The following is a 57,397-nucleotide window of genomic DNA, read 5'->3' on the forward strand; positions in this document are numbered from 1 at the left end:
TTGGAGACTTCGAGCATTGCCGCCATATCAAGCCTCCTCCGTGCCCATATAGGCCGTGCGCACACGCGGATCGGCCGAAACGGCGGCATAATCGCCCTCCGCCAGAATTTCACCGCGCTGCAGCACCGTGACGTGATGGCAGATATCGGCAACGACTTTCAGATTATGTTCGACCATCAGCACCGCACGTGTCTTTGCCACCTCGCGGATAAGCTCGGCGACATGGGAGACATCTTCCCCACCCATGCCGGCCATCGGCTCGTCCAGCAGCAGAACCTTGGGATCGAGCGCCAGCGTGGTGGCGATTTCGAGAACCCGCTTGCGGCCGTAAGAAAGATCGGCCGCAAGCGCATGTTTTTCCCGTGTCAGGCCAACCGTTGCGATCAGCTCCTCGGCGCGGGCATTCAGCCTGTCGAGCGAGGAGAGCGGCAGCCAGAACTGCGTTGCAAGGCCATTCGGACGCTGCAACGCTACCCGCACATTTTCCAGAACCGTCAGATGCGGAAACACCGCCGATATCTGGAAAGACCTGACGAGGCCGAGACGCGCCACCTTGTCCGGTGGCGTCCTTGTTATATCCGTTCCCATGAAAGTGATCGCTCCGCCCGTCGGCTGGAGAAACTTGGTCAACAGATTAAAGACCGTAGTCTTGCCGGCGCCGTTTGGGCCGATCAGCGCATGAACGCGGGCATGGTGGACGTCGAGATCGACGTTTTTCACGGCTGCGAATGCGCCGAAGGTTTTGCTGAGACCACGCGCCGAAAGAACGACGCGAGGTTCGGCCTGCCCGGCGGGGGCGGGAGCGATCATCATGAAACTTTCCCCTTTATTGCGTCAGTCTTTTATTGCGTCACCAGCGGGCAACCGCTTTTTGCAGGGTCCATGAAGGCTTCCTTGCCGGGGATGGTGGCGAGCACCTTGTAATAATCCCACGGCTGCTTGCTCTCATCCGGCTTCTTCACTTCCATGAGATACATGTCGTGGATCATGCGGCCATTGGCGGCCACATGGCCGTCCTTGGAGAAGACGTCGTTGACGGGCATTTCCTTCATGGCCTTGGCGACGGCATCGGCATCATCAGTGCCGGCCTTTTCGATGGCCTTCAGGTAGTGCAGCACGGCGGAATAGGTGCCGGCATGCACCATGTTCGGCATTGCGCCGGTGCGTTCCTTGAAACGCTCGCCGAACTTGCGCGATTCATCGTCGCGGTCCCAGTAAAAACCTTCCGTCAGCGTCAGACCTTGCGCCGCCTCAAGACCGAGGCCATGGACTTCGGCGAGCGTGAAGAGAAGAGCGGCAAGCCGCTGGCCGCCGGCAACGATGCCGAATTCAGCCGCCTGCTTGATGGCGTTGGAGGTGTCGAGGCCCGCATTGGCAAGGCCAATGACCTTCGCGCCCGAAGACTGCGCCTGCAGCAGGAAGGAGGAATAATCCGTCGTCGCCAGCGGATGGCGCACGGAGCCCAGAACCTTGCCGCCATTGGCCTTGACGAAATTGGCGGTGTTTTCTTCCAGCGAGTAACCGAAAGCATAGTCCGCAGTCAGGAAGAACCAGCTGTCGCCGCCCTGCTTCACCAGCGCGCCGCCGGTGCCGACCGCCAGCGAATAGGTGTCATACGCCCAGTGGAAACCATAGGGGCTGCACTGCTTGCCGGTCAGTTCGGTGGTTGCCGCACCGGTGTTGACGGTGATCTTCTTCTTGTCCTTGGAGAGCGCCTGCACGGCCAGGCCCACTGACGACGATGTCAGCTCCATGATCGAATCCACCTGTTCGGTGTCGTACCATTGCCGGGCAATGTTGGAGGCCACGTCCGCCTTGTTCTGGTGGTCGGCGGTCACGACCTCAACCGGCGCATTGAGCACCTTGCCGCCGAAATCCTCAACCGCCATCTTCGCGGCCTCGTAAGAGTACTTACCGCCAAAGTTGGCGTAAACGCCGGACTGGTCATTCAGGATACCGATCTTGACCTTGCCGTCCGAAATCTCGGCGGCATAAGCGGCGGTGCCGGCGGCCAGTGCCATGGCCGTGGATAAAACGATACTCTTGCGCATGACTTCTCCTCCCAGAGATGATTGCGAGCCTCAGATTGTCTGTGCAACAGTGAACGAAGCCGCATGGCGTTCGTCCCGGGTGCTGCATCCGAACGGTCACGCCACTCTCCTCAAAGCGACGCATCCTGGTTTTAGATTTCTCGAATTCCTCGGTTGACACAAGAGCACGGCATCATCAAATTTCGAACAGGAACTGTTCATTTTTGAACAGAACTCGGAATGGGAGACGAGATTGGCCACGCCTTTTACCTGGGACGACCTGCAATATTTTCTGGCCGTGGCCCGCACCGGGCAGCTCTCATCGGCAGCCCGCAGCCTTCGCACCAGCCACGCAACCGTCTCCCGCCACATCGATCGACTGGAATTCTCGCTTAAAACCAAGCTGTTCGAGCGAAACCCGCGCGGTTACGAGCTGACGACGGTCGGGCGCCGGCTGGTCGATACGGTCGAGCGCATAGAAGCGGAAGCCGAAAGACTGCAATCGGATATTTCCGAAAGCGGCAGCCTGCTGCGCGGCGTGGTGCGCCTAAGCGCCCCTGAAGGTTTTTCCAATTTTTTCTTCGTGGAGAGGCTGAAAGACTTCGCCGCCACCCATCCCCACATCATGGTGGAGATGGTGACGATCCAGCAGATCATGGCGCTTTCCAGAAAGGAAGCGGATGTGGCCGTCACGCTCGATCCACCAAAAGCCGGTCCCTATATCAATGAACAGATCATCGATTACACACTGCATATCTATGCCTCGCGTTCCTATCTCGCCGGACATCCGAAAATCACGCGGCGTGAGGATTTGCCCGACCATTTCTTCATCGGTTACGTGCAGGACCTGATTTTTTCGCCGGGCCTCGATTACATGCGCGACGTGATGCCCGGCCTGCGCCCCAATTTTCAGTCATCGAGCATTTTCGCCCAGCTGACCGCCACGCTGAGCGGCCGCGGCCTGTGCATATTGCCGAACTTCATCGCCGCCCGTTTTCCGGACTTGCAGATGGTTCTTGCCGACGAAGTGCAACTACGGCGCGGCTATTGGCTGACCAGCCATCAGGATCTTGCCAACGTGCCGCGTGTGCGCTCGCTGATGGATTTCATCCTGACCACCGCACGCGCCCACGAAAATCTCTTCATCCTCGACCGCAGGACGATTGCCTGAAACGGCCATCGTTCACATTTCGGCGACACCGTGTTTACGGGTGACGGATTGGAGGATGTGCGCAGTTGCTTATATGACTGACAACAACGAAGCCGGTTTGTGAAAACCGGCATCCTCCGACATCTGGAAGGTCATCATGAAAAAGATCGGATTTTTATCCTTCGGCCACTGGACACCCTCACCCCAGTCGCAGACCCGCTCGGCGGCCGACACGCTGCTGCAATCGATAGACCTTGCCGTGGCCGCTGAAGAACTCGGCGCCGATGGCGCTTATTTTCGCGTGCACCATTTCGCCCGCCAGCTTGCCTCACCTTTTCCGCTTCTGGCCGCCGTCGGCGCCAGAACGAAAAATATCGAGATCGGCACCGGCGTCATCGACATGCGTTATGAAAACCCGTTCTACATGGCGGAGGATGGAGGTTCGGCCGACCTCATCGCCGGTGGACGCCTGCAACTCGGCATCAGCCGTGGTTCGCCGGAACAGGTGATCGATGGCTGGCGTTATTTCGGCTTCCGCCCGGCCGAGGGCGAGACCGAGGAAGATATGGCGCGGCAACATACCGAAGTCTTCCTGGAGCTTTTGAAGGGCGAAGGTTTCGCGCAGCCAAACCCGAGACCGATGTTCCCGAACCCGCCCGGCCTTTTGCGCCTGGAACCCCATTCCGAAGGGCTGCGTGAGCGCATCTGGTGGGGTTCGAGTTCCAACGCGACGGCGGTGTGGGCGGCAAAGCTTGGCATGAACCTGCAAAGCTCCACCCTGAAGACGGATGAAACGGGCGAACCTTTCCACGTCCAGCAGGCGCAGCAGATCCGTATCTTCCGGGAAGCCTGGAAGGAAGCCGGACATGCCCGCGAGCCCCGTGTCTCAGTCAGCCGCAGTATCTTCGCCCTCGTCAGCGACCGTGACCGGGCCTATTTCGGTTACGGCAATGAAGGCGACGACAAGATCGGTTATATCGACGACAAGACGCGTGCGATCTTCGGGCGCAGCTACGCCGCCGAGCCTGAAGCGCTGATCGAACAGCTGAAGGCCGATGAAGCCATTGCCGAGGCCGACACGCTGCTCCTGACCGTACCGAACCAGCTGGGCGTCGATTACAACGCCCATGTGATCGAGACGATCCTGAAGCAGGTGGCGCCGGCTCTCGGCTGGCGCTAACGGCTGGTCCTGAAAATGAGCAAGGCGGCGCAGTTTCTGCGCCGCCTTTTTTATTTCACCGCCTTGCCATAACGGGAAAAGCTTTCCGCCAGCGGCGTCGTGCTGGCGCCGGGCTGCTCCGGACGTTTGTAAACGCCATCCCGCACCTGGATCGGCTCTTCGAAATGATCCTTGATCCACGGAATATATTCGAGAATGGTCGAAGCCGGATGCCAGTAGCTCAGATGCACATGCACCTGGCTCATCTCACCCGCATGCGGCACCACGGGCAGGCGATGGGCGAGTGCCAGATCAGCCACCTGAATATATTCGGTGATGCCGCCAAGCCGGGTCACATCCGGCTGGACATAAGCGACCGCGCCGGCATCGATGAATGAGCGGAACGCATCCACCGTATAAAGCTGCTCGCCGAGCGCGATGGGAATGGATGTGCCGTGCGCCAGCCGGGCATGGCTGGTGACATCGTCATACCACAGCGGTTCTTCGAACCAGTAGATATCCAGATCCTTCGCAGCTGCGCAGAAGCGCTGGCATGTCGGCAGGTCCCACTTGCCGTTGCCGTCAATGGCGATGCGGATGGAGGAGCCGACGCGCTGGCGGACGGCGGCAAGCCGGGCAATGTCGATATTCGGATCATCATGACCGACCTTGAGCTTCAAGCGGGTGAAGCCATCCTCCTCCACGGCCTTTGCACTGCCGGCCAGCAGGTTTTCCAGCGTAAAGGAAAGCCAGCCAATATCGGTATTATAGGCTTCCACGCCTGCCGTGCGCGCACCGCCGAGATATTGCCAGAGCGGCACGCCCGCCTTTTTCGCCTTGATATCCCACAGCGCCACGTCGATGGCGGCAAGCGCCAGATGGGTGATGCCCGCCCGGCCGACCCATTGCAGCGAGGGGTAACGGGCAAGTTTCATCCACAGCCGTGAATGCTCCGACGCATCCTCGCCCAGCAGCAAGGGCGCATAACAATCGCTGATGCAGGAGGTGATCAGCCTGTCGGATGGCAGATGCGCGTGGGTGCCCGTGAAACCATAACCTTGAATGCCGTCACTCGTCGTGATTTTCGCGCCGACGACGCCCCAATGGGTGATGCTGTGGGTGGAATCGGAGATAGAATCCGACGTGAGCGGCAAATGCAGGATGAAAGGTTCGACAGCGGTAATTTTCATGATCGGTCATTCCTCGATGCTTGAACGCTTCTGGGGAGGAAAGGCGGAAGTCCCTTTTCTGAGCGACCTTCGCCGACTGGCGGGTGAAGTCGTATGCCCCGCACCCGATGGTTGCGGGAACTGAACCGTCAGGGGATTGCCGGACCGCCCTCCTCCGGCAGCCGGCTTCCGATGGCAGATAGAGCTAACGGAAAAACGGATTTTGTAAAATAAAAAATTTTTTATTTTTAATATTTGATTGTTGCCTGTCTTTCCAAGCTGGGCAATGATGCGGCCATGAACACACTCGTCAAAGTCACGCTCGCCGAACAGGCGCACCGGGAGCTGCGCGCCCGCATCGTTAGTGGCAAACTGCGCGGCGGCGAACGGCTGCTGCCCAACGAGCTTGCCGCCGATCTCGGCATCAGCCCCACCCCGGTCAAGGAAGCCTGCGTGAAACTCGAGGCCGACGGGCTGGTGGTCAACTCTTCAAGGCGCGGCATGGTGGTGCGCGATTTCACGGTGGAGGATGTGGAAGAGCTCTACGCCGCCAGAATGCTGCTTGAAAAAGGCGCCGTCGAAGTGGCTTTCGATGCCGGACAACTGGACGGGACGCTGCACGCGCAGCTTCTCGAAAGCCTTGCCCAACACCGCGAATTCGCCAAGGGCCCGACGCTCGACGAATTGTCGAAAGCGCTTTTCTACGACCGCAGCTTTCACACGACACTGGTTTCAGCCGCCCGCATTCCGGTCATCTCCGGCTCGCATGAACGCATTCTCGACCAGACCCACACGGTTTTCGTCTCTATCCTCGGGGATTACGCCCGTTCGGTGGAAGAGCACCAGAATATCGCCGACGCCATCGCCGCCGGCAGCAAGGCCCAGATCGTCGATGCCCTGTGGCGGCATCTCGAGCGCAGCCGTCAGAACACGCTGCGTCAGGTCCGGCTGCTCAAAGAGGCTCGGGCCTGATCCATTCAAAATACGACCTGTTCAGGCACAAGTGGAGGAACTGACATGATGCGCGAAAACCCGGATGCCGCCATTACCATCTTGCTCCGCATGGGGATTTCGCATTGATGACGAATAGGCTTTCCACTGCCGCCCTTCCCCGCCTACCGCAATCCGCGGCAACACCCGCCTATGATCGCCAGACGGTCACACCCGGCATCGTGCATCTCGGGGTCGGTGCGTTTCACCGGGCGCACCAGGCGGTTTTCATTGATGACTGCCTCAATCGCGGTGAGACGCAATGGGGCATCGTCGCCGCATCGCTGCGCAGCCCGGACACACGCGATGCCATCGAACCGCAGGACAATCTCTACACATTCTGCCTGCGCGACGGAAAGAGCGAGCACCTGCGCATCATCGGCTCCATCATGGAAACCATCGTTGCGCCGGAAGATCCTGAGAAGCTGGTGGAGCGGCTATCCGATCCGCGCGTGCTCATCGTCACCCTGACCGTGACGGAGAAGGGTTATCTCACCAATCTCGCTTCCCGCAGCCTGCTGCGTGACCATCCCGATATTCTCCACGACCTTGAAAACCCGGACCGACCACGCTCCATCTTCGGTTTCATTCTCGCCGCTACACGACGCAGACGCAAAGAAGCCTCGCTGCCGCTGACGCTGCTTTCCTGCGACAACCTGCCCGCCAACGGGCATGTGTTGCAAAAGCTCTTGCTGGAATTTGCGAAACTGGCCGATGCGGAACTGGCCTCCTTCATCGAAGCCAATATCGCCTGCCCCTGCTCCATGGTGGACCGCATCGTTCCCGCCACCACCGACGCGGATCGGGACGCAATATCGACAGCACTTGGGGTGCGCGACGCCTGGCCGGTGGTGGCCGAGCCCTATTTCCGCTTCGTCATCGAAGATCGTTTTCCGCATGGGAGACCGGCGCTCGAAAGATCAGGCGTGGAGTTCGTCAGCAACGTCGAGCCATATGAACATATGAAGCTCCGAATGCTGAACGGCTCGCACAGCGCCATCGCCGCCATAGGCCAGATCACCGGCCTCAAAACGGTTGCCGATGCATGGGGTGAAAAAACCGTGCGCGATTTCATCGACGCCTATTGGCGCGAAGTTGCCCGGACGTTGGACCCGGCGGTCGATGGCGCAGAATTTGCAGCCGGCCTCAGGGAGCGTTTTGCCAACCCCTCCCTGCAACACAAGACCATGCAGATCGCCTCCGATGCCTCGCAGAAGGTGCCGCTACGTATTCTTGGCCCCCTGCGCGAATTGCTGGAAGAAAAGGCCGCCAGTCGCGCCGTTATTTTTGCCGTCGCTTTGTGGATCAGATCCTGCGCAGACCGGGATGAGAAGGATCAGCCGATCACCATTCTCGACCCTGCTTTCAAGGAATGGGATGCGCCGGACCAGCTGGCAATGGCGCCGGATGCTGTCGTGGACCGGTTCCTCACCTTCAGGCGCACATTCGGCGATGACCTGCCAGCCAACGAAAACTTCGTGTCGACACTGAAAGCCGCTTATCGCGACATCCGCCAGCAAGGCGCACTTGCCGCTATCGGTATGTTTTTAAAGTCCTGAAAAACAAACAGGCCGGAAACCCGGCCTGTTTTCTAACTTGATGTTTCTTTGCTCAGGCCGTTGCGGCCTGCCGCGCCGCCTTGCGGCGTTCCACGCGGGCGCGGATGGCATCGACATCCGTGATGGGCGTCGCAGCGAAGAGCTGGCGCGTATAGGGGTGCTTCGGATCGGCGAAGAGTTGCTCGCGCGTCCCCTGCTCCACCGCCACGCCCTTGGAAATGACCATCACATCGTCGGCGATGTAACGAACCACCGAGAGATCGTGGCTGACGAAAACGTAGGTCAGTTCGAATTCTTCCTGCAGATCCCGGAGCAGGTTCAGCACCTGCGCCTGCACCGAAAGATCGAGCGCGGAAACCGGCTCGTCCAGCACCAGCAGCGCCGGATTGAGCATCAGCGCGCGCGCAATGGCGATGCGCTGGCGCTGGCCGCCGGAGAACATGTGCGGATAACGGTTGAAATGTTCAGGACCAAGACCGACCTTCACCAGCATGGCTTCAGCCCGCTCGCGACGCTCGGAAGCCGGAATTTTCGTGTTGATGATGAGCGGTTCCATCAGCACGTCACCCACCTTCTGGCGCGGATTGAGGCTGCCATAGGGGTTCTGGAACACCATCTGCACCTTGGAACGCATCTGCGTGTCCGGACGTCGTCTGGCGATATCGACCGGCTGGCCTTCAATCTTCAGCTCACCGCCGGATGCCGGGTCGATCAGGGCGATGATGCGGGCAAGCGTCGACTTGCCCGAACCGGATTCGCCGACGATGGCGAGCGTCTTGCCACGCTCGACGGTAAAATCGATGCCTTTCAGCGCCTGAACCGTCTTGGCGCCACCGAACAGGCCGCCCGGAACATGATAATCGCGGGTAATGCCCTTGCCTTCGACAACAATGCTCATTGAACGCCCTCCTTGCCGAAGAAATCGGAAACCGTGGGCAGGCGGTCGCCGGTGGCGTTTTCGGGCAGGGCCGAAAGCAATGCCTTGGTATAGGGATGCTGCGGGGCCTCGAAGAGGCTCAAGACATCCGCCTCCTCCATCTTGCGGCCCTTATATTGCACCACAACGCGGTCTGCGGTTTCCGCCACCACGCCCATATCATGGGTGATGAGGATCAGCGCCATGCCGTACTCCGCCTGCAGGTTCATCAAGAGATCGAGAATCTGCTTCTGGATCGTCACGTCAAGCGCGGTGGTCGGCTCGTCGGCGATCAAGAGGCGCGGTTTGGAGGCGATCGCGATGGCGATCATCACGCGCTGGCACTGGCCGCCGGACATCTGGTGCGGATAGGCGTTGAGCTTGGTTTCCGGCTCGGGAATACCGACAGCGCGGAACAGTTCCAGCGCCCGGGCGCGGGCGGCGGAGCGGCCCATGCCGAGATTGAGGCGCAGCACTTCTTCGATCTGGAACCCGACCGTAAAGGACGGATTGAGCGAGGCGACCGGCTCCTGGAAGATCATGGTGATCTCGCGGCCGATCACCCTGCGGCGCTCCTGCGGCGACATGGTCAGCAGGTTCTTGCCGTCGAAGGTCATCTCATCGGCGGTAATCGTTGCCGTATCGGGCAGAAGCCCCATGACGGCGAGCATTGATACCGACTTGCCGGAACCGGATTCGCCGACGATGGCCAGCACTTCATGCTTGTCGACGGATACGTCGATGCCGTTGACGGCAATGAAGGCGCCGGTGGCGGTGGCGAATTTGACGGTGAGGTTCTTGATTTTCAGCAGGCTCATCGCTCAGCTCCGCTTCAGTTTGGGATCGAGCGCATCGCGCAGACCGTCGCCCATCAGGTTGATGGCGAGTACCGAAATCAGGATCGTCAGACCGGGAAGGGTGACAACCCACCAGGCGCGCAGAATGAATTCACGCGCTTCGGCCAGCATCGTGCCCCATTCGGAAGCGGGCGGCTGGGCGCCCATGCCGAGGAAGCCGAGGGCCGCTGCATCGAGAACCGCGGACGAGAAGGAGAGCGTCGCCTGCACGATCAGCGGGGCAAGGCAGTTCGGCAGAATGGTCTTGAACATCAGCCGGAAATTGCCGGCACCCGCCACGCGGGCGGCCGTGACATATTCGCGCCTGAGCTCACTCATGACAGCGGCACGCGTCAGGCGGGCAAAATGCGGCTGATAGACGATGGCGATGGCGATCATGGCATTGGTAAGACCCGGGCCGAGGATCGCAACCAGCACCAGTGCCAGAAGCAGCGACGGAAATGCCAGGATGACGTCCATCACGCGCATGATGACGGTATCTACCCAGCCGCCGAAAAAGCCGGCGACGAGACCGATGACGATGCCGCCGACAAGGGCGATGGAAACGACGACGACGCCGATGAACAGCGAATATTGCGCGCCATAGATCAATCGGGACAGCATGTCGCGACCGACCGCATCGGTGCCGAAGAAGAAGCCGGCGCGGCCGCCTTCCTGCCAGACCGGCGGGACAAGCAGCGCATCGCGATATTGCTGCGTCGGGTCATGCGGCGCGATCAGCGGTGCGAAAACCGCCACCAGCACCAGAAGAGTAAAGACGGCAAGGCCGATGACGGCGCCACGGTTCTGACGGAAGTAGAACCAGAAATCGGCGATCATCCGGCGGCGGATGGCGGCGTCCGAAAGACGGACGCCGGGGGTGGTGGTCACATCGCTCATTTGTGACGGATCCTCGGATTGATGAGGCCATAGGTCAAATCGACAAGCAGGTTGACGACCATTACCAGACCCGCAATCAGCAGCAGGCCGCTCTGCACGACCGGATAGTCGCGGCGCGAGATGGAATCGATCATCCACTTGCCGATGCCCGGCCAGGAAAAGATGGTTTCGGTCAGGATGGCACCCGCCATCAGCACGCCAATCTGCAGGCCGATGGTGGTGATGACCGGGATCATGGCGTTGCGCAGCGCATGCACGCCGACGACGCGGGAGGCCGACATGCCTTTTGCACGGGCGGTGCGGACATAATCCTCACCCAGCACTTCCAGCATGGCCGAGCGTGTCTGGCGCGCAATCACCGCCAGCGGAATGGTGGCAAGCACCACCGAGGGCAGGATGAGATGCGACAGGGCCGAGGCGAAAGCGCCCTTCTGCCCCGAAATCAGGCTGTCGATCAGCATGAAACCAGTGACGGAGGGGAAGAAATACATCAGCGAGATGCGGCCCGACACCGGCGTCCATTGCAGGATGCCGGAGAACATGATGATCAGCAGCAGACCCCACCAGAAGATCGGCATGGAGAAGCCCACCAGCGCGGTCGTCATGGAAATCTGATCGAACCACGAGCCACGGCGAATGGCGGCGATGACGCCGACCGGCACGCCGATCAGGGTGGCGATGATGATGGCAACGAGGCCAAGCTCGACCGTCGCGGGGAAGAGCGACAGGAACTCGGTCAGAACAGGCTTCTTGGTGACCAGCGAATTGCCGAGATCGCCCTGAAGCAGCCGTCCGAGGAAATGCAGATATTGCTGCCAGATGGGCTGGGAAAAGCCGAGCTGTTCGGCGAGCTGTGCATGCCGCTCAGGCGATATGCCCCGTTCGCCAGCCATTAGCAGCACGGGATCGCCCGGCAGAACGCGCACGAAGGCGAAGGCGACGATGGTGATCCCGAGGAAGGTCGGAACGAGATAGAGAAGTTTGCCGAGAATGAACCGGATCATGGTTTTTTCCTGAAAAGACGCGCGGAAGAACATGGTTCTTCCGCGCGTCCTGTTGTTTGGGATTACTCCGCGATATCGACGGATTCGAAGGTGAAGTCGCCAAGCGGGCTCATGGTGAAGCCGGAAACCTTGGCGGACATCGGAACGAACTGCGTGGAGTGCGCAAGTGTCGCCCACGGAGCCTGTTCCTTGAAGATCACCTGCGCCTGCTCATAAAGCTTGGTGCGCTCGGCAACGTCAGTGGTCTGCTTTGCCTTGGAAAGCAGATCGGAGAACTCCTTGTTGCACCACTGCGCGCGGTTTGCACCACCTTCGCCGGTTGCGGCGCAGGAGAGCAGAACGCCCATGAAGTTGTCAGGGTCACCGTTATCGCCGGTCCAGCCGAGGATGACGGCACCGTCGCGGTTCACTTCTGTCGACTTCTTGAGATATTCACCCCACTCGAAGGAGACGATCTCGGCCTTGACGCCAACCTTCGCAAAATCCGACTGGATCAGCTCGGCCGTGCGGCGTGCGTTCGGCATGTAAGGACGCTGAACCGGCATCGCCCAGATCTTCATCGTCAGATCCTTGACGCCAGCGGCTTCAAGAGCCTTCTTGGCGGCTTCCGGATCGTACGGATCGTCCTTGATGCTGTCGTTGTAAGACCACATTGTCGGCGGGATCGGGTTCTTGGCAACCTGGCCAGCGCCCTGGAACACGGCATCGATGATTGCCTGCTTGTTCATCGCCATGTTCAGCGCCTTGCGGACTTCCGGCTTGTCGAAAGGTGCAACGGTGGTGTTGTAGGCGAAGTAAGCGACGTTCAGACCGGGCTGCTCATCGAGCTTGAGGTTCTTGTCGGCGCGGATGGTGTCCAGATCGGCCGGAGCCGGATAGGGCATCAGGTGGCATTCGCCAGCCTTCAGCTTCTGCAGGCGCACGGCGGCGTCAGGCGTGATCGCGAAGATCAGATCGTCGATCTTCGGCGCGTCACCCCAGTAGTCGGCGTTCTTCTGGTAGCGGATGACCGCGTCCTTCTGATAGGCGACGAACTTGAACGGACCGGTGCCGATCGGCAGGTTGTTGAAGTCTTCCTTGGTGCCGGCCTTGTCAAGCGTATCGGCATATTCCTTCGATACGATCGAAGCGAAAGGCATGGCGATGTTGGCGAGGAACGGTGCTTCAGGGCGCGTCAGCACGAACTTGACGGTGTAATCGTCAACCTTGACGATTTCCTTGATCAGCGACGGCATTTCCATGGAGTTGTAATATTCGTAGGTGATACCTGCGATATACTGGTTCCACGGGTTCTTCGCGTCACCCTGGCGGTTGTAGCTGAAGATCACGTCATCGGCGTTGAAATCGCGGCTCGGCGTGAACTTCTCGTTGGAGTGCCACTTTACGCCCTTGCGCAGGTGGAACGTGTATTCGAGGCCATCGCTCGAAACATCCCATTTTTCCGCAAGGCCCGGCTCGACTTCGGTCGTGCCCTTCTTGAACTCGGCCAGACGGTTGTAGACCGGGTGCGCGGAGGCATCGAAGGTGCCGCCAGCCGTGTAAGGCGACGGATCGAAGCCTTCCGGCGATGCCTCGGAGCAATAAACGAAGGTCTTCGCCATGGCAGGCATGGCGGAAGTGATCGCAATCGCAGAGGCGATAAGCAAACTGCGGGTCAGCGTTTTCATCTGGTGGTCCTTTCCCTCTTTTTCTGAGTTCCTGCGGCCCCGTTTGGGGGCCTACCTCTTCTGGTCAGCAGCGGCACGCAACACGTGCCGCTATTCGGTCCTTTGCCTCCCGACCAATTACCCGGCGACCGGCTGAAACAGCCGGTCGAGGTTCGTTTCCGGCGGGCAGAACCAGCGCGGTCCCGCCTCCGTCATATAAACAATGTCCTCAAGACGGACGCCGCATTCCCCATAAACGCACAGCATGGGCTCGATGGAAAAGCACATTCCCGGCTCAAGCGCCGTTGCATTTCCTGCAACGATATAGGGTTCTTCGTGAATATCCAGCCCAAGCCCGTGGCCGGTGCGATGCGGCAGACCCGGGACCTGATAAGCCGGGCCGAAACCGACCGCCTTCAGGCTGTCGCGCGCGGCCTTGTCGACATCGGAACACGCGGCACCAATGTGGGCCGCGGCAAAGGCCGCAGCCTGCGCATCGCGTTCAGCGTTCCAGAGGAAACGCTGCCGCTCGGTCGGCTGGCCAAAGACATAGGTGCGGGTGATGTCGGAACGGTAGCCATGAAGAATGGCGCCGAGATCGACCAGCACCATATCGCCTTCGTTCAATGTCTGCGCATAGGGCACGCCATGCGGATAGGCCGTCGCCTCACCGAACTGCACCGCCACAAAAAGCGGTTTCATGCCAAGGGCGATATGAGCGGCATTAACGAAATCAGCCACTTCGGTGGTGGAAATGCCGGGACGAAGCCCTTCGAATACGGCCTTCTGCACGCCGTAACTTGCATCCATCGCCGTCTGGATAAGGGCGATTTCAGCCGCGGACTTGACCTGTCGCTGGGCGACGATCATCGGCTGGGCGGAAATGATCCGCCCTTCCAGGCGCTGCATCAGGGCTGATGCGAAAACAAATGGTGTAGCGGGATCGATGGCGACAAGATGACCGGCACAGGAAAGCGCCGCAACGCGTCCTGCCATCACGTCAAAGGGATTTTCATCCTCTTCCCAGACGGCGACTTCGCCCTTGATGCGAATGAGGGTCTGGAGTTTCGGCTCTTCGAATGTCGGGCTGATATAGATCGGCGCGCCCTCGGCCGGCACCAGAGCGCCATGAATTCGCTCGGAAAGGCCAAGCGACAGGCCGGTATAATAGGTCAGCGACGATGATGCATCGAGCCAGACCGCCTTGACATTGTCCTGGATCATCCGCGCCTGAAGGCCGCGTAGCCGCAACCTGAGCTCGTCTTCAGCGATCGATGAAACCGCGATCGGCTGAAACCGCTTCAGCGCCTCTTGAAAGTCTGCCATTCTCTCCCCGCCGCTTTCGGGCGCACAGACACAAGCGTGTCGGCCACCTCCCAAGCGTTCTTTTGCCCATGCTTAAACACAGGCCGGGGCCTAAGCAATGGGCCAGCACCATGCACCGCCACAAAACTGTGCATATTCATCTAGACATAACGAAATCGTGATCGATGCGCGTCCGATTCCCGTTTCGATTGCCTTGACGGGAAAAATGAAAATCCCCCGGAAATTCGGGGGCCATTGGAATATTCCGCGCGCCTGGCCAGCGCGCTGAAACGCACCCACAGAAAGAACATCAAAAAAAGAAGGTCCGGAAAAGGAAAAAGCCTGCCGCGGGAGGAGGTGCGGCAGGCTTCAAACTTGATCGGCGACTGGGAGGAGGAGTGCCACCGATCCGCATCGAGCGACGCTGGGAGGAGGAGTGCGTCGCTTCGATGATTGGAATATAGCGACATCTGCGATTTTTAACAGAGCAAGTCTCGCAATGCAGCATTGCATTTTTGCATAGCTTTAAAATACCTGCTCGGTTTTTCAGCACTCCCTGAAACCCGTCGATATCAGCTTTCGCGATAGACCTGAAAACCGGCAAAGGACTGGTTGACCGGCATGAGTTCGAGGCTGTTGATATTGATGTGTTTGGGCTGCGAGGCGACCCAATAGATCGTATTGGCGATATCGTCGGCCGTGATCGGATTGACACCCTTATAGAGATTGTCCGACGCATCCTGGTTGCCGCCGGTGCGCACCAGCGTGAATTCGGTTTCGCACATGCCGGGTTCGATGGAAGTGACGCGCACGCCCTTGCCATGCAGGTCCGAGCGAAGGCCGAGCGAGAACTGCCGCAGGAAAGCTTTCGTGCCGGCATAAACGTTGCCGCCGGCATAGGGCCAGTGCGCGGCGACCGAAGAGAGGTTGACGACAATACCCTTACGCTCGATCAGCGTGGGCAAGAGAAGGTGAGTGACGTTCAACAGGCCGGTGATATTGGTGTTCACCATGGTCTGCCAGTCTTTCAGCGGCACCTGCGGCGCGGGCGCCGTGCCAAGCGCAAGGCCGGCATTGTTGACGAGAATGTCGATATCCCGGAAGCCCTCCGGCAACGCAGCCAGCGCCTTTGCCGTCGCATCCTCATCGGTAATGTCGAAAGCGGCACCATGGAAGGCCGAGCCGAGTTCCGCCGCCAGCGCCTCCAGCCGTTCCGCCCGCCGGCCTGTGCCGATGACCTTCCAGCCTTCCTTGATGAAGCGCCGCGCCGTAGCCTGGCCGAAACCCGATGTGGCGCCGGTGATAAGAATGGTACCGCTCATGATGATGTCTCCGCTAATTTCGTTCTGTCAGGATCAGTCTGTCCCAGTAATTTCTCCGCCGCCGCCGCAAGGCAGCGTTTATAGGCGTCGAGGTCCGTATAGAGCGCCTCTTCAGGCGCATTGCCGACAATGATGACCCCACCGCGCCGCACAATTCCACCATGCAGCATGAGATTGTCGACCATGTCGAAATTCTCGATCGACAGCCCGTCCGGCCCGCGATAACGGCCCGTTTCATCGATGGTGGAAACACCGCCATAATGCGCCTTGATGCGGGTGAAGTGATTGGCCGCGACATTGGTATAGGCGAAAACCGGCTTGCCCAGCGCGCACATGAAACCCAGCTCAAAGCTTGTTCCCGTATCGGCAGCGATACCGCGAAACGGTGTGAGATTGGCAATCACCGCATCCGCTTCCAGCATCATCCGCTCGTCAACGGCATTGATGTTGCAGCCATGGCCGATCCGGGTATCGGCCGGCGGAATCTGCAGATCACCCGGTGAAAGCGGCGTAAAACCGGCATCCCGCGCCAGCGAGGCCTTGAGATCGAGCATTTCACGCGCGTTCGGGAGGAAGACTTCCGGTCCGGCGAGATAGATTTTCTTTGTCATCGGGAATTCATGCGTTTTGTAAGAAAAGGATTTCCCGAACCTAACCCGGGGACTTTCGCAAAGGCAAGCGCGAAGCCACGCCGAACCGACCCATAAAACGGTATCATCAGGCCATTCTTTCCGTTATAGCCGGAGCAACCGACTGCAATTTCTGGAGCAAGACATGGCCGCAACCATTCGCTATCACGAAGGCGATATTTCCGCCGAAGATACCGCGCGTTATACCGGGGCCATCGCAATCGACACGGAAACACTCGGGCTGGTGCCGCGCCGCGACCGTCTCTGTGTCGTCCAGCTTTCGCCGGGCGATGGCACTGCGGATGTCATCCGTATCGCCGCCGGACAGAAACAGGCCCCCAACCTCGTGCGCATGCTCGAAGATCCCGCCCACCAGAAGATCTTTCATTATGGGCGTTTCGATATTGCCGTCCTGTTCCACACCTTTGGCGTGACGACGACACCGGTTTTCTGCACCAAGATCGCCTCGCGCCTCACCCGCACCTATACCGACCGGCACGGCCTGAAAGACAATCTGAAGGAGATGCTGGAAGTCGATATTTCCAAGGCGCAGCAATCCTCCGATTGGGCCGCGGAGACGCTATCGCCCGCCCAGCTCGAATATGCCGCCTCCGATGTGCTGCACCTGCATGCGCTGCGCGACAAGCTGACCCACCGCCTTGTGCGCGATGGCCGCCTTGATCATGCCGACGCCTGTTTCGCGTTTCTGCCGACCCGCGCCAAGCTCGATCTTCTCGGCTGGGAAGAAACGGATATTTTCGCCCATAGCTGAGCGTTTTTACGCCTGGTTAAGCACTGATTTACCGAATTTGCCTATTCTCGGCCGCAACTTTGGGTGGCCGGGATTTTTCAGATGATTACTCCGCTGCAGCAGACAGCCAGCATAGCCGTCAGCGACCTCATGCGGTCGATGGTCGAGACTATCGAGGAACGTCAGCGCGAAGAGCAGGAAAAGGCAAGCGGCACCAAAAAGGATGAGGCGGTCAAGACCCAGCCGCAACCGGACCAAAGCCAGCGTGTCGCCAATGAAAAGATAAGCGCCTATCTGTTCGGCATCATGAAACCGGACCCGGATGCCTTTGCCTCGCTCGTCTCCCGCTTCTCCTCCGCCCTTGGTGTCACCCAGGAAAAGGACGAATCGAGCTTCTCGTTTGCGCGAAGACTTCAGGACGCGCTGACCCTGACGGGCGGCTTTGAAAAGGCTGATGCGCAGGGAAAAGCCACGACGATCTCCCTGAAATCCTTCGGCGTCTCGGAAGCACAGGTCGTAGACGTGCTGAACAATGGCGCCACCGCCAAGACCGATCCCATGGCCGCCCTTGCCGCCCGCATTGCAGCAAGCGCTGGCCTGACGGGCAAGGAAGAGGATTTCGGTGTGCAGATGTCGGATGCGATCATGGCAGCGCGTGCGACCTTGCCGAAAAGCGTCAACGATCTGGAAGAATCCACCGGCCTGAAGGAACTCGGCGTTTCAGCCCAGCAGATGATCGCCGCCATCGCCAATCCCTTCGGCGACGCGGCACGCGCCGTGAAGGATGCCCTGAACGAGCAGGCGCAGGGCACCCTGTTCATGACACGCGAAACGATGAAGGTCATCCAGCGCCTGGAAGATGTCGCCGACCCGAAAACCAAGGAAGAATTGCAGGCTGAGCGCGGCGAAAATCGCATCGGCGAAGTCAACGATGCCGAAGTGAAGGCCGAGCGGGAGCAGGATATCCAGAGCCGTGACGCGCAGGGCAAACTCGAGGATGTGCAGGAGCTTCAGGAGGTCGTGAAGGAACACAACGACGCTTCCGCCGGTGAAAAAACGGATGGCGCGGAGGGGCAAGGTCCGGTCGATATTTCATCGGAAATCGCCCTGATTTCCGTGCTTGCGGCCGCGCCGGACGAAGAAGCTACCCCGGCTGAAAACGATAATGCGCCTGCAGAGGCGGGCAAGGCCAAAACAGACGCGACCACCACACCGGCCGATGCGGAAGCATTGCTGGACGCGATGGCGGTTGTCGATGACGCCCGCAGCGCCATTTTGCCGATCTCGATCGACGATAACGGTCTTTATGAACTGCTGAAGAAAAAGGCGGCATGATTGCCGCTTGCGACCGTATTTGAGCGAAACATGATGTGAGTTCAGACATGTCCGATATTTCCGGCCTATCCGGCAGCGCCGGTCTCGATGCCGAACCGAATACCGCACAGGCATTGCTCTCGATAGCGGCCCCGCCACTCGCCCCGGATAACGCGAGCTTCCTCGCGCCCGGCGAGGATGACGACACCATCGATCCCGTGGAAATTCTGCCCGAGAGAAGTTTTCCCAAGGCGAGCTGGCTCGATGCCATGCCGCCGGAGGCCATGGAAGTGACCGTCAGCGAACCCGACCACATTTCCTCGGTCAATTCCGACGATAACGGGCTTTACCGCATGTTCATCGGCGTTTCGCCGTGAGCGAAGCCATCCGGCACAATTTATGGTTAGCCAAATATTAATATCTGCGCGGCAAGCTTCGACTTGATGATTCTGTGTGTGCCGAAGAGAGCTGGCATTCGCGCCAGCGGCATATACGGGCGCTCCCGCATGAGCGGGCGAGATGACACCTGTACATCACCGGCGCGGCAATCTTTCAACGGACGGGCCAGACGCGAACCAGAGAGCCAGTGTGGATTGGCCCTTTCGCAAGCCAGCGGCGGTAATCGATAGGAACGGAGCGCACCCATGTTACCGCCTGTAACGAAAATTTCGGCAGCCGATGCCGCCTATGGAACGACAGTTCCGCCGGCGACCCGCGGGCAGCCGAAAGACGCCGCGACACCGCAGGTGACCAATCCTGCTCCCGACAATGGCAGCAGTATTTTTGCCAAAGCAGCGGTCGCCTCGCTGACCAGCGAATTTCAACTTTCCCGCAGCACCGCCGTACTGGCGGAAACGCTCGGTAAATTGATGAACCTGCCACGGCGCGACGGCGAAGCCATCGAGACTTATGTGGTGCGCCTGACGGACGCGCTGCGCACCATGCCCCCCGCACAGCGCCTGGCGCTGGAACAGCAGGTCAGCAAGGCCCTTCAGGGCTTGAGCCTTTCGATGCTGGCCGAAATTCTGAAACAGCCCACTGGTCCGGAAGCAGCCCGTCTCGCCCTGCTGATCGAGCTTTCCCGCTACAAGGGAATGGATCTGGCAGCGAAAGCGGTGGTTTCCTCCTATCAGCAGAACAATCCCGCCAGTTCGGCACCCACGCAGCCGAAACCGCAGAGCCCCCAAAGCCAGAATTCCGGAAACCACCAGAATGCCGCTGCGGCTGCGCAACCGGCAAGCGCGGCAGCGACCGCCCGGCTTCTGCCTTTGCTCATCAGTCCGCTCGCCCTCGGTGGCGCAGCGATAAAAAACGTCATCGCGGCGCAGATAGGGCCACCGGATCTACGGGCGAGCCTTTCCGCACCGGCAACAGACATGCCCGAACCTGCGCCGGCAGCCTCAAAACCGGAGGGAAAAGCGGAAGGTGTGGGACGCCCGCCTCAATCACCCGCAGGCAACGTGACCAGGGAAATAACGGCAGAGGCACGCCCGGCAAACTCGCCGCGGGCTGAAAATGGCGAGATGCGCCCGGCGCTCCCCCTTCGGGATATGATGAAGGCGGAGCAGAAGGAAATGCGCACGCCCCTGCCCCAGTCTTCTGGCCAGCCTGCGGGCGAGGCCAAGACCATGGAAAACCTGCTGCTCGCCGCCCTTGCCGGAAAACTTCCCACCAGAGCCGCGCCCGGCGCGCAACCACCTGTCCCGCCACCGGGCACCGCGCCGCAGCAACTCGAGAATCAGCCGGCCGAAAAGACCGCGGTGCCGACGCCGCTCATCCATCCCTACGGCGAGGAGGCGGAGACGATTGCCAACCGTCCGGAGGCCCAGCCCCTCCCCCGCGTAGCACTCGATCCGGAAACGAGAATGGCGATGCTCGAACAATCGGCCTCACAATCGCTGATCGCCGCCGCTCTTGCAAAAGACGGCACACCGCTGCCACTGGTCGCCTATCCGCCGGCGGAAGAGGACTATGAATCGGAAACACCACCCCGCGGTGGCGGCCCGTTCTCTGAAGATGAAGCGGAAGGCGAAGCGGAGGGCGAAAACGCCGAAGCCCCGGAAGAGGCGGAAGAACGGCTAGCCGCCAATGACGAGACCGGCGAACAGGAAAGCCCACCGGAAGCGGCTTACGACGACAGTGCGGAAAATTATTATCTCAGAATGAGCGGCGTGCTCTGAACACCATCTGACCCAGCCGTCTCCGATGACGCGTAGACTACGCCAATAAAAAACCCGCCGGAAAATTCCGGCGGGTTCTTCATTTCAAAAGATCAGAGCGATTATTCGCCGCGGTTCTTCAGAGCCGCGCCGAGGATGTCGCCGAGCGAAGCGCCCGAGTCGGAAGAACCGAACTGTGCGACGGCTTCCTTCTCTTCAGCGATTTCCAGAGCCTTGATCGAAAGCATGACCTTGCGATCCTTCTTGGAGAAGTTGACGACGCGGGCGTCGAAAACCTGGCCAACCGAGAAACGCTCCGGACGCTGATCGTCGCGATCGCGTGCGAGGTCGTTGCGGCGGATGAAGGAGGTGAGGTCTTCGTGGTTGACGAGCTTCACTTCAACGCCACCGTCGTTGACGGCGATGACTTCGCACGAAACGACAGCGTTCTTGCGCAGGTCGCCGGACGAAGCGGCTTCGCCGACAGCATCCTTGCCGAGCTGCTTGATGCCGAGCGAGATGCGTTCCTTCTCGACGTCAACGTCAAGAACGACAGCCTTGACGACGTCACCCTTGTTGAACTCTTCGATGACCTGTTCGCCCGGACGGTTCCAGTCGAGATCCGACAGGTGAACCATGCCGTCGACATCGCCTTCGAGGCCGATGAACAGACCGAATTCGGTCTTGTTCTTGACTTCGCCCTCAACTTCAGTGCCGGCCGGATGGCTGTAGGCAAATGCCTGCCACGGGTTTTCCAGCGTCTGCTTGAGGCCGAGCGAGATACGGCGCTTGGACGGGTCGACTTCGAGAACGACAACGTCGACTTCCTGGCTCGTGGACAGGATCTTGCCGGGATGTACGTTCTTCTTGGTCCAGGACATTTCGGAAATGTGGATCAGGCCTTCGATGCCCGGCTCCAGCTCAACGAATGCACCGTAGTCGGTGATGTTCGTGACCGTACCGGAGATCTTCTTGCCAACCGGGTACTTGGCGGAGATGCCATCCCACGGATCGGACTCGAGCTGCTTCATGCCGAGCGAGATACGGTGGGTTTCCTGGTTGATGCGGATGATCTGAACCTTGACCTGCTGGCCAATGTTGAGGATTTCCGAAGGATGGTTGACGCGGCGCCATGCCATGTCGGTAACGTGCAGCAGGCCGTCGATGCCGCCGAGGTCAACGAACGCACCGTAATCGGTGATGTTCTTGACGACGCCGTCAACAACCTGGCCTTCTTCGAGGTTCTGAACGATTTCAGAACGCTGCTCGGCACGCGACTCTTCGAGAACCGTACGACGCGAAACAACGATGTTGCCGCGACGCTTGTCCATCTTGAGGATTTCGAAGGGCTGCGGGTTGTGCATCAGCGGGGTAACGTCGCGGATCGGACGGATGTCGACCTGCGAACGCGGAAGGAAGGCAACAGCGCCGTCCAGATCGACGGTGAAACCACCCTTGACCTGGTTGAAGATAACGCCTTCGACGCGCTCGCCAGCTTCGAACTTGGCTTCGAGCTTGACCCAGCTTTCTTCGCGGCGAGCCTTCTCGCGCGACAGAACGGCTTCGCCGAGAGCGTTTTCGATGCGCTCGACGTAAACTTCGACTTCGTCGCCGACCTTCAGCGTGCCGTCCTTGGACTTCGCGCCGAATTCCTTCAACGGTACGCGGCCTTCAACCTTGAGGCCGACGTCGACGATGGCAACGTCCTTCTCGATTGCCGTTACGATACCCTTGGCAACATAGCCTTCGGCAAGATCGTTAGAGGCAAAGGATTCTTCGAGAAGCGCTGCGAAATCTTCGCGCGTGGGGGTAGATACTGACATGAAATCTCCTGGTTGCATCCGCACTAAGGCGAATACAAAAGCGCCGGTGGGCTAGTGTTGTTGATACCCGAACCCATGCCCGCCTTTTTAAAAGGCTTTCCGGCGCAAGGACATGTCTTCAGGCAATTCCGGACTAAACGCGGACCGAAATGAAGCGGTTCCGCGAAAAACCTATTTCCTCAGGGCGGCGTCGATGATCGCCCGCGCGGCCTGAAACGCCGCCTCTATACTCATTTCCGACGTATCTAGCAAGTGCGCGTCTTCAGCCGGTTTCAACGGGCTGTCGGCGCGGCCCATGTCGCGCTCGTCGCGTTTCTTCACCTCGGCGAAGATGGCGTCGTAGTCGGCCTCTCCGCCATTGGCCAGAATTTCGTCGTAACGACGTCTTGCCCTGACATCAGGCGAAGCCGTGACATAAAGCTTCACCGGCGCATCCGGGCAGACCACCGTGCCGATGTCGCGGCCATCCAGCACCGTGCCCGGCTCCCTTGCCGCAAAACGCTGCTGCGCCTTGACGAGTGCGCGCCTCACCGGCGTCATCACTGCAATCTTCGATGCCGCCTCGCCGATATCGTGTCGGGAAAGCACCGAGCGGTCGAGACCGGCAAGATCGAGTTCCAGCGCCACCTTTTCAGCCACGCCCTCATCATCAAGCGGCAGGCCGGCATCGAGAAGGGCCTTGGCGGTGGCTCTATAGGTCAAACCGGTATCGAGATGATGGAACCCATAGATTTCCGCGATCCTGCGCGACAACGTTCCTTTGCCGGCCGCAGCCGGTCCATCTATGGCGATCGTGAATGTCATGAAGCTCTCTGCCTGTGTGTGCGTCATTCATATAATATGGCGTTCGGCTGCTTCCAATCTTCATCAGCAGCCCGGCATATAAGGTGCGTTGCAAGGGTAATGCCCGAAGTTTGTCTTTGACACGAAAGACCGCAACGATTAAGGGGACCGGCTAGAAATTTTACAGTCTATGCCGGTTTTACGGCGTACACACCGAAACTCATTCGACAATTTGAGGCTTAGACAGTGGCAAAAGCGGACCTTGGTACCAAGCGCACAGACCCCGATACCGGCAAGAAGTTCTACGATCTGAACCGCAATCCGGTCGTTTCTCCCTATACCGGCAAGTCATGGCCGCTCTCCTTCTTCGAGGAAAGCACGGCACAGGCAAAGCTCGAGCAGGCTGAGGAAGAGGAAGTAGCGGAAGTCGATACCGAAAACACGGAAGTCGAACTCGTATCGCTGGAAGATGCCGATGGCGACAACAGCGGCGACGAGATTCCGGATATGGGCGACGACGAAGACGACGTGGAAATCGGCGACGACGACGACACCTTCCTTGAAGCTGACGAAGACGACGATGATGACGACATGTCCGGCATCATCGGCGTTACGGGCGACGACGAAGAAGCTTGATCTTATTGGATAAACCAGCCCGGCGACAAAAAAATGAAGCCGGGCTGTTTTTTGTGCTTGCACTCTTCGATTAGCCGAAGTAGTAAGCCGCCACCGAACGGAACAACAGCCGCTTCGGTTCCCGGAACCGGACGAAATGCCGGAACCCTTATGGGGCTATAGCTCAGCTGGGAGAGCGCTTGCATGGCATGCAAGAGGTCAGCGGTTCGATCCCGCTTAGCTCCACCAAATCTTCCCAGACACGATTAATCATCCACAAGACAGACATAGCCCGACGTCCTATCGGCCAGCGACCGGCATGGTCCTCTCCTGCAATAACGCCCGCACGTCCTGCCCTTTGATCCCGCATTCAACAGTTTGGACTGCCACTCCCTCTTCCACCACCCGGCATTCGAGATATTTGCCGCGCAGCCGGTTCTCCAGCGCCTTGAAGGCGTTGAGGCCGCAGGCATAGCGGCGGCCATCAGCACCGGCGCAGACGCGGTTGCGATCGATGTCTTCGACGCCGGCAAGGCGGAATTCCTGGCCCTTGAAGGTGAAACGATTGCTGGCGACCACGCGCAGGCGCTGGTCCGCATGTATTTTTAGCGGATAGGGATCGGGCGGGGTGGGGATTCGTTCATAATTTTGCTGACGGGTATCGACCTTTACCGGGGAGGTCGTCCACAGCATTTCCGTGTTTGCCGCAAGAGCGGCCGTCTCATATCCATCTTCGCCATTGAAGAATGAGGCGATGCGTATGCCGGCAATGCCGAACCCTATCACCAGCATGATCTGAAACAGCAAAATTGTGATCTGCCGAACCATGTCACCGAAACATCAAAAGCGATAAAATATGACCCTATCTCGCTGCAGAGTAGGGGAGACGCCGTATTACATCAACAGCACCTTGCGCGCGGTAACATCGCGAATTGTCCCCATTGCCATGATCGGAACGCCGTCGCAGTCGTGGATCACCCTGCCCGTCGTCCTGAGCCAACGGAAACCGCCAGCCTTGAGATCAATCCGGCACTCCTGATCGTAAAACTCACCGTTTGTCAGCGAATTATGGACCGCTCGCGCCACCCGGGCCTGTGAACCAACCTCAACCTGGGCGATGAACTTCTCCACCGGAATGCCGCGAGAAGCCTCCTCAAAGGAGAAATCGCGCAGACGCGAAGCTACGGCATCCAGATAGACCAGATTCTGGCCGATGCTCCACGTATAATAACCAATAAGCGTCTCTTCCAGAGATATATCTTCTAACATCGGCTTTCTACACTATATGAATGCTTATAACTTTTTTATAACATAACAAAAAATGCATTACTAATCACAAGATTTTATCCATTTGTTTGATTATATGCTACTTTAGACTTTATGCGGATATAGAAAGCACTTTGCCGCCTGCCCCTTGTTGGCGAACCAGCCTTCCTGTGCCAAAGAAGGTTGATACCGCAACCCAAGACAGGAGTCGCCGTGACCATCGGGCTTGCCCATGCTGAACTCATTGCCGTCGTCACCGCCATTACGGGAGACGAACCGCGGGTGATGACCGTCCGGGCGGGCGCGGCACTTCCCTCAGGCCCATTCGAGTTCGGGCACAGAACGCTGCAAAGCGGGCTGCGGGAGTGGATCCACGAACAGACCCATCATCCGGTCGGTTATCTCGAGCAGCTTTACACCTTCGCGGATCGCGACCGTAACAACGATATCCCAGGCGGACGAACCATCTCCATCGGCTATCTGGGGCTGGTTCGCGAGCACGAATCATCGGGCAGCGGGCACGCGCTCTGGCATGGCTGGTATGAATACCTGCCCTGGGAGGATCATCGGCAGGGACGCCCGGTGGTTCTGGATACCATCATCGACAGGCTGCGCGCCTGGGCGGACTCCGATCTTGCCTGCAAGAGCCAGCGTCACCTGCGGGCCGATTTTACCTTCGGCCTCGATGGCGGCGGCTGGAACGAGGAGCTCACCCTGCAGCGCTACGAGTTGCTGTATGAGGCAGGCCTTGTCGAGGAAGCCCAGAGCGAGCCCCGGACCAACTTCGGCAGGCCGATGTTTGCCGATCACCGCCGCATTCTCGCCACCGGCATCGCTCGCCTGAGGGCCAAGATCAAATATCGCCCGGTGGTTTTCGAGCTGATGGCAGATACCTTCACCCTGCTGCAATTGCAGCGCGCGATAGAGGCGCTGGCGGGACTGACCCTGCACAAGCAGAATTTCCGCCGGCTGATCGAGCAGCAGCAACTGGTGGAAGAGACCGGCGACATGACGAGCGAAACCGGCGGCCGGCCGGCAAAGCTTTTCCGCTTCCGCCAGACCGTGCTCGATGAACGTGCCCTTTCCGGAACGAAACTGCCACTCTCCCGCAATTGACATATGCTCACAATGAGAATATCTCTTTGCCCTAGATATACTCAAAAAGAGTATAAATGGGAGAGTGCTCGTGAACGAACAGATTTCTGCTGCAAGCCTTTATGATCGGGTCAGCCGTGTCATTCCCAAGGCTGAATGGATGGGCTTTCAGGATGATGTGGATGCGATCCTTGAGCTGAAGCGCAAACGCAACGCCGTCATCCTCGCCCATAATTATCAGACACCGGAAATCTTCCACGGCGTCGCCGATATCGTCGGCGACAGCCTCGCCCTTGCGCGCAAGGCGATGGAGGTGGAAGCGGATGTTATCGTTCTGGCCGGCGTGCATTTCATGGCCGAGACGGCAAAGCTGCTCAATCCGGGAAAAACCGTGCTCATTCCGGATATGGCCGCCGGCTGCTCGCTGGCAGACTCCATCACGCCCGAAGATATTGCGCTGTTGCGCAAGGCCTATCCCGGCGTTCCAGTCGTAACCTACGTGAACACCTCTGCGGCGGTGAAGGCGGCGTCCGATATTTGCTGCACCTCCGGCAATGCCCGCCAGGTTGTGGAATCGCTCGGCGTGCCGCGTGTGCTGATGTTGCCGGATGAATATCTGGCGCAGAACGTGGCGCGGGAAACCAATGTCGAGCTGATCGCCTGGCGTGGCCATTGCGAGGTGCACGAGCTCTTCACCGCCGATGACATCAGGGAATTGAGAGAGAGCCATCCGGGCGTCACCGTTCTGGCACATCCGGAGTGTCCGCCGGATGTCGTGGAAGCCGCCGATTTTTCCGGTTCCACCGCGGTGATGTCGGATTATGTCGGTCGGGAGCGGCCCGCTCGCGTGGTGCTCCTGACCGAATGCTCGATGAGCGACAATGTCGCCGTGCATCACCCCGATGTCGAATTCATCCGTCCCTGCAATCTTTGCCCGCATATGAAGCGCATCACGCTTGGCAATATCCGCACGGCACTGGAGGAAAACCGCCATGAGGTGACGGTCGACCCGACAATCGCAGTCGCCGCCCGCCGCGCAGTGGAAAGGATGCTGGAGGTATGAGCGAACGCCTTCCGACGCAGCAGGACTGGACAGTCGTCGTCGGTAGCGGCATTGCCGGCCTGATGGCGGCGCTGACGCTTGCGCCGCAGTCCGTGCTGCTTCTGACACGCGGGGCGCTCGGCGGCGAAACCTCAAGCGCCTGGGCGCAGGGCGGTATTGCCGCAAGTCTCAGCCCGGACGATAGCCCCGCCCTGCATCTTGCCGACACGCTCGCCGCAGGCGACGGGCTCTGCGACGCGGATATGGCCGAGGAGATCGTTTCCGCCGCCCCCGCCGTCATCGAGGCGCTGGAGTGGGCCGGCGTGCGCTTCGACCGCGATGCCGGGGGGAAACTCGTCTTCGGGCTGGAGGCTGCCCATGGCCGGCGGCGCATCCTGCATGCGGAAGGCGACGGTTCGGGCGCGGCCATTGTCAGGGCGCTCGCAACCGCAGTCCTTCGCATGCCGTCCATCACTGTCATGGAAGGCACGGAAGTGCGTCGTCTATTGACGGAAGAGGGCATTATCACCGGTCTTGCCTGCGTCGGCCCGAAGGGCAGTTTCATTCTGCCGGCCACGCAGGTCATTCTTGCGACCGGCGGCCTTGGTGGGCTTTACGAGGCGACGACCAATCCCTCCGGCAATTTCGGCCAAGGCATCATGCTCGCCGCGCGGGCCGGCGCCATCCTTACCGATATGGAATTCGTCCAGTTTCACCCGACGGCGCTTTCCTCGCCCAGACGGCCGCTGGCGCTGGTCAGCGAGGCGGTTCGGGGCGAAGGCGCGCTTCTGCTCAATGAAAACGGCGAGCGTTTCATGGCGGCGGTGCCGGGTGCCGAGCTTGCATCGCGTGATATCGTCGCCCGCGCCATCGATCGGGAAATCCTGCGCGGCGGCGCGGTCTTTCTCGATGCCCGCAAGGCGCTTGGTTCCGGCTTTTCACTGCGCTTCCCCTCTATTGACCTGCTCTGCCGCGAGGCCGGCATAGACCCCGCCCGCGAGCTTGTGCCCGTGCGTCCCGCCGTGCATTACCATATGGGCGGCGTCGCTACGGATGGCGCAGGCCAGAGCTCGGTGCCGGGCCTGTGGGTTGCGGGTGAAACCGCCTGCACGGGTCTGCACGGCGCCAACCGGCTCGCCAGCAATTCCCTGCTGGAAGCCGCCGCCATGGGCATGCGCGCAGCGCAGGACATTGCCGGTCAACAGGCACGCACGGCAGGGCCGGCAACTGTTGCGCCAAGCGCAGCCCCCGACTGTGTGGCCGCCGATCTCGCTGCCGTCCGGCCCATCGTTTCCCGCCATCTCGGCATTGTGAGACATGCAGCAGGTTTGAGCGAAGCGATCCGGGACCTGCTGCCGCTTGCCGAACAGGAAGGCCCGGCATCCGATCCCGCCCTTATCGGCCTCACCATCGCCGTCTTTGCGGCGCTGCGCACGGAATCGCGCGGCGCGCATTTTCGCGACGATTTTCCCGGAAAGGACGCGGCGGCCACACGACGCAGGCTGAGCCTGACCGACGTCATCTCCATCGGCCATGACCTTTCCTCATCCAGCTTTTCTTCTTCCAGCATTGCGCGGAGCGCCTGACATGAACCTTGCCCCCCTGCCACGTCTCATCATCGAGCCGCTTGTGCGCAACGCCCTTCTGGAAGATCTGGGGCTTGCAGGCGACATAACCTCCGCCGCCGTCATTCCCGCCAATCATCGCTCGGTCGTCGTCATGGCCGCGCGCGAACCGGGCGTTATTGCCGGTCTCGATGCGGCGGAGCTTGCTTTCCAGCTTGTCGATCCCGCCATCATACTGAAACGACACGTTGAGGATGGAGCGACCGTTGCGCCCGGCGATATCATCGCGACGATCGAAGGCCCTTCCCGCGGGCTTCTGACGGCGGAGCGCACAGCGCTGAATTTTCTCGGCCATCTCTCGGGCATCGCCTCCGTTACCGCAAAAATCGCCGCATCCATCTCCGGCAGCAAGGCCTCAATCGCCTGCACCCGCAAGACGACGCCCGGCCTCAGGGCGCTCGAAAAATACGCCGTGCGCGCCGGCGGCGGCATGAACCACCGTTTCGCGCTTTATGATGCCGTCCTCATCAAGGATAACCATATTGCCGTGGCGGGCGGCGTCCGTGCCGCCATCCGAAGCGCCAAACAGGGCGTGGGCCATCTCGTCAAAATCGAAGTGGAGGTCGATACGCTCGCTCAATTGCGCGAGGTGATGGACGAAGGTGTCGATGCGGTTCTCCTCGACAACATGACACCGGAACAATTGCGCGAGGCCGTGGCGATCGTCGCCGGGCGCGCCATCACCGAAGCCTCCGGCCGCATCAACCCGCAGACGGCGGCAGCCATCGCTGCAAGCGGCATCGATCTCATCTCCGTCGGCTGGCTGACGCACAGCGCACCGGTTCTCGATATCGGGCTGGATTTTCAAAGCCGGGGCTAAAGAATAAGGCCGTCCGGGCGCGCCGCAGGGAACCAAATCTCCGCATCTGCGTTGTTACCCCGCCTGGGGTCATTCAAGGCGGGGGGATCAGTGCGCGCAAAAGCCTGTCCATATGCCTGCGGACCTCTCTTACAAAGGAAAGGCTTATTATGGAAGACGCACAAGTTGGCTGGATTGCAGCAATCATCATCGGCGGCGTAGCCGGTTGGCTCGCCGAACAGTTCATGAAAAGCAATATGGGTGTTTTCATGAACATTATTCTCGGCATCGTCGGCGCCATCGTCGCCAATTTCCTTCTGGGGCTGATTGGCGTCTCGCTCGGAGGCTGGATTGGTTATCTCATCGCCGGTTTCATCGGCGCCTGCATTCTCATCGCCGTCGGGCGTGCAATTCGCCGATAAGGGAGCACAAGAATGAGCTTTTTCGACAAGATCAAGAACGCGATTTTCGGCAAGGCCGAGGCCGCCCCGCAGACTTCGGCACCGGCCGGCACGCCAACGACTGCCGCAAGCCCGGCAGCACCCGCCCAGCCTGCTTCGGCGGCACCGACAGCCAGCGCTCCGGCATCCACCGGCAGCGTCGACGTCGCCTCCATTCTGGATGCGGCAGTCAAAAAGAACGGACAGAAGCTCGACTGGAAACACTCGATCGTCGACCTTCTGAAAGCTCTTGATCTGGATAGCAGCCTCAGCGCCAGAAAAGAGCTGGCGGGCGAACTGGGTTATACCGGTGATACCTCGGATTCGGCCACGATGAATATCTGGCTGCACAAGGCCGTCATCAAGAAACTCGCCGAAAACGGCGGCAAGGTTCCGGCCGACCTTTTGGATTGAACCGGTAAACGGGAGAGCCGCAATGGACGACTATTCCAGCCTGCGAGAACAAATCGGCCAGGATCTCGACACCCTGCACGGGACCGATAACCCGAAGTCGATTTTTGAAATCGCTGACGACTATCTCCTGGGAAATCCAAACCTCAAGAGAGCAATCGTCGAAGACATCATCAAGGAAGAAGCGGACAAGCGCGGCATCGCCATCCACTAAGGCCGCGCGATAGGCACGGCTGTTTTACGAGAGGGCGGCATCCGGACCGGATGCCGCCCTTTTATGTCTCATGCCGAAGCGTTATTTTTCCAGCTTAGCCTCAGCCTTTTTGGCGTTTTCTTCCATCAGCTCATACCACATGGCGTTCATGACGGCGAAGATGGCGGCGAGGGGCAGGCCGAGCAGCCAGGCGAAATACCACATGTTTGATCTCCTTCTCTCGATATCAATATGCGTGACCGCTGTCGTCGCGGATCGCCTTTTCATCCACCTTGCCCCACAAGACGCGATAGACCCATGAGGTGTAAGCGACGATGATCGGAACGAAGATGAGGGTGACGACCAGCATGTTGAACAGCGTCATATGGCTGGACGACGCATCCCAGACCGTCAGGCTCGACTTCGGATCGACCGAGGACGGCAGGATGAAGGGAAACATTGAAAGCCCAACGGTGGCGATGATGCCAAAAATGGCAAGCGAGCTGGCAAGCAGCGCCATCACTTCCCTGCGGCGCCTCAGCAATATGAAGGCGACCAGCGGGAAGGCCAGACCGAGCGCCGGTGCCAGCATCATCCATGGATGCGCCGCGTAATTGGAGAACCAGACGCCGGTTGCGACCTCAACCGTCTTTGCCAGAGGATTGGACGGCCCATCGGTCACGATTTTCGAGGTGAAACGATAACCATCGACACCAAGCCACAGCAGGATGCCACCGATTGCAAAAAGAACTGTGGTGGCAAGTGCCGCGATGCTGCCGAAACCGCGGGCGCGGGTCGCAACCGGACCGTCGGTTTTCAGCACCAGCCAGGCCGCGCCGTGCATCACCAGCATGGCGACGGAAACGAGGCCGCAGAGTAGAGCGTAGGGGTTCAGAAGCTCGAACAGCGTCGTGCCGTCGTAGAAGATCCTGAGGTCATCATTAAAATAGAACGGGACGCCCTGCAGCACATTGCCGATCGCCACGCCGAAGATCAGCGCCGGTACGAAGCCGCCGACGAACAGGGCCCAGTCCCAGCCGCTGCGCCATGCCGCACTTTCACGCTTGGAACGGTATTTGAAACCCACCGGACGCAGGATCAACGCGAACATGATGGCCGCCATCGCCAGGTAAAACCCTGAAAATGACACCGCATAGAGTGGCGGCCACGCGGCGAAGATCGCTCCGGCGCCGAGGATGAGCCAGACCTGATTGCCCTCCCAGACCGGGCCGATGGAGTTGATGACGACACGCCGCTCAATATCCGTCTTCGCGACGAAGGGCAGCAACGCGCCCGTGCCGAGATCGAAACCGCCGGTTACAGCGAAGCCGATGAGCAATACGCCAAGCAGCAGCCACCAGATAATGCGAAGGATTTCATAGTCGATGAGTTGGTGCAGGATCATGATCGTTTACTCCGCAGCGACGAGTTTTTCAGGAACGAGCGGCGCTTCCGGCTCATGGTCCGGATCAGGCCCCTTGCGGATCGCCTTCAGCATCAGCCCCATCTCGACGATGAACAGCACCGTGTAGATGGCGATGAAACACAGAAGCGTAATCAGAACCGTCGAGGCGCTAAGGCTCGAAACAGCCGCCGCCGTTGGCAGTACGCCCTCGATGATCCACGGTTGACGCCCGAACTCGGCCACAACCCAGCCCATTTCGGCGGCAATCCACGGCAGCGGAATGGCGAAGACGGCCACCTTCAGCAACAGCGGATAACGGTCCAGCCGCCGGCGGGCTGAAAGATAAAAGAAGGTCGCCGTCAAAACGATGAAGAACATGCCGAGACCGACCATGATACGGAAGGCCCAGAACAGGGTCGGCACATGCGGGATCGTATCAGCCGCCGCCTTGGCGATCTGCTCTTCTGTCGCCTGACGCGGATCGTCGACATAACGTTTGAGCAGCAGGGCATAACCAAGCTCGTGGCCGAGTTCGGCGAACGTGCCGTTCACCTCTTCCGGCAGTTGCGCGCCCTTGCCGCTGGCGCGTATCTGCATCAGCGCGTCATAGGCCTTGATGCCGTCGCGGATACGGGTCTTTGCCTGTTCCACCAGATCGTTGATGCCGGGGATTTCCGTATCGAGCGAACGGGTGCCGATAAGGCCCATCACCCAGGGGATCTTCACCGCGAAATGCGTCTCGCGCGCTTCCTGATTGGGGAAACCTATTGCCGTGAAGGGTGCCGGTGCCGGTTCCGTTTCCCACATGGCCTCGATGGAGGCGAGCTTCATCTTCTGGTGTTCGGTGGAGAGATAACCGCTTTCGTCACCCAGCACGACGACCGACAGCGCGGACGCCAGACCAAAGGAGGCGGCAACTGTCATCGACCGCTTGGCGAGATCGACGTGGCGCCCCTTCAGCACATACCAGGCGGAAACGCCGAGCACGAAGATGGAGGCCGTGACATAACCTGCGGAAACCGTGTGAACGAATTTCGCCTGTGCGACCGGGTTGAACAGGACCGCGGCGAAATCCGTCACTTCCATGCGCATGGTCTGCGGGTTGAAAGCCGAACCCGTCGGGTTCTGCATCCAGCCATTGGCGATCAATATCCACAGCGCCGAGAAGTTTGAGCCGATCGCCACGCACCATGTCGCAACGAGATGGCCGAGTTTCGACAGCTTGTCCCAGCCGAAAAAGAACAGGCCGACGAAGGTGGCTTCCAGAAAGAAGGCCATCATGCCCTCGATCGCCAGCGGAGCACCGAAAATATCACCGACATAGTGGCTGTAATAACTCCAGTTCATGCCGAACTGGAACTCCATGACGATGCCTGTTGAAACACCCAGCACGAAGTTGATGCCGAACAGCGTGCCCCAGAATTTCGTCATCTGCCGCCAGATCACCCGGCCGGTCATGACATAGACCGTTTCCATGATGGCGATGACCACCGACAGCCCGATCGTCAGGGGAACGAACAGAAAGTGATATAAAGCGGTAACCGCGAATTGCAGGCGCGACAGCGCCACGATGTCGAGTTCCATGGTTTTACCCCACCTTTATGGGAAGCCGGCCTTCTGTTACGAAATCACGCCAGCCCCGAAAAATACTCAGTCCCGGCGTAATGTTTGCAGCACTACGTCGTATTCCGGCGTCCCGCTTTGACATTCATCAAATTGGCGCCCGTCTTTCAGCACGATGATGCGGTCAGTGAATTCGGCCTCGCGGCGATTATGGGTGATCATCACGACAGTCTTGTCTTCGGCCCTCGCAAACAGCCGGCTGAGCACATCGCGGGCCGTCTCGCCGTCCAGTCCCTCGGTCACCTCGTCGAGAAGCCAGAGCGGTTTGTCGATGAGCAGGAAACGGGCAAGCGCCAGCCGGCGCGACTGGCCACCGGAGAGCCCCTGCCCCGCCTCGCCAAGCCTCGTCTCCAGCCCGGCGGGCAGGGTTTTGACGTGTTCGGCAAGGCCTGCGGCGTCAAGGACGTCCCACAATTCGCGCTCGGTCGCAGCGGGTTTCGCCAGCCTCAGATTATCGGCGATGCTGTCGCGGAAAAGCTGGCTCCGTTGTGTCATGAGCGAAGAGGGCAAGGCGCGGACAGTACCTGCCGATGGCTGCAATTCACCCGCCAGAAGCTGGATGAGGCTGGTCTTGCCCGCACCGCTCGGGCCGATGATCGCGACCTTTTCTCCAGCGGCAATGGCAAGGTTGATCTTGGTCAGGACCGGCTGGTCGTTGCCGTGCCGTTCCAGACGCACGCCTTCAAGCTCGGCAGCCACGCCGCTGGCGGGCAAAGCCGGACAACGGACCTCGGCCGGCACTGAAAGGCGCGGCGCGATGCGCCTTGCGGAAAACAATGTACGGCCGAGTTCCATCGCGCCGCGGCGCAACGCCGTGAAAGGCTCCAGCGCGGCAAAACAGACGAGCAACCCGAGCGCGGCGGCCGGCGCGCTGACCGTTCCCTGCTCCGCCAGCCAGGCCATGCCGAGCAGAGCCGCGCTCAGAAGGACCGCCGTTGCAAGCCCGAAGGAAAAACCGGCATTCGTTTCGATGCGGTTCAAGGCTTGGTCGCAGGAAAGCAGATAGTCATCGGCGCGCCTCACTGCCGCGACCTGCGCGGAAAGGCGACCTGCCGTGAGCAATTCCGTCTGCCCGTTGACGAGGTCCGCCGTGCGGGCACGCAAGGCTTCAAGCCCGATTGCCCGCCGGCGCGAGAATTTCTCTGCCCGCAGGGCGGAGCGCACCGAAATGCCGAGCCCTGCCGCAATGAGAAAGAACGCCGCCAGAATGCCCGCAAGCGGATTGAGGAAGGCAAGCCCTATGCCGGTTGCGACAGCCGCGAGGACCGCGACGGCGGCAGGCACCAGCACGCGCAGATAAAGCGAATCCAGCGCGTCGATATCCGCGGTCAACCGGTTCAGCAGGCGGGCGGGCCTCGCTTCCAGATTTTGCGCCGCCTGCGGCGCTGCAAAGCCGCGAAACAGCCTTTCGCGCAGCGCCGCGAGCACGGAGAGCGTCGCTTCATGGGTGGTCATGCGCTCGCCGTACCGGGCGGCGGTGCGCGACAGCGCCAGAAGACGAATGGCTGCCGAAGGCATAAAGACATCAAATGCATAGGCCGTTGCCGGAAGCAGACCGGCAATGGCAGTGGCGGTGATGAACCAGCCGGAAACACCGAGAAGGCCGATGCCCGCCAGCACCGTGGTTGCGGCCAGAACCGTGCCGGCGAGCAGCATGCCGCGACGCGCCGACCAGAACAGGGCAATGACAGGTTTCAATATGGCAAAACGCGCAATCATGACCGATCCCCCGAATGGATCGCCGCCATATCCACGACCCTGTCCATGCGCGCGGCCAGCACCGGATCATGGGTTGCGACGATCAACGTCCTGCCTTTTGCCAGCTGCAGCAGGTTTTCCGTAATGAGAGCGGCGGTTTCCCGGTCCAGATGCGCCGTCGGCTCGTCAGCCAGAACAAGGCGTGTCGCGGGATCGGCAACGGCGCGCGCAATGGCCAGTCGCACCGCTTCACCACCGGAAATGCCATGGCCGGCATCGCCGACAAGCAGATGTTGCCGGGCGGATGACAGTCTTTCGAGACCTGTCTGCTCAAGCGCTGTCTCGACCATATCCCGCGTAATGCCGGGGCGACCGAAATAGATATTTGCCTTAAGCGAACCGGCAAAAAAGAACGGTTTCTGGCCGATCCAGCCGATGGATGTTCGAATTGTATCAGCCGTCTTGTCATCAAGGGCGATGCCGCCGATTTTTATCGTGCCGCTTCCGGCCGAAGCCAGCCCGGCGATCAGCGACAGGACGGTGGATTTGCCGCAACCAGATGGCCCCAGAAGCGCTACCGTTTCGCCCGCCCGAATGCGGAGATTGAAATTGCGGAGCACGGGCTGTGAGGCTGGATAGGCAAAGGACAGATCGTCCATCTCCACCGTGCCGGGGGTGGGCAATGTTGCCAACGCCACATCCCTGCCCTCACCCGCAACGGTCGCACCGCCCTGCGTCAACTTGTCGAGCGCATCAAGTGCTGCTTCCCCCGCCGCCCGGTCGTGCCAGACCGAGGATAATTCCCGCAGCGGCTCGAAAAATGCCGGGGCCAGAAGCAGGATGAACAGCCCCTCGCCAAGTGTCAGCTTCTGCCCCCACGCGCCGAAATCAAGAAAACCGAGCAGATGGAAACCGACGTAAACGGCGGTCATGGCAACGCCGAGGGCGGCGAAAAGCTCCAGCACCGCCGAAGACAGAAAAGCGATCCTCAGAACCGCCATCGTCCGCGTCTTGAGGTTCTGCGCATCGGCGCTGAGGCGCCCGGCAGTCAGATCGACAGCTTCCAGTGCGCGGATCGTTTCCAGCCCGCGCAGGCGATCCAGCAGGAAAGCATTCATATTGCCGGTCTCGGCCAGCTGCTTTTCGCTCGCCGCCTTGGCCTGCCAGCCGATCAGCGCCATGAAAAGCGGGATGGTCGGCATGGAGAGGAGCAGCACCAGCGCCGCAATCCAGGTAAACGGCAGGATCACCAGCACAAAAACCAGGGGAACGATGGTCGCCCTCATCCGCGCCGGCTGGAAACGGGAAAGATAGGGCACCAGCGATTCCGCCGCCTCGGCCACGACACTTGCCGCCTCGCCGGAAGCCGTGCGCGACAGATCGAGCGGCGAGACCTTCGCCACGGCCTGAAGCGCTTCCAGCCGCCGCTGCGATAACGCCGCACGCGCAGCACGAAACGATAGTCTCGCGGCAGTTTTCTCCAGCCAAGCCTTCAGGAAACCCAGAATAAGAACCGCGACGGCCGCCGGCACGATTGCCATCATCGGCTCGCCATCAGCGATTTTTCCGACGGAAAAGGCCAGCAGGCCCGCCTGCGGCAACCAGAGCAGGGCCGCCAGAACATGCACCAGGGCGACGGATCTGCCCACCGCCGGTGCGCGCGTCGCCTTCACGGCAGTGTTGTCGCGGGTGGTCTTGCGGCTGGCAGTGCTGAAGAAGCGCCGCCTCGGCGTTTCAGGTGAGACCGAAACCGGCACAGGACAGTCTGCGCCATCGCTATCGGCCGACTGGCGGATTTGTGCGGACATGTTCATGACCGATCTCCTCACCTGTCCTTTTTCGCGCCGCGGGGTCTTGCAAGAGAGACGATCTTGTCCTTCGCCTCCAGCAGCTTCGTGACCTTTGAGCCGAGCGCCAGAAGGGAGGCCAGCCTCTCCGTCTCCAGCCGCTTCACATCGTCATACCAGCCGGTGAGCTGCTCGATCAGCGTCTTCATCTCATCGATGCGCTTTTGCGCATGCCGCTCATCTTCGTTCTCCGGCGTCTCCATCAGAATTTCGCGCAATACGCTCAGCGTGGGATCAATTTCGCGCTTCTTGCGCTCTTCGGCAAGGGTGCGGAGAATTTGCCAGACATCCTCCGGCGTCGTGAAAAAATCGCGCCTGTCGCCGGGAAAATGCTTGAGAATTGCAAGGTTCCACGCCTGAAGCTCCTTCAGGCTCATCGAGACATTGGAACGGGAAATGCCAAGCGCCTCAACAATCTCATCGGCGCAAAGCGGCTGCGGCGATATGTAAAGCAAAGCATAGACTTGGCCGACGGTGCGGTTGATGCCCCAGCGGCTGCCCATCTCGCCAAAATGCAGCACGAAGGACTGAACGAGTGGTGACAGGCTGGTCGGCATTTCTTTGTTTCCTGAATTTTCAGTAATTTCTGAAATTTCGATAACGCAAAAAATGACGGGCGGCAAATCACCTTTTTGACCTGCGTCAAAATGTGCAGCTCGACTGGCGATACGTCAGCAGATGCTGGGCCGGATAGGCCGGGAGAACCAGGAAATCTTTCGCAGATAATTTATGATACCGATAACATAGATGATGGTCTGCTAAGGCTGAAATCTCTCGATAAAAAACCGGCGGTGGAACTAGCCACCGCCGGTTAGGGTCGCACAAATATGCGGAAGCACTTAGGAAAAAGCGATCTGGACTTTCATCGCCCGACTGCGGTCGGAGGCGAATTCGAAGGCCGAGATGGCGTCATCGAGATCGACGGTCTGGGTGATGAATGGCTTGACGTCGATCAGGCCCTTGCGCATCAGCTCGACGCCGGTGGCGAATTCCTCGTGGAAGCGGAAGGAGCCGCGCAGATCGAGTTCCTTGGCGGTAATCGCCATCATCGGCAGGCTCATATCGCCACCCAGCCCGAGCTGGACGATGATGCCGCGCGGCCGGAGTGCCGCGATGCCGCCGGCAAGCGCCACGGCAGCGCCAGAGCATTCATAGAGAACGTCGAAAGTACCCTTGTTCGCGCCATAAGCGGCAAGCGCATCGGGCTCATCCTTACTGTTGATGACACGATCCGCACCCGCTTCGCGCGCCTTGGCGAGTGTGAAATCGGAAAGGTCGGTCGCGACGATTTCGGCAGCACCCGCCCGGCGGGCAGCGAGGATGGAGAGAATGCCGATGGGGCCGCAGCCCGTCACCAAAACGCGTTTTCCCAGCAAATCACCGGCGCGGCGGGTGGCATGCAGCGTCACCGCCAGCGGTTCCGCCATGGCCGCCTCACCGGCGCCCAGGCCGTCAGCCGGCACGCATTGCAGGGCATCCGCCACCAGAACCTCGCGGAAAGCACCCTGAATATGCGGGAAAGGCATGGCGCTGCCATAAAAGCGCATATTGAGGCACTGGTTGTGCAGGCCTTCCTGACAAAAACGGCAGGTGCGGCACGGGCGGGACGGCGAAACTGCCACAAGACCACCGACCTTCAGGCCTTCAACGCCTTCACCGAGCTCCTCGATAACGGCGGAGACTTCATGGCCGAGCACCATGGGTTCGCGAAGCCGTATCGCGCCAAAACCACCATGGTTGTAATAGTGCAGATCGCTGCCGCAAATTCCGCCCCGGGCCAGACGAAGCCGCACTTCTCCCGGCCCCGGCGCTTCCTCCGGCCGCTCCTCAATGCGCACATCCTTTGCCCCGTGGGCGACAATCGCTCTCATCAACAACTCCCGTTCAACCGCGCGCCACTGCGGCGCGTAAAAATTTCCGCATCCAGATCGCGGCCACAAGACCACATTTAGCCGCCCTGCGGCCTCCTCCCGCGCCGGATCCGTACCGAAACCGGGCGTTTAAGCCTTGACATCCACACCTGAAAGGGATGAATGTTATCGATAACATAAACCTGCACAAATGCAATGTCGAGAGACTGGAGGAAACAGTGGGCCTTAATTTGTTCGATCTTTCCGGCCGCCGCGCCCTGATCACGGGTTCGTCCCAGGGCATCGGCTTCGCGCTGGCGCAAGGGCTTGCGGAAGCCGGCGCGGAAGTGGTGCTGAACGGGCGTGACGAAGCCAAGCTGAAAGCTGCCGCAGCCGGCATAAAGGGCGCCAGAACGCTTGCCTTCGACGCCACAGACCACGGTGCAGTGCGCGAGGCCATAGACCGTTTCGAAGCCGAAGTCGGCCCCATCGATATTCTGGTCAACAATGCCGGCATGCAGCACCGCACGCCGCTCGAGGATTTTCCCGCGGACGCCTTCGAGCGTCTTTTGCAGACCAACATTGCCTCGGTGTTCCACGCCGGACAGGCGGCAGCACGCCACATGATTTCCCGTGGACGCGGCAAGATCATCAACATCGCCAGCGTTCAGACCGCTCTTGCCCGCCCCGGCATCGCGCCCTACACCGCAACCAAGGGTGCCGTCGGCAATCTGACGAAAGGCATGGCGACGGACTGGGCGAAATACGGCCTGCAATGCAATGCCATCGCGCCGGGCTATTTCGACACGCCGCTCAATGCGGCACTGGTCGCAGACGAGACCTTTTCCGCATGGCTTGAAAAGCGCACGCCCGCCGGTCGCTGGGGCAAGGTCGAAGAGCTTGTCGGCGCCTGCATTTTCCTGTCATCCGACGCCTCGTCCTTCGTGAACGGCCATATTCTTTACGTCGATGGCGGCATCACCGCCTCGCTTTAAAAACATCATTCCGGATGGCGGGCAGCAGCCGCCATCCGGCATGGGACCGACGACACCACGACACTTTGGGAGGAGGCCGTGAACACCATGACCGAGAAGAACAAAGTCGCCCTGATCGGCGCAGGCGCCATGGGCGGAGCGATCGGCACACGGTTGATCGAAACAGGCAATCAACTGACGGTTTTTGATCTGGATGCGGAGAAGGTGGCGGCGCTGACCAGCCTCGGTGCGCAAAGCGCCGGCACCGCGGCGGAAGCTGCATCCGTCTCCGATGTCGTGATCCTCAGCCTCAACTCGCCAAAGATCGTCCGTATCGCCGTTTTCGGCAAGGATGGCGTGGCGGCGGGCGCAAAGCCCGGCACGCTGATCATCGACATGTCCTCCATCGACCCGGAGGCGACAAAGGAACTGGCGGCCGAAGCCGCAAAAAAGGGGCTGCGCTGGGTGGATAGTCCCCTCTCCGGCGGCGCTCCAAAGGCGCTTATAGGGCAGTTGACGCTGATGGCAGGTGGCAGCGACAGGGACGTCGCCGACGCCCATCGCGTGCTGCAGCATGTGGCCAGCAATTTTACCCATATGGGACCCTGCGGCGCAGGCCAGACGACCAAGCTCATCAACCAGGTTCTCTGCGGCCTGAACTTCCTGGCCGTGGCGGAAGCAACGCAGCTTGCGCTCGATGCCGGCGTCGATGCCGCCAAGATACCGCAGGCGCTGAAGGGCGGCCGGGCCGATAGCGCCATCCTGCAGGAATATATGCCGCGTTATGTGGCCAAGGACTATCGCCGCACCGGTCGCATCGACAATATGGTGAAAGACCTGAACGGCGCGCAGGATCTGGCCCGACGCACCAACACGGCCATGCCCTTGACGGCACTTTGCACCGAGGTGCACCGCATGCTGACTGCGGCGGGACTGGGCGGTGAGGATCAGGCCGCGCTGATGGAATTTTTCAGAGGCGCGAAACGAACCTTCCCGGACTGAGTTCCGTCATAGGGGAAACAAACCTCGACGTAACGGAGGTCGTTCTTGCTGCGACCTCTTCCAGCCATTGCGAAATATCGGCACAGCGAAGATGATCTGCGAATCGGGACAGTCGTCCCGATGATCGCAAACATATGCATACAGAGGACAATTTCCCGATGACCACCTCCGCGACAGGCACGGGGATTGCCGCTGTTACCGTTTCCGGCAAAGGCTTCAGCGCCGAGATCGCTTATGAGGGCGCTACGCTTTTGAGTTGGCGGCCGCGGCCTGCCGACGGTGACGACAGCGATGGCGATGGCGAAAACCTTGTCGACGGCTATTTGACGCCGGCGGAGATGCAATCACAGAACGGTGTGAGAAACGGCATTCTTGCGCCCTTCACCAACCGCATTCCCAACGGCCGCTATGAGTTCGGCGGGGAGATGCACCACATCAAGCCGGTTCTTGCCCACGAGGCCCTCGTCTTCCACGGATTTGCCAGAGCCCTGCCCTTTGCTCTCGAACAATCTTTCGAGGAGGATGGGGCCCATGTCCTCATCTTCCGCGCCGAGATATCCCCGACCGATTTCAGCGGCTATCCCTATCGGCTTGCCATCGAGGTGGAATATCGCTTTACCGACCATGCGGTTAGTATCGATATACGTGGCATCAATCACGGCGATCGGCCTTTGCCCTTCGCAGCCGGCTGGCATCCCTATTTCCGCCTGCCTGGCATCGCGTCCATCGACGATCTCCTTCTCACCCTTCCTTCGCGAACGGCGATCGAAACGGACGATGATTTGATTCCCCTGCGCGATTCACGGACAGGAATAGTCAAACGGGACGATACTCGTTTTCTCTATGCGCCGGTGGCAGGCCATGTGCTGGATGTTTGCTTCACCGACCTGATCGCATCCGAAAACGGGCTTTACGAGACCCGGATCGAAAACCGGCACGATGGTTCGAGCCTCACGGTGTGGCAGGAGCGTGGCCACATGCATGTCTTTACCGGCGATACGCTGGCCCGTGACAGGCGAAAATCCATCGCGCTCGAGCCGGTGGAGATGCCCACCAATGCCTTCAACCAGCCGGAGCTGGCGGCAGCAGTGACACTTCAACCGGGCGAGACCTGCAGTTTCCGTTTCGGCGTCCGCTTCGAGGCGGCGCGCTGATAAGGCACCAATGATCTCTCAGATATGCGTTGTCGGTAGGGAAGACGACAGCTTCACCGTCTCCATGGAGATATAGGCGGACATATCGTAGAGCTGAACGCGGCGCAGGATCTGTTTGTAGACCGTGTCGTAATATTCGACATTCGGCAGCACCAGCTTCAGAATATAATCGAAATTGCCAGTCAGCCGGTGAACCTCGACGATTTCAGGTATGGTGCTGACGGCGGCATGGAACTGGTCCAGCCAGTCTTCAGCATGCAGGCCGGTTCTCACCAGCAGGAAAACCGTGGTCGGCAGGTTGATCTTTCGCCGGTCGAGCAGCGCCATCGTGCCCGTCACATAACCTTCCGCACGCAGGCGCGTGACGCGCCGCGAGCAGGCGGATAACGACAACGACACCTCCTCCGCTATATCGGCAAGCGGCGTTTCGGCATTTTCCTGGAGAATCGCAAGGATTCGGCGATCACGGTCATCAATCATCGCCAAAGAATGCACTGGTTAACGCAACAGCGCAAGAAATTTGCACACCAAACCTATCAGACGCCTTCTATTTGCATGCGCGCATTTAAATCTCTAAAAAAACGCATGCCGTTTTCGTCCTTGCAATGGCATTCTTGTCTTCAATCAAACTTGATAAGGGAACTCTTATGAAACGCATCGGTCTGATCGGCGGCATGAGCTGGGAATCCACCGCAACCTATTACCGCATGATCAACGAGGCCGTGCGCGATAGCCGCGGCGGGCTGGTCTCGGCCGATATCGTCATGCATTCGCTCGATTTTTCCGAAGTCGTCGCCCTGCAGAAGGCCGATCGCTGGGATGAGGCCGGTGCGCTGTTGGGCGCTGCCGGTGCGCGCCTTGCCAATGCCGGCGCCGATTGTGTGCTGATCTGCACCAACACCATGCACCTCGTCGCAGAAACCGTTGAGAAGATGTCGGGCGTCGCCCTCATCGACATTATCGACGAAACCGCTGCAGCCCTGAAGGCCGATGGCCGCCGCAAGCCGCTGCTGCTCGCCACCCGCTACACGATGGAACATGGTTTCTACACCGACCGCATGCGCCGCCACGGTGTTGATGTGGTTGTGCCCGATGCGGAAGACCGGACTGCGATCCACGACATCATCTTCGGCGAACTCTGCCAGGGCGAGATCAAGTCCTGCTCGCGCGAGCGTTATCTCGCGGTCATCGAGAAGGCTCGTGCACTGGGTGTCGATTCCGTCATTCTCGGCTGCACTGAAATTTCGCTGCTGATCAACCCCGACGCTTTGCCGCTACCGGGTTATGATTCGACCGCCATTCACGCGAAGGCCGCCGTCGGTTTCGCGCTCGGAAACAAGGCCTTCAATAGAGCCGCATGAATGTGTCGCCTCTTTGCCTATTCCGGTAAACCGGTCTGGCTCGACAGTCTGCTGATCGAGCCGGAAGCATCGCTGGTCAGCCAGTCCATGGCCGCACGGGAAGCAAAGACCGTCGTTAATGGCGATGGTTGCGGCCTTGGGTGGTATGGCGAGCGCGGCACCCCCGGCGTGTTTCGCGATACCAGACCCGCCTGGTCCGACGCCAATCTGGCCGCACTTTGCCATCAGCTCCGCTCGGGCATGTTCATGGCTCATGTCCGCTCCGCGACGTCAGGCGAGGTTTCCCGCGCCAATTGCCACCCCTTTGCCCATGGGCAATATCTGTTCATGCATAACGGCCAGATCGGCGGTTACGAACAGATAAGGCGCGACATCGATTCTCTCATACCCGACGATATCTATGCGTCGCGACGCGGCACCGGCGACAGCGAAGCGATCTTCCTGATCGCCGCCGGCCACGGCCTTGTCGCAGACCCCATCCGCGCCATTTCCACCGCCCTGCGCCTCTGTCAGGAAAAGATGCTCGCTGCCGGCGTTTCCTCAGCGCTGCGGTTCAGTGCCGTGCTGATGGATGGTGATTGCCTGCATGCTTTCCGCTGGTCCAGCGATGACAAGCCACCGACGCTTTACTGGCGTGGGCTGGATGAGGGAATTGCACTGAGTTCGGAACCCTTTTCCTTCGATTGCACCCCGTGGTGCGCTGTTCCGCCGAATACGCGCGTGACGATCCGCGCCGGCGAGATGACGACGGAACCTTTTTTCCCGACGTAAATATCGGTTTTTGCAACGATCTGGGCCTTTTTTCCGCGCTCACCACCCAGAGCGGGAGCGGTCACGACGCCGCCTCGTTTATTTTCATTGAATTTTCCAGGCCGCGAAGGCTAGTGTGTGATCCGATAGACCGAAACAGATTTCAGGACCGGTGAACCACTTCAGAAAGTATTGCAGCCTCTCTCCCTTTTTTGAACGATGCCCCGCATCGCAACGACCACGCAAACCCGTTCAAGAACGGCGCATAAAGAGCGCGCAATGCCTTTGGCGGTCCTCGGGATGCTGAAGGAAAAGTCTTATTTTTCATAATATTAAGCCCTCCAACTTTCCGCGAAAATTGCTGTTGCCACGCCTCCATATCGATGCATAAACTGGCATCAGCAAAGGCAACACGGATCAACCTCTCAGACCCTCTCCTCCCACCAAGGTGCTGACCGACCAATGATCAATAATCTCAACGCCGCCGATCTTCCCCGCCCCGCCCCGCGCAGTTCCAACCCGGAAATCATGGCAGCGGAAATCATCGAGCGACTGACTTACCGTATCGGCAAGGACGTCAAGGTAGCCAAGCCGCATGACTGGCTGACCGCGACCATTCTCGTCGTTCGCGACCGCATCATCGACAAGTGGATGGAATCCACCCGCAAGGCCTATGCCAACAATTCCAAGCGCGTTTATTATCTGTCGCTGGAATTCCTGATCGGCCGCCTGATGCGCGACGCCATTTCCAACATAGGCCTGATGCACGAAATCCGCGACGCGCTGTCCTCGCTCGGTGTCGATCTCGACGTTATCGCCGGGCTGGAGCCGGATGCCGCACTCGGCAATGGCGGCCTTGGTCGTCTCGCCGCCTGCTTCATGGAATCCATGGCGACCGTCGACATTCCCGCCTATGGTTACGGCATTCGTTACGTGCACGGCCTCTTCCGCCAGCAGATGGCGGATGGCTGGCAGGTGGAACTGCCGGAGACCTGGCTGGCACACGGCAACCCCTGGGAATTCGAGCGCCGCGAAAGCTCCTATGAGATCGGCTTCGGCGGATCGGTGGAAACCATCGGCGGCTATGAAGACCCGCAGCGTTTCGTCTGGAAACCGGCCGAACGCGTCATCGCCATGGCTTACGACACACCGGTCGTCGGCTGGCGCGGCACCCGCGTCAACACGCTGCGCCTGTGGTCGGCACAGCCGATCGACCCCATTCTGCTCGCCGCCTTCAATGCCGGCGATCACATCGGCGCATTGCGCGAGAGCAACAAGGCGGAAAGCCTGACGCGGGTTCTCTACCCTGCGGACGCGACGCCGGCCGGCCAGGAACTGCGCCTGCGGCAGGAGTTCTTCTTCTCCTCCGCCTCGCTGCAGGACATTCTGCGCCGCCATCTGCAGCAATATCCTGATTTCACCTCCCTGCCGGACAAGGTTTCGATCCAGCTCAACGACACACATCCGGCCATTTCTATCTGCGAAATGATGCGCCTGCTGTGCGACGTGCATGGCCTCGAATTCGATGACGCCTGGAAGATCACGCAGGGGACTTTCTCCTACACCAATCACACGCTTCTGCCGGAAGCGCTGGAAAGCTGGCCGGTGCCGCTGCTTGAGCGTCTTCTTCCAAGACATATGCAGATCGTTTATGCGATCAACGCCAATACGCTGGTCTATGCCCGCAAGGAAAAGAAGATGGCGGATCAGCAGATCCGTTCGATCTCTCTCATTGACGAAGGCGGCGAACGCCGCGTGCGCATGGGCAACCTCGCCTTCATCGGCTCGCATTCGATCAACGGCGTTTCTGCCCTTCATACCGAACTGATGAAGGAAACGGTGTTTGCCGACCTGCACGGCCTCTACCCCGATCGTATCAACAACAAGACCAACGGCATCACGCCACGCCGCTGGCTGATGCAATGCAATCCCGGCCTGACAGGACTGGTGCGCGAAGCGATCGGCGACGACTTCCTTGACGATGCGGAAAAGCTCACCGCGCTCGACCGCTTTGCCGACGACGCCGGTTTCCGCGAAAAATTCGCCGAAGTGAAGCGTCTGAACAAGGTGCGCCTTGCCAATACGGTGGCGCAACGCATGGGCATCCGTGTCGATCCTTCGGCCATGTTCGATATCCAGATCAAGCGCATCCACGAATATAAGCGCCAGCTTTTGAACCTTGTCGAAACGGTGGCGCTTTACGACCAGATCCGTTCCCACCCGGAACTGGAATGGGTACCGCGCGTTAAGTTCTTCGCAGGCAAGGCGGCGCCGAGTTATCACAACGCGAAGCTGATCATAAAGCTTGCCAATGATATTGCCCGGGTCATCAACAACGATCCGGCCGTGCGCGGGCTTCTGAAAGTGGTGTTTATTCCGAACTATAATGTGTCGCTTGCGGAAATCATGGTTCCCGCCGCCGATCTATCGGAACAGATTTCGACCGCCGGCATGGAAGCATCCGGCACCGGCAACATGAAATTCGCACTGAACGGCGCGCTAACCATCGGCACGCTCGATGGCGCAAATGTCGAAATGCTCGAACATGTCGGCGCTGACAACATCGTCATCTTCGGCATGACGGCGGAAGAAGTCGCAAAGGCGCGGGCCGAAGGTCACAATCCCCGTGCGATCATCGAACAGTCCGCGGAATTGTCGCAGGCGCTGTCGTCCATTGCGTCAGGCGTGTTCTCGCCCGATGACCGCTCGCGTTTTGCCGGCCTTATTGACGGTATATACAATAGCGACTGGTTCATGGTCGCTGCCGATTTCGACGCCTATGCCGACGCGCAGCGCAAGGTGGATGCGATCTGGAGCGATCAGGATAGCTGGAACACCAAAACAGTGCGCAACACGGCGCGTATGGGCTGGTTCTCGTCCGACAGGACGATCCGGCAATATGCCACCGAGATCTGGAGAGCCTGATGAAAAAACCGCTCAATTCGGCCGAAGAGAAAAAGACTGGCGAAATCACGAAGGCTGAAATCGAGGCGATCAAGAGCGGTTTGCATTCCAATCCCTTTGCCCTTCTCGGCGTTCACGAAACGCCGGAAGGGTTTTCCGCCCGCTGTTTCATCCCGGGCGCTGAAGAAGTGTCCGTCCTAACATTGGACGGAAATTTCATCGGCGAACTAAAGCGGCTCGATCCGGAAGGTTTTTTCGAAGGCCCGGTCGAGCTTGCATCGCGCCAGCCGGTGCGTTACCGCGCCGGCCGCGACGATGCCGAATGGGCAGTGACCGACCCCTACAGCTTCGGCCCGGTTCTTGGACCCATGGACGATTATTTCGTCCGTGAAGGCTCGCATCTGCGGCTCTTTGACAAGATGGGCGCGCATCCTCTGAAGCTCGAGGGCGTCGAGGGTTTCCACTTTGCCGTCTGGGCACCCAATGCGCGGCGCGTTTCTGTGGTTGGCGATTTCAACAATTGGGATGGACGCCGGCATGTCATGCGTTTCCGCAAGGATACCGGCATCTGGGAAATCTTCGCGCCCGACGTCTATGCCGGTTGCGCTTACAAATTCGAAATTCTCGGTGCCAATGGCGAGCTCCTGCCGCTGAAGGCCGACCCTTATGCCCGGCGCGGCGAGTTGCGGCCGAAAAACGCTTCCGTCACCGCACCGGAACTGGCTCAGAAATGGGAAGATCAGGCTCACCGCGAACATTGGGCGCAGGTGGACCAGCGCCGCCAGCCGATCAGCATTTACGAGGTTCACGCCGGTTCCTGGCAACGCCGCGAGGACGGCACCTTCCTCAGCTGGGATGAACTGGCCGCGCAGCTCATTCCCTATTGCACGGATATGGGCTTCACTCATATCGAGTTCCTGCCGATTACCGAACACCCCTATGACCCCTCCTGGGGTTACCAGACGACCGGCCTTTATGCTCCGACCGCCCGTTTCGGTGATCCGGAAGGTTTCGCGCGGTTCGTCAACGGCGCTCACAAGGTCGGCATCGGCGTCATCCTCGACTGGGTGCCGGCACATTTCCCGACTGACGAGCACGGCCTGCGCTGGTTTGACGGCACGGCGCTTTATGAGCACGCCGATCCACGTCAGGGTTTTCATCCCGACTGGAACACGGCCATCTATAATTTCGGCCGTGTTGAGGTGATGTCCTACCTCATCAACAATGCGCTTTATTGGGCCGAAAAATTCCATCTTGACGGCCTGCGTGTCGATGCGGTCGCCTCGATGCTTTACCTCGATTATTCCCGCAAGGAAGGCGAGTGGATTCCCAACGAATATGGCGGGCGTGAAAACCTCGAATCCGTCCGCTTCCTGCAGAAAATGAATTCGCTCGTTTATGGCACTCATCCCGGCGTCATGACCATTGCGGAAGAATCCACCTCCTGGCCAAAAGTCTCCCAGCCCGTTCATGAAGGCGGCCTCGGTTTCGGCTTCAAATGGAACATGGGCTTCATGCACGACACGCTGAGCTACTTCTCGCGTGAGCCGGTGCATCGCAAGTTCCACCATCAGGAACTGACCTTCGGTCTGCTTTACGCCTTCACCGAAAATTTCGTGTTGCCGCTTTCCCATGACGAGGTGGTGCACGGCAAGGGATCGCTGATTGCCAAAATGGCGGGCGACGACTGGCAGAAATTCGCCAACCTGCGATCCTATTACGGCTTCATGTGGGGTTATCCCGGCAAGAAGCTGCTGTTCATGGGCCAGGAATTCGCGCAATGGAGCGAGTGGAGCGAAAAAAAATCGCTCGACTGGAATCTGCGCCAATATCCCATGCATGAGGGCATGCGCCGCCTCGTGCGTGATCTTAACCTCACCTATCGTTCAAAACCCGCTTTGCACGCCCGCGACTGCGAGCCGGAAGGTTTCCGCTGGCTGGTGGTCGAGGACCACGACAATTCCGTCTTTGCCTGGTTGCGCATGGCGCCCGGTGAAAAACCGGTGGCAGTCATCTGCAATCTCACCCCGGTTTACCGGGAAAGTTATTATGTGCCGCTGCCCCAGGCCGGGCGGTGGCGGGAGATTCTCAACACCGATGCCGAAATCTATGGCGGCAGCGGCAAGGGAAATGGCGGACGCGTTCAGGCGGTCGATGCCGGCGGAGAAATCGGGGCGATGCTCGTCCTGCCGCCTCTGGCGACGATCATGCTTGAGCCGGAAAACTGACAGACAGAGAGGGAGGACACCATGTCGGAAAAAAGAGTTCAGCCACTGGCGCGTGATGCAATGGCCTATGTCCTCGCAGGCGGCAGAGGAAGCCGCCTGAAGGAGCTGACGGACCGCCGGGCAAAACCCGCCGTCTATTTCGGCGGCAAGGCACGCATCATCGATTTTGCGCTCTCCAACGCGCTCAATTCCGGCATTCGCCGCATCGGCGTCGCCACGCAATACAAGGCGCATTCGCTCATCCGCCACCTGCAGCGCGGATGGGACTTTTTCCGCCCCGAACGTAATGAAAGCTTCGATATTCTGCCAGCCTCGCAGCGCGTGTCCGAAACGCAATGGTATGAAGGCACCGCAGACGCCGTCTATCAGAACATCGACATCATCGAGCCCTATGCGCCAGAATATATGGTCATTCTCGCCGGCGATCACATCTACAAGATGGATTACGAATACATGCTGCAGCAGCATGTCGATTCCGGTGCTGATGTGACGATCGGCTGCCTTGAAGTGCCGCGCATGGAAGCGACCGGCTTCGGTGTGATGCATGTGAACGAAAAAGACGAGATCATCGACTTCATTGAAAAACCGGCCGATCCGCCCGGCATTCCTGGCAATGAAGGTTTTGCGCTCGCCTCAATGGGCATTTATGTCTTCCACACGAAATTCCTGATGGAAGCGCTGCGACGCGACGCCGCCGACCCGACCTCCAGCCGCGATTTCGGCAAGGATATCATTCCCTATATCGTCAAGCACGGCAAAGCCGTCGCCCACCGCTTCGCGGATTCCTGCGTGCGCTCGGATTTCGAACACGGGCCGTACTGGCGCGACGTCGGCACCATAGATGCCTATTGGCAGGCCAATATCGACCTCACGGACGTGGTGCCCGACCTCGACATCTACGACAAATCCTGGCCGATCTGGACCTATGCGGAAATCACCCCACCGGCCAAATTCGTGCATGACGATGAGGATCGTCGCGGTTCGGCCGTGTCGTCGGTCGTCTCGGGCGACTGCATCATTTCCGGTGCGGCCCTCACGCGCAGCCTGTTGTTTACCGGCGTGCGCGCCAATTCATACTCCCGCCTTGAGAATGCCGTAGTACTGCCGAGTGTGAAGATCGGGCGTCATGCCCAGCTCAGCAATGTCGTCATCGACCATGGCGTGGTCATTCCGGAAGGACTGATTGTAGGAGAAGACCCAGAACTGGATGCCAAACGTTTCCGCCGCACGGAAAATGGCATCTGCCTTATCACCCAATCGATGATCGACAAGCTGGACCTGTAGAGCCCATGAATGTCCTTTCGGTTTCATCCGAAATCTATCCCCTGATCAAGACCGGAGGGCTCGCCGACGTTGTCGGCGCGCTCCCCATCGCGCTCGAAGCCCACGGCGTCAGAACACGGACATTGATACCCGGCTATCCGGCGGTGAAAGCCGCCGTGACGGACCCCGTCAAATGTTTCGAATTTACCGATCTGCTCGGTGAAAAAGCCGAGGTGCTCGAGGTACGGCATGAGGGGTTGGATCTCCTCATCCTCGATGCACCCGCTTATTACGAGCGGTCCGGCGGACCTTATCTCGACCAGACCGGCAAGGATTATCCAGACAATTGGAAGCGCTTCGCGGCACTGTCGCTCGCGGCAGCCCGCATTGCCGCCGGCGCGCTTCCCGACTGGCGGCCGGATATGGTGCATGCCCATGACTGGCAGGCTGCCATGACACCGGTCTATATGCGTTATGCGCAAACGCCGGAGATTCCGAGCCTTCTCACCATCCACAACATCGCCTTCCAGGGTCAGTTCGGCGCCAATATCTTCAGCAAACTGGCACTGCCCCCACATTCCTTCGGCATGGAAGGCATCGAATATTATAACGATGTGAGCTTCCTGAAGGGCGGCCTGCAGACGGCAACCGCACTTAGCACCGTCAGCCCATCCTATGCCGAGGAGATCCTCACCCCGCAATTCGGCATGGGCCTGCACGGCGTCATCGGCAGCCGCGCCCATGTGCTGCACGGCATCGTCAACGGCATCGATGCCGATGTCTGGAACCCGGCGACAGACCATCTGATCCACGACAATTATTCGGCCGCCAATCTCAAGAACCGCGCGCTGAACAAGAAGGCGGTCGCTGAGCATTTCCGCATCGATGACGACGACAGCCCGCTTTTCTGCATCATTTCCCGCCTCACCTGGCAGAAGGGCATCGACCTCATGGCGGAAGCCGTGGACGAGATCGTTGCTCTCGGCGGTCGTCTTGTGGTGCTTGGCGCAGGCGAAGTGGCGCTGGAAGGCGCGCTTCTGGCGGCCGCATCCCGTCACCATGGCCGCGTCGGTGTTGCCGTCGGTTATAACGAGCCGCTGTCGCATCTGATGCAGGCGGGCTGTGACGCGATCATCATTCCCTCGCGTTTCGAGCCCTGCGGGCTTACCCAGCTTTACGCGTTGCGTTACGGCTGCATTCCGGTTGTCGCCCGCACCGGCGGCCTTGCCGACACGGTGATCGACGCCAACCACGCCGCCATCGCCAATAAATCGGCGACCGGCGTGCAATTCTCGCCCGTCACGCTTGACGGTCTCAAACAGGCGATCCGCCGGACCGTGCGTTATTATCACGACCCGAAACTTTGGACACAAATGCAGAAACTCGGCATGAAATCCGATGTTTCCTGGGAAAAAAGCGCCGGTCTTTACGCCGCGCTTTACAGCCAGCTTATTTCGAAAGGCCATTGAAACAATGATCAAGACCGTTCAGACCAAGCCCTATCAGGACCAGAAGCCGGGCACTTCCGGCCTGCGCAAAAAGGTGCCGGTTTTCGCCCAGGAAAATTACGCCGAGAACTTCATCCAGTCGATCTTTGACGCGCTTGAGGGCTTTCAGGGCCAGACGCTGGTGATTGGCGGCGACGGCCGTTATTACAACCGCGAAGTCATCCAGAAGGCGATCAAGATGGCCGCCGCTGCCGGTTTCGGCAAGGTTCTGGTTGGTCAGGGCGGCATTCTTTCCACGCCCGCCGCCTCCAACATCATCCGTAAATTCAAGGCCTTCGGCGGCATCGTTCTTTCCGCCAGCCACAATCCCGGCGGCCCGAACGAAGATTTCGGCATCAAATACAATATTGGCAATGGTGGCCCGGCACCGGAAAAGATCACCGACGCAATCTATGCCCGTTCCAGGGTCATCGACAGCTACAAGATTTCCGATGCCGCCGATATCGATCTCGACAAGGTGGGCAGCTTCAAAGTCGATGAACTGACGGTCGAGGTAATCGATCCGGTCACCGATTACGCGGCGCTGATGGAAGAGCTGTTCGATTTCGCCGCCATCCGTGCGCTGATTGCTGGTGGTTTCAAGGTCGTGGTCGATTCCATGAGCGCGGTTACCGGCCCTTATGCCGTGGAAATCATCGAAAAGCGCCTCGGCGCGCCGAAGGGTTCCGTCCGCAACGCAACGCCACTCCCGGATTTCGGCGGCCACCATCCAGACCCTAACCTTGTCCATGCCAAGGAGCTTTATGACGATGTCATGAGCCCGCAGGGTCCGGATTTCGGCGCGGCTTCCGATGGCGACGGCGACCGCAACATGGTCGTCGGCAAGGGCATGTTCGTCACGCCATCAGACAGTCTCGCGATCATCGCGGCCAATGCCAGACTGGCACCCGGTTATGCCGCAGGCATTTCCGGCATTGCCCGCTCCATGCCAACAAGTGCGGCAGCGGACCGCGTCGCCGAAAAGCTCGGGCTTGGCATGTATGAAACGCCGACCGGCTGGAAATTCTTCGGCAATCTCATGGACGCCGGCAAGGTGACAATCTGCGGCGAGGAAAGCTTTGGCACCGGCTCCAACCATGTGCGTGAAAAGGATGGCCTCTGGGCCGTGCTGTTCTGGCTGAACATCGTCGCCGCCCGCAAGGAAAGCGTAAAAGACATCGTCACAAAGCACTGGGCCGAATATGGCCGCAACTATTATTCCCGCCATGACTATGAAGAAGTGGATTCGGACGCCGCCAACACGCTGGTCGCCACCCTGCGCGAAAAACTCGCCACGCTCCCCGGCACCAGCTATGGCAATCTGAAGGTCGCCGCTGCGGATGATTTCGCCTATCACGATCCGGTCGATCAGTCGGTGAGCAAAAATCAGGGTATCCGCATCCTGTTCGAGGGCGGTTCGCGCATCGTACTGCGCCTTTCCGGCACCGGCACGGCAGGCGCGACGCTCAGGCTTTACGTGGAGCGTTACGAGGCGGATGCGGCCCGTCATGGCATCGAAACTCAGGAGGCACTCGCCGACCTTATTGCCGTGGCCGATACGATCGCCGGTATCAAGGCCCATACCGGCCGCAACGAACCGAGCGTTATTACCTGAAGTTGCCGCGGCGCTTGTCTCTTCCGGGAGAGAGGGCGCCGCGCAATAGGATGGCATCTGGCAAGGCAGACTATAGGGGTGACACACCCTTCGCCACATTCGGCATCATCCTCGGGCTTGGCCCGAGGATCCATGGTGCAGTCGGGTTGTGGGTCCCTCGGGTCAAGCCCGAGGATGACGTAGGAGAGGCTCCAGCCCTCTAACCCTGCGGACGCGTTTGAGAAGAGACGATATTCTATCGGAGAGAGACCATGCAGAACCCACCCGTTTTCCCCAAAGGCGCAACCCAGACGGAAAACGGAACGGAATTCACGGTCTATTCCCGGCACGCTTCCCAGATCGATCTTTGCCTTTTCGATGCAGCCGGTGAAAAAGAGACCGCCCGCCTGCCCATGAAGCGCGGAGAGGATGATATTCACCGTTTGACGGTGGCAGATGCCGGTTCTGGCACGCGATATGGCTACCGCGCCCACGGAATTTACGCCCCCGAACACGGCCTGTGGTTCGACCCATCAAAACTGCTGCTTGACCCCTATGCCACGGAGATCGATCGCCCCTTCCGTCATGATCCGGCGCTATACGCTTTTGGCGAAGACACGGGCGGCATCATGCCCAAGGCGATCCTTTCGCAATACGAACCGCTCAAACGCCAACCGCCGCTTTTTGCCGAAGGTGGGCTGATTTACGAACTCGCGGTCAGATCTTTCAGCAAATTGCATTCCGAGGTGCCGGAAAACATCAGGGGCACCGTAGCGGCGCTGGCCCATCCCGCCATTATCGCGCATCTGAAAAAAATCGGCGTCAATGCCGTGGAGCTGATGCCGATCACGGCATGGATCGACGAACGGCACCTGCCGCCGCTCGGCCTTTCCAATGCCTGGGGCTACAACCCGGTCGGCTTCATGGCGCTCGATCCGCGCCTCTGCCCCGGCGGCGTGCGGGAATTACGCGACACGGTGGCCGCGCTGCATGCAGAAGGTATCGGCACCATTCTCGATCTCGTCTTCAACCATACGGGTGAAAGCGATATTGAAGGCTCGGTTTTGTCATTGCGGGGTCTCGACAATCTTACCGCCTTCCGACACCCGCCCGGAGAACCGGGTGTGCTGGTCAACGACACAGGGACCGGCAATACGGTCGCCTGTGACCACCCCTATGTGCGCCAGCTCATCATCGATGCGCTCAGGCATTTTGTCGTGAATGCCGGTGTGGACGGCTTCCGTTTCGATCTGGCACCCGTGCTCGGCCGAACCGCCAATGGCTTCGATATGGCCAGCGAAACACTTGCGGCCATGCATTCAGACGCAGTGCTTCACGACCGTGTGCTGATCGCCGAACCATGGGATATCGGTCCCGGCGGTTACCAGCTCGGTAATTTTCCCGAGAGCTTTCTGGAATGGAACGACCGTGCCCGTGACGATATGCGCCGGTTCTGGCGCGGTGATGCCGGAACCACAGGGGCGCTCGCCGATGCATTGTCCGGTTCGTCACCGATCTTTTCACGCCATGGCCGCTCAAAAAGCCGCAGCGTCAATTTCCTTGCCGCCCATGACGGCTTCACGCTGTTCGATCTCGTCAGCCATGAAAACAAGCACAATGAAAAAAACGGCGAGAACAATCGCGACGGCCACAATGAAAACCATTCCTGGAACAATGGCGTCGAAGGCCCAAGCGATGATCCCGCCATTGTCGCTGCGCGCCTCGCGGATGTGAAGGCGCTGCTGTCCACGCTTTTCGTCAGCCGCGGCGCATTGATGCTGACCGCCGGTGATGAGGGCGGCCGCAGCCAGCAGGGCAACAACAATGCCTATTGTCAGGATAATGAAATCAACTGGGTCGACTGGTCGTCGCTTTCCCCGGAACTGATCGAACACACCGCGTTTCTTTCCGCATTGCGCAAACGCTTCGGCGTCTTTTCGCAAACCGCATTTTTCTCCGGCAAGGACGATGTGGCATGGCTTGCTCCCGGCGGCGAACCCATGACGGTTTCGGACTGGGAAAGGCCGGACGGACCGGCCTTCGCCATGGTGCTTTCCACCTCCGATCATGAGAGTGGAAACGATGTCGAACTCGCCGTGCTCATCAACCGCAACCGCGAGATCGTGCCCTTCACCTTGCCCGGCAATGGCTGGAAAGCTATCGGCACGGATTTCGGCAATCCGGCTTTCCTGCCTGCCCGTTCGGTGGTGTTTTATCTGCGCGGTTGATCGCCTGGCCGTCGCACCCTTATATGGCGTGCGACGCAACCGGAAAGAGACAAGATGGCAAAGGACATAGGGCTGGCTGAGATTAAAAGTCTCGTTGGCACGGAAATGGGCGTTTCCGACTGGATCGTTGTCGATCAGACGATGATCGACGCTTTCGCAAAGGCAACTTTGGACGAACAGTTCATCCACACGGACCCGGAGCGCGCCAAAGCGGAAAGCCCGTTTGGTGGCACCATCGCGCATGGGTTCCTGACGCTGTCTCTGCTTTCGGCACTATATTATGACGCCGTGCCCCCTATTCGCGAGCAGACGATGGGCCTCAATTACGGCTTCGACGCCGTCCGTTTCGTCGCGCCGGTTAAATCTGGTGCGCGGGTGCGCGGCCGGTTCCTCCTGGCGGAAGCCCGCTTTCGCGGCGCCGCCATGCTGATGACGACCTATGACGTGACGGTGGAGATTGAAAACGAAAGAAAGCCGGCGCTCACCGCCCGCTGGACGACGATCACCCAGTTCAATCCGGAGGACAGGCCGGAGGATATCTGACCCACGAACCAAGGGAGAGACCGCATGCATGATGAAGCCGTAAGAAATGCGTTTCTCGTTCAGGCAAGGGCTTGCGACAGCCTTGGCTCGCCCTTTACTGCACGGCTCTGCCGCGCGGTCTCAGCGCGGCTGGATCGCCAGACGGAAGTGGGCCGGAAAATCCTTTCCTGGCCCGGTGATGTTGGCCCCTCCGGTGATTCCGTGCCGCTGCGGCTGGCGGGCGCCCTGCATGCACTTGCCATTGAGGACAAGATCGCGCCGCTTGTCGATATCGCACCTGAAAACGAGGATACGTTGTGGCAGGCCTGCGAGGATGCGTTACGCTTTCACGCGGCCTTTATCCTCGATAGGTTGACATCACCACCGCAGACCAACGAAGTGCGCCGTTCCGCAGTGCTGCTGCCGGGTTTTCTGACGATTGCAGCACTTGCCGGCAAGCCGTTGGCGCTTTCAGAAGTTGGCGCCAGCGCCGGGCTGAACCTGCAATTTGACCGTTACCAGTATCGACTGGGCGACCTTGCATGGGGTGAGACGTCGGATGTCTTTCTCTCGCCG

Annotated in this window: 53 protein-coding genes and 1 tRNA gene (2 of these 54 only partly in view); 30 read left to right on the forward strand and 24 right to left on the reverse strand. The window is 59.7% G+C overall.

Annotated elements, in window-relative coordinates; genetic code table 11:
* The 3 genes in view from M0412_RS19180 to M0412_RS19190 are tightly spaced (at most 29 nt apart) and all read right to left on the reverse strand, a layout consistent with a single transcriptional unit that may run on beyond the window.
* On the reverse strand, positions 1-26 hold the 5' end (the start) of the coding sequence (locus M0412_RS19180; RefSeq protein WP_142842431.1) for an ABC transporter ATP-binding protein. The gene continues 676 nt to the left of window position 1, outside the view; the window shows 26 of its 702 coding nt (coding positions 1-26); its start codon is at positions 24-26; its stop codon lies beyond the left edge, outside the window.
* Position 27: 1 nt separating this feature from the next.
* Entirely contained in the window at positions 28-813 is a 786-nt protein-coding gene (locus tag M0412_RS19185) for an ABC transporter ATP-binding protein (RefSeq protein ID WP_142842432.1), read from the reverse strand.
* Positions 814-842: 29 nt separating this feature from the next.
* Positions 843-2,051 (reverse strand): ABC transporter substrate-binding protein, encoded by a 1,209-nt coding sequence (locus M0412_RS19190; protein WP_142842433.1) that lies wholly within the window; start codon positions 2,049-2,051, stop codon positions 843-845.
* Positions 2,052-2,283: 232 nt separating this feature from the next.
* Here M0412_RS19190 and M0412_RS19195 point away from each other — a divergent pair, with 232 nt between their 5' ends.
* Together M0412_RS19195 and M0412_RS19200 are read left to right on the forward strand one after the other, a co-directional pair.
* Entirely contained in the window at positions 2,284-3,201 is a 918-nt protein-coding gene (locus M0412_RS19195; RefSeq protein WP_142842434.1) for a LysR family transcriptional regulator, read from the forward strand.
* A gap of 136 nt (positions 3,202-3,337) precedes the next feature.
* Positions 3,338-4,360 (forward strand): LLM class flavin-dependent oxidoreductase, encoded by a 1,023-nt coding sequence (locus M0412_RS19200; protein WP_269701714.1) that lies wholly within the window; start codon positions 3,338-3,340, stop codon positions 4,358-4,360.
* A gap of 50 nt (positions 4,361-4,410) precedes the next feature.
* Here the strand turns inward: M0412_RS19200 and M0412_RS19205 are convergent, their stop codons facing one another.
* Positions 4,411-5,529 carry a mandelate racemase/muconate lactonizing enzyme family protein gene (locus M0412_RS19205; protein WP_269701712.1) on the reverse strand — a complete coding sequence of 373 codons (1,119 nt, stop codon included), beginning with the start codon at positions 5,527-5,529 and terminating at the stop codon, positions 4,411-4,413.
* 276 nt (positions 5,530-5,805) lie between these two features.
* Between M0412_RS19205 and M0412_RS19210 the strand changes: the two genes are divergently transcribed.
* Together M0412_RS19210 and M0412_RS19215 are read left to right on the forward strand one after the other, a co-directional pair.
* Positions 5,806-6,480, forward strand: coding sequence for a GntR family transcriptional regulator (locus tag M0412_RS19210; protein WP_269701710.1), 675 nt, complete (start codon positions 5,806-5,808; stop codon positions 6,478-6,480).
* Between the two features lie 107 nt (positions 6,481-6,587).
* On the forward strand, positions 6,588-8,057 hold the full coding sequence (locus tag M0412_RS19215; RefSeq protein WP_269701708.1) for a mannitol dehydrogenase family protein: 1,470 nt from the start codon (positions 6,588-6,590) through the stop codon (positions 8,055-8,057).
* Positions 8,058-8,109: 52 nt separating this feature from the next.
* Here the strand turns inward: M0412_RS19215 and M0412_RS19220 are convergent, their stop codons facing one another.
* The 8 genes from M0412_RS19220 to M0412_RS19255 form a co-directional block, all read right to left on the reverse strand.
* Entirely contained in the window at positions 8,110-8,955 is an 846-nt protein-coding gene (locus tag M0412_RS19220) for an ATP-binding cassette domain-containing protein (protein ID WP_269701706.1), read from the reverse strand.
* Positions 8,952-9,791 carry an ABC transporter ATP-binding protein gene (locus M0412_RS19225; protein WP_142842440.1) on the reverse strand — a complete coding sequence of 280 codons (840 nt, stop codon included), beginning with the start codon at positions 9,789-9,791 and terminating at the stop codon, positions 8,952-8,954. The genes M0412_RS19220 and M0412_RS19225 overlap by 4 nt, the downstream gene beginning before the upstream one ends.
* A gap of 3 nt (positions 9,792-9,794) precedes the next feature.
* Complete coding sequence (locus tag M0412_RS19230; protein ID WP_046801723.1) at positions 9,795-10,709, reverse strand: ABC transporter permease subunit; 915 nt, start codon at positions 10,707-10,709, stop codon at positions 9,795-9,797.
* Entirely contained in the window at positions 10,706-11,713 is a 1,008-nt protein-coding gene (locus M0412_RS19235; protein ID WP_269701702.1) for an ABC transporter permease subunit, read from the reverse strand. Before M0412_RS19235 ends, M0412_RS19230 begins: the two co-directional genes overlap by 4 nt.
* 62 nt (positions 11,714-11,775) lie before the next feature.
* Positions 11,776-13,380 carry an ABC transporter substrate-binding protein gene (locus tag M0412_RS19240; RefSeq protein WP_269701700.1) on the reverse strand — a complete coding sequence of 535 codons (1,605 nt, stop codon included), beginning with the start codon at positions 13,378-13,380 and terminating at the stop codon, positions 11,776-11,778.
* 117 nt (positions 13,381-13,497) lie between these two features.
* The gene (locus M0412_RS19245) at positions 13,498-14,685 is read right to left on the reverse strand and encodes a Xaa-Pro peptidase family protein (RefSeq protein ID WP_269701698.1); all 1,188 of its coding nucleotides are present in this window, start codon (positions 14,683-14,685) and stop codon (positions 13,498-13,500) included.
* A gap of 551 nt (positions 14,686-15,236) precedes the next feature.
* Positions 15,237-15,986 (reverse strand): SDR family oxidoreductase, encoded by a 750-nt coding sequence (locus M0412_RS19250; RefSeq protein WP_269701696.1) that lies wholly within the window; start codon positions 15,984-15,986, stop codon positions 15,237-15,239.
* Complete coding sequence (locus tag M0412_RS19255) at positions 15,983-16,597, reverse strand: nucleoside 2-deoxyribosyltransferase (protein WP_269701694.1); 615 nt, start codon at positions 16,595-16,597, stop codon at positions 15,983-15,985. Before M0412_RS19255 ends, M0412_RS19250 begins: the two co-directional genes overlap by 4 nt.
* A 163-nt stretch (positions 16,598-16,760) precedes the next feature.
* Here M0412_RS19255 and M0412_RS19260 point away from each other — a divergent pair, with 163 nt between their 5' ends.
* From M0412_RS19260 to M0412_RS19275, 4 genes are all read left to right on the forward strand, one after another.
* Positions 16,761-17,387, forward strand: a complete 627-nt coding sequence (locus M0412_RS19260; protein WP_046801718.1) for a ribonuclease D — start codon at positions 16,761-16,763, stop codon at positions 17,385-17,387.
* 81 nt (positions 17,388-17,468) lie between these two features.
* Positions 17,469-18,701 carry a hypothetical protein gene (locus M0412_RS19265; RefSeq protein WP_269701690.1) on the forward strand — a complete coding sequence of 411 codons (1,233 nt, stop codon included), beginning with the start codon at positions 17,469-17,471 and terminating at the stop codon, positions 18,699-18,701.
* 47 nt (positions 18,702-18,748) lie between these two features.
* On the forward strand, positions 18,749-19,057 hold the full coding sequence (locus M0412_RS19270) for a hypothetical protein (RefSeq protein WP_269701688.1): 309 nt from the start codon (positions 18,749-18,751) through the stop codon (positions 19,055-19,057).
* Between the two features lie 267 nt (positions 19,058-19,324).
* Complete coding sequence (locus tag M0412_RS19275; RefSeq protein ID WP_269701686.1) at positions 19,325-20,860, forward strand: hypothetical protein; 1,536 nt, start codon at positions 19,325-19,327, stop codon at positions 20,858-20,860.
* 101 nt (positions 20,861-20,961) lie between these two features.
* Here the strand turns inward: M0412_RS19275 and rpsA are convergent, their stop codons facing one another.
* Positions 20,962-22,662 carry a 30S ribosomal protein S1 gene (gene rpsA / locus M0412_RS19280; protein ID WP_046801715.1) on the reverse strand — a complete coding sequence of 567 codons (1,701 nt, stop codon included), beginning with the start codon at positions 22,660-22,662 and terminating at the stop codon, positions 20,962-20,964.
* Positions 22,663-22,833: 171 nt separating this feature from the next.
* Positions 22,834-23,493 carry a (d)CMP kinase gene (cmk, locus tag M0412_RS19285; protein ID WP_269701683.1) on the reverse strand — a complete coding sequence of 220 codons (660 nt, stop codon included), beginning with the start codon at positions 23,491-23,493 and terminating at the stop codon, positions 22,834-22,836.
* Between the two features lie 198 nt (positions 23,494-23,691).
* Here cmk and M0412_RS19290 point away from each other — a divergent pair, with 198 nt between their 5' ends.
* Complete coding sequence (locus tag M0412_RS19290) at positions 23,692-24,081, forward strand: TIGR02300 family protein (RefSeq protein ID WP_046801713.1); 390 nt, start codon at positions 23,692-23,694, stop codon at positions 24,079-24,081.
* 152 nt (positions 24,082-24,233) lie between these two features.
* Positions 24,234-24,309 (forward strand) — tRNA-Ala (locus tag M0412_RS19295).
* A 51-nt stretch (positions 24,310-24,360) separates the two neighbouring features.
* Here M0412_RS19295 and M0412_RS19300 read toward each other — a convergent pair.
* Positions 24,361-24,888: a thermonuclease family protein gene (locus tag M0412_RS19300; RefSeq protein ID WP_269701678.1), complete on the reverse strand. Its 528-nt coding sequence runs from the start codon at positions 24,886-24,888 to the stop codon at positions 24,361-24,363.
* Positions 24,889-24,954: 66 nt separating this feature from the next.
* Positions 24,955-25,329 carry a PAS domain-containing protein gene (locus M0412_RS19305; protein ID WP_142842450.1) on the reverse strand — a complete coding sequence of 125 codons (375 nt, stop codon included), beginning with the start codon at positions 25,327-25,329 and terminating at the stop codon, positions 24,955-24,957.
* A 210-nt stretch (positions 25,330-25,539) separates the two neighbouring features.
* Here M0412_RS19305 and M0412_RS19310 point away from each other — a divergent pair, with 210 nt between their 5' ends.
* From M0412_RS19310 to M0412_RS19340, 7 genes are all read left to right on the forward strand, one after another.
* A complete protein-coding gene (locus tag M0412_RS19310) occupies positions 25,540-26,442 on the forward strand; it encodes a hypothetical protein (RefSeq protein WP_269701675.1) in 903 nt (300 codons plus the stop codon).
* A gap of 70 nt (positions 26,443-26,512) precedes the next feature.
* On the forward strand, positions 26,513-27,484 hold the full coding sequence (gene nadA, locus M0412_RS19315; protein ID WP_269701673.1) for a quinolinate synthase NadA: 972 nt from the start codon (positions 26,513-26,515) through the stop codon (positions 27,482-27,484).
* Positions 27,481-29,049 carry an L-aspartate oxidase gene (locus M0412_RS19320; RefSeq protein WP_269701671.1) on the forward strand — a complete coding sequence of 523 codons (1,569 nt, stop codon included), beginning with the start codon at positions 27,481-27,483 and terminating at the stop codon, positions 29,047-29,049. The genes nadA and M0412_RS19320 overlap by 4 nt, the downstream gene beginning before the upstream one ends.
* A gap of 1 nt (position 29,050) precedes the next feature.
* On the forward strand, positions 29,051-29,908 hold the full coding sequence (gene nadC / locus M0412_RS19325; protein ID WP_269701668.1) for a carboxylating nicotinate-nucleotide diphosphorylase: 858 nt from the start codon (positions 29,051-29,053) through the stop codon (positions 29,906-29,908).
* 149 nt (positions 29,909-30,057) lie between these two features.
* Positions 30,058-30,309: a GlsB/YeaQ/YmgE family stress response membrane protein gene (locus M0412_RS19330; protein ID WP_142842455.1), complete on the forward strand. Its 252-nt coding sequence runs from the start codon at positions 30,058-30,060 to the stop codon at positions 30,307-30,309.
* Positions 30,310-30,321: 12 nt separating this feature from the next.
* Positions 30,322-30,741: a DUF3597 domain-containing protein gene (locus M0412_RS19335; protein WP_269701666.1), complete on the forward strand. Its 420-nt coding sequence runs from the start codon at positions 30,322-30,324 to the stop codon at positions 30,739-30,741.
* Positions 30,742-30,763: 22 nt separating this feature from the next.
* On the forward strand, positions 30,764-30,952 hold the full coding sequence (locus tag M0412_RS19340; RefSeq protein ID WP_142842456.1) for a hypothetical protein: 189 nt from the start codon (positions 30,764-30,766) through the stop codon (positions 30,950-30,952).
* Between the two features lie 81 nt (positions 30,953-31,033).
* On the opposite strand, the gene cydX is transcribed toward M0412_RS19340, so the two are convergent.
* The 7 genes from cydX to M0412_RS19375 all read right to left on the reverse strand — a co-directional run bounded on the left by cydX (position 31,034) and on the right by M0412_RS19375 (position 39,375).
* Positions 31,034-31,156 (reverse strand): cytochrome bd-I oxidase subunit CydX, encoded by a 123-nt coding sequence (cydX, locus tag M0412_RS19345; protein ID WP_045015706.1) that lies wholly within the window; start codon positions 31,154-31,156, stop codon positions 31,034-31,036.
* A gap of 22 nt (positions 31,157-31,178) precedes the next feature.
* Positions 31,179-32,336 carry a cytochrome d ubiquinol oxidase subunit II gene (cydB, locus tag M0412_RS19350; protein ID WP_269701660.1) on the reverse strand — a complete coding sequence of 386 codons (1,158 nt, stop codon included), beginning with the start codon at positions 32,334-32,336 and terminating at the stop codon, positions 31,179-31,181.
* Positions 32,337-32,342: 6 nt separating this feature from the next.
* Entirely contained in the window at positions 32,343-33,920 is a 1,578-nt protein-coding gene (locus M0412_RS19355) for a cytochrome ubiquinol oxidase subunit I (protein WP_142842458.1), read from the reverse strand.
* Between the two features lie 66 nt (positions 33,921-33,986).
* Positions 33,987-35,678 (reverse strand): thiol reductant ABC exporter subunit CydC, encoded by a 1,692-nt coding sequence (gene cydC, locus M0412_RS19360; protein ID WP_269701657.1) that lies wholly within the window; start codon positions 35,676-35,678, stop codon positions 33,987-33,989.
* Complete coding sequence (gene cydD, locus M0412_RS19365; protein WP_269701796.1) at positions 35,675-37,465, reverse strand: thiol reductant ABC exporter subunit CydD; 1,791 nt, start codon at positions 37,463-37,465, stop codon at positions 35,675-35,677. The genes cydC and cydD overlap by 4 nt, the downstream gene beginning before the upstream one ends.
* Before the next feature lie 17 nt (positions 37,466-37,482).
* Positions 37,483-38,061, reverse strand: coding sequence for a GbsR/MarR family transcriptional regulator (locus M0412_RS19370; protein ID WP_269701655.1), 579 nt, complete (start codon positions 38,059-38,061; stop codon positions 37,483-37,485).
* A 282-nt stretch (positions 38,062-38,343) separates the two neighbouring features.
* On the reverse strand, positions 38,344-39,375 hold the full coding sequence (locus tag M0412_RS19375; protein WP_269701653.1) for an L-idonate 5-dehydrogenase: 1,032 nt from the start codon (positions 39,373-39,375) through the stop codon (positions 38,344-38,346).
* A 218-nt stretch (positions 39,376-39,593) separates the two neighbouring features.
* Between M0412_RS19375 and M0412_RS19380 the strand changes: the two genes are divergently transcribed.
* The 3 genes from M0412_RS19380 (at position 39,594) to M0412_RS19390 (ending at position 42,484) form a co-directional block, all read left to right on the forward strand.
* Positions 39,594-40,349, forward strand: coding sequence for an SDR family oxidoreductase (locus tag M0412_RS19380; protein WP_142842462.1), 756 nt, complete (start codon positions 39,594-39,596; stop codon positions 40,347-40,349).
* Positions 40,350-40,436: 87 nt separating this feature from the next.
* Complete coding sequence (locus tag M0412_RS19385; RefSeq protein WP_269701794.1) at positions 40,437-41,330, forward strand: NAD(P)-dependent oxidoreductase; 894 nt, start codon at positions 40,437-40,439, stop codon at positions 41,328-41,330.
* 158 nt (positions 41,331-41,488) lie between these two features.
* Positions 41,489-42,484, forward strand: a complete 996-nt coding sequence (locus M0412_RS19390; protein ID WP_269701650.1) for an aldose 1-epimerase — start codon at positions 41,489-41,491, stop codon at positions 42,482-42,484.
* Between the two features lie 18 nt (positions 42,485-42,502).
* Here M0412_RS19390 and M0412_RS19395 read toward each other — a convergent pair whose 3' ends face one another.
* Positions 42,503-42,964: an Lrp/AsnC family transcriptional regulator gene (locus M0412_RS19395; RefSeq protein WP_142842464.1), complete on the reverse strand. Its 462-nt coding sequence runs from the start codon at positions 42,962-42,964 to the stop codon at positions 42,503-42,505.
* Positions 42,965-43,131: 167 nt separating this feature from the next.
* Here M0412_RS19395 and M0412_RS19400 point away from each other — a divergent pair, with 167 nt between their 5' ends.
* From M0412_RS19400 to M0412_RS19445, 10 genes are all read left to right on the forward strand, one after another.
* Positions 43,132-43,845 carry an aspartate/glutamate racemase family protein gene (locus M0412_RS19400; protein WP_269701647.1) on the forward strand — a complete coding sequence of 238 codons (714 nt, stop codon included), beginning with the start codon at positions 43,132-43,134 and terminating at the stop codon, positions 43,843-43,845.
* Positions 43,846-44,616 carry a class II glutamine amidotransferase gene (locus M0412_RS19405; RefSeq protein ID WP_269701645.1) on the forward strand — a complete coding sequence of 257 codons (771 nt, stop codon included), beginning with the start codon at positions 43,846-43,848 and terminating at the stop codon, positions 44,614-44,616.
* A gap of 441 nt (positions 44,617-45,057) precedes the next feature.
* Positions 45,058-47,520 (forward strand): glycogen/starch/alpha-glucan phosphorylase, encoded by a 2,463-nt coding sequence (locus M0412_RS19410; protein WP_142842467.1) that lies wholly within the window; start codon positions 45,058-45,060, stop codon positions 47,518-47,520.
* Positions 47,520-49,727, forward strand: a complete 2,208-nt coding sequence (glgB, locus tag M0412_RS19415; RefSeq protein ID WP_269701643.1) for a 1,4-alpha-glucan branching protein GlgB — start codon at positions 47,520-47,522, stop codon at positions 49,725-49,727. Before M0412_RS19410 ends, glgB begins: the two co-directional genes overlap by 1 nt.
* A 21-nt stretch (positions 49,728-49,748) precedes the next feature.
* Positions 49,749-51,011, forward strand: coding sequence for a glucose-1-phosphate adenylyltransferase (glgC, locus tag M0412_RS19420; protein WP_046801691.1), 1,263 nt, complete (start codon positions 49,749-49,751; stop codon positions 51,009-51,011).
* A 5-nt stretch (positions 51,012-51,016) separates the two neighbouring features.
* Entirely contained in the window at positions 51,017-52,459 is a 1,443-nt protein-coding gene (glgA, locus tag M0412_RS19425; RefSeq protein WP_142842469.1) for a glycogen synthase GlgA, read from the forward strand.
* A 4-nt stretch (positions 52,460-52,463) separates the two neighbouring features.
* Entirely contained in the window at positions 52,464-54,092 is a 1,629-nt protein-coding gene (locus tag M0412_RS19430; RefSeq protein ID WP_269701640.1) for an alpha-D-glucose phosphate-specific phosphoglucomutase, read from the forward strand.
* A gap of 251 nt (positions 54,093-54,343) precedes the next feature.
* A complete protein-coding gene (gene glgX, locus M0412_RS19435; RefSeq protein ID WP_269701638.1) occupies positions 54,344-56,299 on the forward strand; it encodes a glycogen debranching protein GlgX in 1,956 nt (651 codons plus the stop codon).
* Positions 56,300-56,353: 54 nt separating this feature from the next.
* Complete coding sequence (locus tag M0412_RS19440) at positions 56,354-56,842, forward strand: MaoC family dehydratase (RefSeq protein WP_269701636.1); 489 nt, start codon at positions 56,354-56,356, stop codon at positions 56,840-56,842.
* 24 nt (positions 56,843-56,866) lie between these two features.
* Positions 56,867-57,397: the 5' portion of a DUF2332 domain-containing protein gene (locus M0412_RS19445; RefSeq protein WP_269701634.1), read on the forward strand. Its footprint extends 522 nt past the window's final position; 531 of the gene's 1,053 nt are visible here — the first part of the coding sequence; the start codon lies at positions 56,867-56,869; the stop codon falls past the right edge of the window.

It is taken from the genome of Agrobacterium sp. O3.4, assembly GCF_041414895.1.
Taxonomy (GTDB): Bacteria; Pseudomonadota; Alphaproteobacteria; order Rhizobiales; family Rhizobiaceae; genus Agrobacterium; species Agrobacterium cucumeris.

What these genes read in the sequence shown, in the direction of transcription:
- M0412_RS19200 (WP_269701714.1), top strand. Translation starts at nt 3,338, where the DNA reads ATGAAAAAGATCGGATTTTTATCCTTCGGCCACTGGACACCCTCACCC.
- M0412_RS19405 (WP_269701645.1), top strand. Translation starts at nt 43,846, where the DNA reads ATGTGTCGCCTCTTTGCCTATTCCGGTAAACCGGTCTGGCTCGACAGT.
- M0412_RS19205 (WP_269701712.1), bottom strand. Translation starts at nt 5,529, where the DNA reads ATGAAAATTACCGCTGTCGAACCTTTCATCCTGCATTTGCCGCTCACG.
- M0412_RS19355 (WP_142842458.1), bottom strand. Translation starts at nt 33,920, where the DNA reads ATGGAACTCGACATCGTGGCGCTGTCGCGCCTGCAATTCGCGGTTACC.
- glgA (WP_142842469.1), top strand. Translation starts at nt 51,017, where the DNA reads ATGAATGTCCTTTCGGTTTCATCCGAAATCTATCCCCTGATCAAGACC.
- M0412_RS19185 (WP_142842432.1), bottom strand. Translation starts at nt 813, where the DNA reads ATGATGATCGCTCCCGCCCCCGCCGGGCAGGCCGAACCTCGCGTCGTT.
- M0412_RS19215 (WP_269701708.1), top strand. Translation starts at nt 6,588, where the DNA reads ATGACGAATAGGCTTTCCACTGCCGCCCTTCCCCGCCTACCGCAATCC.
- M0412_RS19275 (WP_269701686.1), top strand. Translation starts at nt 19,325, where the DNA reads ATGTTACCGCCTGTAACGAAAATTTCGGCAGCCGATGCCGCCTATGGA.
- M0412_RS19245 (WP_269701698.1), bottom strand. Translation starts at nt 14,685, where the DNA reads ATGGCAGACTTTCAAGAGGCGCTGAAGCGGTTTCAGCCGATCGCGGTT.
- M0412_RS19400 (WP_269701647.1), top strand. Translation starts at nt 43,132, where the DNA reads ATGAAACGCATCGGTCTGATCGGCGGCATGAGCTGGGAATCCACCGCA.
- M0412_RS19430 (WP_269701640.1), top strand. Translation starts at nt 52,464, where the DNA reads ATGATCAAGACCGTTCAGACCAAGCCCTATCAGGACCAGAAGCCGGGC.
- M0412_RS19235 (WP_269701702.1), bottom strand. Translation starts at nt 11,713, where the DNA reads ATGATCCGGTTCATTCTCGGCAAACTTCTCTATCTCGTTCCGACCTTC.
- cydD (WP_269701796.1), bottom strand. Translation starts at nt 37,465, where the DNA reads ATGTCCGCACAAATCCGCCAGTCGGCCGATAGCGATGGCGCAGACTGT.
- cydC (WP_269701657.1), bottom strand. Translation starts at nt 35,678, where the DNA reads ATGATTGCGCGTTTTGCCATATTGAAACCTGTCATTGCCCTGTTCTGG.
- M0412_RS19440 (WP_269701636.1), top strand. Translation starts at nt 56,354, where the DNA reads ATGGCAAAGGACATAGGGCTGGCTGAGATTAAAAGTCTCGTTGGCACG.
- cmk (WP_269701683.1), bottom strand. Translation starts at nt 23,493, where the DNA reads ATGACGCACACACAGGCAGAGAGCTTCATGACATTCACGATCGCCATA.
- M0412_RS19410 (WP_142842467.1), top strand. Translation starts at nt 45,058, where the DNA reads ATGATCAATAATCTCAACGCCGCCGATCTTCCCCGCCCCGCCCCGCGC.
- M0412_RS19330 (WP_142842455.1), top strand. Translation starts at nt 30,058, where the DNA reads ATGGAAGACGCACAAGTTGGCTGGATTGCAGCAATCATCATCGGCGGC.
- M0412_RS19255 (WP_269701694.1), bottom strand. Translation starts at nt 16,597, where the DNA reads ATGACAAAGAAAATCTATCTCGCCGGACCGGAAGTCTTCCTCCCGAAC.
- M0412_RS19230 (WP_046801723.1), bottom strand. Translation starts at nt 10,709, where the DNA reads ATGAGCGATGTGACCACCACCCCCGGCGTCCGTCTTTCGGACGCCGCC.
- M0412_RS19220 (WP_269701706.1), bottom strand. Translation starts at nt 8,955, where the DNA reads ATGAGCATTGTTGTCGAAGGCAAGGGCATTACCCGCGATTATCATGTT.
- M0412_RS19190 (WP_142842433.1), bottom strand. Translation starts at nt 2,051, where the DNA reads ATGCGCAAGAGTATCGTTTTATCCACGGCCATGGCACTGGCCGCCGGC.
- nadC (WP_269701668.1), top strand. Translation starts at nt 29,051, where the DNA reads ATGAACCTTGCCCCCCTGCCACGTCTCATCATCGAGCCGCTTGTGCGC.
- rpsA (WP_046801715.1), bottom strand. Translation starts at nt 22,662, where the DNA reads ATGTCAGTATCTACCCCCACGCGCGAAGATTTCGCAGCGCTTCTCGAA.
- M0412_RS19320 (WP_269701671.1), top strand. Translation starts at nt 27,481, where the DNA reads ATGAGCGAACGCCTTCCGACGCAGCAGGACTGGACAGTCGTCGTCGGT.
- glgB (WP_269701643.1), top strand. Translation starts at nt 47,520, where the DNA reads ATGAAAAAACCGCTCAATTCGGCCGAAGAGAAAAAGACTGGCGAAATC.
- M0412_RS19260 (WP_046801718.1), top strand. Translation starts at nt 16,761, where the DNA reads ATGGCCGCAACCATTCGCTATCACGAAGGCGATATTTCCGCCGAAGAT.
- cydX (WP_045015706.1), bottom strand. Translation starts at nt 31,156, where the DNA reads ATGTGGTATTTCGCCTGGCTGCTCGGCCTGCCCCTCGCCGCCATCTTC.
- M0412_RS19250 (WP_269701696.1), bottom strand. Translation starts at nt 15,986, where the DNA reads ATGAGCGGTACCATTCTTATCACCGGCGCCACATCGGGTTTCGGCCAG.
- M0412_RS19370 (WP_269701655.1), bottom strand. Translation starts at nt 38,061, where the DNA reads ATGCCGACCAGCCTGTCACCACTCGTTCAGTCCTTCGTGCTGCATTTT.
- M0412_RS19210 (WP_269701710.1), top strand. Translation starts at nt 5,806, where the DNA reads ATGAACACACTCGTCAAAGTCACGCTCGCCGAACAGGCGCACCGGGAG.
- glgC (WP_046801691.1), top strand. Translation starts at nt 49,749, where the DNA reads ATGTCGGAAAAAAGAGTTCAGCCACTGGCGCGTGATGCAATGGCCTAT.
- M0412_RS19385 (WP_269701794.1), top strand. Translation starts at nt 40,437, where the DNA reads ATGACCGAGAAGAACAAAGTCGCCCTGATCGGCGCAGGCGCCATGGGC.
- M0412_RS19335 (WP_269701666.1), top strand. Translation starts at nt 30,322, where the DNA reads ATGAGCTTTTTCGACAAGATCAAGAACGCGATTTTCGGCAAGGCCGAG.
- cydB (WP_269701660.1), bottom strand. Translation starts at nt 32,336, where the DNA reads ATGATCCTGCACCAACTCATCGACTATGAAATCCTTCGCATTATCTGG.
- M0412_RS19305 (WP_142842450.1), bottom strand. Translation starts at nt 25,329, where the DNA reads ATGTTAGAAGATATATCTCTGGAAGAGACGCTTATTGGTTATTATACG.
- M0412_RS19300 (WP_269701678.1), bottom strand. Translation starts at nt 24,888, where the DNA reads ATGGTTCGGCAGATCACAATTTTGCTGTTTCAGATCATGCTGGTGATA.
- M0412_RS19375 (WP_269701653.1), bottom strand. Translation starts at nt 39,375, where the DNA reads ATGAGAGCGATTGTCGCCCACGGGGCAAAGGATGTGCGCATTGAGGAG.
- M0412_RS19265 (WP_269701690.1), top strand. Translation starts at nt 17,469, where the DNA reads ATGATTACTCCGCTGCAGCAGACAGCCAGCATAGCCGTCAGCGACCTC.
- M0412_RS19240 (WP_269701700.1), bottom strand. Translation starts at nt 13,380, where the DNA reads ATGAAAACGCTGACCCGCAGTTTGCTTATCGCCTCTGCGATTGCGATC.
- M0412_RS19340 (WP_142842456.1), top strand. Translation starts at nt 30,764, where the DNA reads ATGGACGACTATTCCAGCCTGCGAGAACAAATCGGCCAGGATCTCGAC.
- glgX (WP_269701638.1), top strand. Translation starts at nt 54,344, where the DNA reads ATGCAGAACCCACCCGTTTTCCCCAAAGGCGCAACCCAGACGGAAAAC.
- M0412_RS19270 (WP_269701688.1), top strand. Translation starts at nt 18,749, where the DNA reads ATGTCCGATATTTCCGGCCTATCCGGCAGCGCCGGTCTCGATGCCGAA.
- M0412_RS19225 (WP_142842440.1), bottom strand. Translation starts at nt 9,791, where the DNA reads ATGAGCCTGCTGAAAATCAAGAACCTCACCGTCAAATTCGCCACCGCC.
- M0412_RS19390 (WP_269701650.1), top strand. Translation starts at nt 41,489, where the DNA reads ATGACCACCTCCGCGACAGGCACGGGGATTGCCGCTGTTACCGTTTCC.
- M0412_RS19395 (WP_142842464.1), bottom strand. Translation starts at nt 42,964, where the DNA reads ATGATTGATGACCGTGATCGCCGAATCCTTGCGATTCTCCAGGAAAAT.